The 57,671-nt window shown below is 26.5% G+C and carries 61 protein-coding genes (1 of these 61 only partly in view); 50 read left to right on the top strand and 11 right to left on the bottom strand.

Annotated features, from left to right (window positions below; translation table 11 throughout):
- Both ATCC9714_RS11080 and ATCC9714_RS11075 read left to right on the top strand, forming a co-directional pair.
- A protein-coding gene (locus ATCC9714_RS11080; RefSeq protein WP_057574347.1) for a FecCD family ABC transporter permease crosses the window boundary here: on the top strand, window positions 1–740 show its 3' portion. It extends 292 nt beyond the left edge of the window; only the last 740 of its 1,032 coding nucleotides appear in the window; the start codon falls outside the window, past its left edge; the stop codon is at window positions 738–740.
- Window positions 741–744: 4 nt separating this feature from the next.
- Window positions 745–1,500: an ABC transporter ATP-binding protein gene (locus tag ATCC9714_RS11075; protein WP_057545376.1), complete on the top strand. Its 756-nt coding sequence runs from the start codon at window positions 745–747 to the stop codon at window positions 1,498–1,500.
- Window positions 1,501–1,561: 61 nt separating this feature from the next.
- Here ATCC9714_RS11075 and ATCC9714_RS11070 read toward each other — a convergent pair whose 3' ends face one another.
- The gene (locus tag ATCC9714_RS11070; protein ID WP_055339868.1) at window positions 1,562–2,377 is read right to left on the bottom strand and encodes a MerR family transcriptional regulator; all 816 of its coding nucleotides are present in this window, start codon (window positions 2,375–2,377) and stop codon (window positions 1,562–1,564) included.
- 114 nt (window positions 2,378–2,491) lie between these two features.
- Between ATCC9714_RS11070 and ATCC9714_RS11065 the strand changes: the two genes are divergently transcribed.
- The 4 genes from ATCC9714_RS11065 to ATCC9714_RS11050 all read left to right on the top strand — a co-directional run bounded on the left by ATCC9714_RS11065 (window position 2,492) and on the right by ATCC9714_RS11050 (window position 7,753).
- Window positions 2,492–3,865 (top strand): MATE family efflux transporter, encoded by a 1,374-nt coding sequence (locus ATCC9714_RS11065; RefSeq protein WP_057545293.1) that lies wholly within the window; start codon window positions 2,492–2,494, stop codon window positions 3,863–3,865.
- 210 nt (window positions 3,866–4,075) lie between these two features.
- Window positions 4,076–5,446, top strand: a complete 1,371-nt coding sequence (locus tag ATCC9714_RS11060; protein WP_057545291.1) for a GTP pyrophosphokinase — start codon at window positions 4,076–4,078, stop codon at window positions 5,444–5,446.
- Window positions 5,447–5,753: 307 nt separating this feature from the next.
- The gene (locus tag ATCC9714_RS11055; RefSeq protein ID WP_057545290.1) at window positions 5,754–7,445 is read left to right on the top strand and encodes a MutS-related protein; all 1,692 of its coding nucleotides are present in this window, start codon (window positions 5,754–5,756) and stop codon (window positions 7,443–7,445) included.
- 56 nt (window positions 7,446–7,501) lie between these two features.
- Entirely contained in the window at window positions 7,502–7,753 is a 252-nt protein-coding gene (locus ATCC9714_RS11050) for a hypothetical protein (RefSeq protein WP_021128009.1), read from the top strand.
- Window positions 7,754–7,918: 165 nt separating this feature from the next.
- On the opposite strand, the gene ATCC9714_RS11045 is transcribed toward ATCC9714_RS11050, so the two are convergent.
- On the bottom strand, window positions 7,919–8,704 hold the full coding sequence (locus ATCC9714_RS11045) for an LCP family protein (protein WP_057545288.1): 786 nt from the start codon (window positions 8,702–8,704) through the stop codon (window positions 7,919–7,921).
- Window positions 8,705–8,858: 154 nt separating this feature from the next.
- On the opposite strand from ATCC9714_RS11045, the gene ATCC9714_RS11040 reads away from it, so the two are divergent.
- From ATCC9714_RS11040 to bioF, 4 genes are all read left to right on the top strand, one after another.
- Entirely contained in the window at window positions 8,859–9,365 is a 507-nt protein-coding gene (locus ATCC9714_RS11040; protein WP_021125944.1) for a GNAT family N-acetyltransferase, read from the top strand.
- Window positions 9,366–9,510: 145 nt separating this feature from the next.
- Window positions 9,511–10,050, top strand: coding sequence for a hypothetical protein (locus ATCC9714_RS11035; RefSeq protein WP_077065687.1), 540 nt, complete (start codon window positions 9,511–9,513; stop codon window positions 10,048–10,050).
- Window positions 10,037–10,846 (top strand): 6-carboxyhexanoate--CoA ligase, encoded by an 810-nt coding sequence (locus ATCC9714_RS11030; protein WP_057545286.1) that lies wholly within the window; start codon window positions 10,037–10,039, stop codon window positions 10,844–10,846. The genes ATCC9714_RS11035 and ATCC9714_RS11030 overlap by 14 nt, the downstream gene beginning before the upstream one ends.
- 20 nt (window positions 10,847–10,866) lie before the next feature.
- The gene (gene bioF, locus ATCC9714_RS11025; protein WP_057545284.1) at window positions 10,867–12,024 is read left to right on the top strand and encodes an 8-amino-7-oxononanoate synthase; all 1,158 of its coding nucleotides are present in this window, start codon (window positions 10,867–10,869) and stop codon (window positions 12,022–12,024) included.
- Between the two features lie 63 nt (window positions 12,025–12,087).
- Here bioF and ATCC9714_RS11020 read toward each other — a convergent pair whose 3' ends face one another.
- Window positions 12,088–12,435, bottom strand: a complete 348-nt coding sequence (locus ATCC9714_RS11020; RefSeq protein WP_021125939.1) for a DUF1622 domain-containing protein — start codon at window positions 12,433–12,435, stop codon at window positions 12,088–12,090.
- Window positions 12,436–12,465: 30 nt separating this feature from the next.
- Entirely contained in the window at window positions 12,466–13,407 is a 942-nt protein-coding gene (locus ATCC9714_RS11015) for a CPBP family intramembrane glutamic endopeptidase (protein ID WP_057545282.1), read from the bottom strand.
- Between the two features lie 153 nt (window positions 13,408–13,560).
- Between ATCC9714_RS11015 and ATCC9714_RS11010 the strand changes: the two genes are divergently transcribed.
- From ATCC9714_RS11010 to ATCC9714_RS10980, 7 genes are all read left to right on the top strand, one after another.
- Window positions 13,561–13,767 carry a DUF378 domain-containing protein gene (locus tag ATCC9714_RS11010; RefSeq protein ID WP_021128001.1) on the top strand — a complete coding sequence of 69 codons (207 nt, stop codon included), beginning with the start codon at window positions 13,561–13,563 and terminating at the stop codon, window positions 13,765–13,767.
- Between the two features lie 134 nt (window positions 13,768–13,901).
- Window positions 13,902–15,251, top strand: a complete 1,350-nt coding sequence (locus tag ATCC9714_RS11005; protein ID WP_057545281.1) for an MATE family efflux transporter — start codon at window positions 13,902–13,904, stop codon at window positions 15,249–15,251.
- Between the two features lie 107 nt (window positions 15,252–15,358).
- The gene (locus tag ATCC9714_RS11000; protein WP_057545279.1) at window positions 15,359–15,640 is read left to right on the top strand and encodes a hypothetical protein; all 282 of its coding nucleotides are present in this window, start codon (window positions 15,359–15,361) and stop codon (window positions 15,638–15,640) included.
- 68 nt (window positions 15,641–15,708) lie between these two features.
- Window positions 15,709–16,530: a MerR family transcriptional regulator gene (locus tag ATCC9714_RS10995; protein ID WP_057545277.1), complete on the top strand. Its 822-nt coding sequence runs from the start codon at window positions 15,709–15,711 to the stop codon at window positions 16,528–16,530.
- Between the two features lie 215 nt (window positions 16,531–16,745).
- Window positions 16,746–19,376 carry a heavy metal translocating P-type ATPase gene (locus ATCC9714_RS10990; RefSeq protein ID WP_244465173.1) on the top strand — a complete coding sequence of 877 codons (2,631 nt, stop codon included), beginning with the start codon at window positions 16,746–16,748 and terminating at the stop codon, window positions 19,374–19,376.
- Window positions 19,377–19,681: 305 nt separating this feature from the next.
- Window positions 19,682–20,194: an ECF transporter S component gene (locus ATCC9714_RS10985; protein WP_057545275.1), complete on the top strand. Its 513-nt coding sequence runs from the start codon at window positions 19,682–19,684 to the stop codon at window positions 20,192–20,194.
- 242 nt (window positions 20,195–20,436) lie between these two features.
- Complete coding sequence (locus ATCC9714_RS10980; protein ID WP_057545273.1) at window positions 20,437–21,174, top strand: YwaF family protein; 738 nt, start codon at window positions 20,437–20,439, stop codon at window positions 21,172–21,174.
- Window positions 21,175–21,191: 17 nt separating this feature from the next.
- On the opposite strand, the gene ATCC9714_RS10975 is transcribed toward ATCC9714_RS10980, so the two are convergent.
- The 3 genes from ATCC9714_RS10975 to ATCC9714_RS10965 all read right to left on the bottom strand — a co-directional run bounded on the left by ATCC9714_RS10975 (window position 21,192) and on the right by ATCC9714_RS10965 (window position 24,038).
- Window positions 21,192–21,662 carry a hypothetical protein gene (locus ATCC9714_RS10975; RefSeq protein ID WP_021125925.1) on the bottom strand — a complete coding sequence of 157 codons (471 nt, stop codon included), beginning with the start codon at window positions 21,660–21,662 and terminating at the stop codon, window positions 21,192–21,194.
- A gap of 72 nt (window positions 21,663–21,734) precedes the next feature.
- Window positions 21,735–22,562, bottom strand: coding sequence for a hypothetical protein (locus tag ATCC9714_RS10970; RefSeq protein ID WP_057545271.1), 828 nt, complete (start codon window positions 22,560–22,562; stop codon window positions 21,735–21,737).
- 117 nt (window positions 22,563–22,679) lie between these two features.
- Window positions 22,680–24,038 (bottom strand): MATE family efflux transporter, encoded by a 1,359-nt coding sequence (locus ATCC9714_RS10965; protein WP_057545270.1) that lies wholly within the window; start codon window positions 24,036–24,038, stop codon window positions 22,680–22,682.
- Window positions 24,039–24,205: 167 nt separating this feature from the next.
- On the opposite strand from ATCC9714_RS10965, the gene ATCC9714_RS10960 reads away from it, so the two are divergent.
- From ATCC9714_RS10960 to ATCC9714_RS10925, 8 genes are all read left to right on the top strand, one after another.
- Window positions 24,206–24,874 carry a response regulator transcription factor gene (locus tag ATCC9714_RS10960; protein WP_054631040.1) on the top strand — a complete coding sequence of 223 codons (669 nt, stop codon included), beginning with the start codon at window positions 24,206–24,208 and terminating at the stop codon, window positions 24,872–24,874.
- Window positions 24,861–26,105 carry a sensor histidine kinase gene (locus ATCC9714_RS10955; RefSeq protein ID WP_054631041.1) on the top strand — a complete coding sequence of 415 codons (1,245 nt, stop codon included), beginning with the start codon at window positions 24,861–24,863 and terminating at the stop codon, window positions 26,103–26,105. The genes ATCC9714_RS10960 and ATCC9714_RS10955 overlap by 14 nt, the downstream gene beginning before the upstream one ends.
- Before the next feature lie 109 nt (window positions 26,106–26,214).
- The gene (locus tag ATCC9714_RS10950) at window positions 26,215–26,910 is read left to right on the top strand and encodes a FadR/GntR family transcriptional regulator (protein ID WP_021127988.1); all 696 of its coding nucleotides are present in this window, start codon (window positions 26,215–26,217) and stop codon (window positions 26,908–26,910) included.
- 316 nt (window positions 26,911–27,226) lie between these two features.
- Complete coding sequence (gene larA / locus ATCC9714_RS10945) at window positions 27,227–28,498, top strand: nickel-dependent lactate racemase (RefSeq protein ID WP_054631042.1); 1,272 nt, start codon at window positions 27,227–27,229, stop codon at window positions 28,496–28,498.
- 13 nt (window positions 28,499–28,511) lie between these two features.
- Window positions 28,512–29,294, top strand: coding sequence for an electron transfer flavoprotein subunit beta/FixA family protein (locus ATCC9714_RS10940; RefSeq protein ID WP_057545268.1), 783 nt, complete (start codon window positions 28,512–28,514; stop codon window positions 29,292–29,294).
- A gap of 12 nt (window positions 29,295–29,306) precedes the next feature.
- On the top strand, window positions 29,307–30,536 hold the full coding sequence (locus tag ATCC9714_RS10935) for an electron transfer flavoprotein subunit alpha/FixB family protein (protein ID WP_021127985.1): 1,230 nt from the start codon (window positions 29,307–29,309) through the stop codon (window positions 30,534–30,536).
- Between the two features lie 18 nt (window positions 30,537–30,554).
- Window positions 30,555–31,946 (top strand): FAD-binding oxidoreductase, encoded by a 1,392-nt coding sequence (locus ATCC9714_RS10930; protein ID WP_054631045.1) that lies wholly within the window; start codon window positions 30,555–30,557, stop codon window positions 31,944–31,946.
- 145 nt (window positions 31,947–32,091) lie between these two features.
- A complete protein-coding gene (locus ATCC9714_RS10925; RefSeq protein WP_021125907.1) occupies window positions 32,092–32,733 on the top strand; it encodes a T7SS effector LXG polymorphic toxin in 642 nt (213 codons plus the stop codon).
- 37 nt (window positions 32,734–32,770) lie between these two features.
- On the opposite strand, the gene ATCC9714_RS10920 is transcribed toward ATCC9714_RS10925, so the two are convergent.
- Window positions 32,771–32,980, bottom strand: coding sequence for a cold-shock protein (locus ATCC9714_RS10920; RefSeq protein WP_021127982.1), 210 nt, complete (start codon window positions 32,978–32,980; stop codon window positions 32,771–32,773).
- 97 nt (window positions 32,981–33,077) lie between these two features.
- Window positions 33,078–34,346: an amidohydrolase family protein gene (locus ATCC9714_RS10915; RefSeq protein WP_057545266.1), complete on the bottom strand. Its 1,269-nt coding sequence runs from the start codon at window positions 34,344–34,346 to the stop codon at window positions 33,078–33,080.
- A gap of 187 nt (window positions 34,347–34,533) precedes the next feature.
- On the opposite strand from ATCC9714_RS10915, the gene ATCC9714_RS10910 reads away from it, so the two are divergent.
- The 5 genes from ATCC9714_RS10910 to ATCC9714_RS10890 all read left to right on the top strand — a co-directional run bounded on the left by ATCC9714_RS10910 (window position 34,534) and on the right by ATCC9714_RS10890 (window position 38,596).
- Window positions 34,534–35,082 (top strand): GNAT family N-acetyltransferase, encoded by a 549-nt coding sequence (locus ATCC9714_RS10910; protein ID WP_057545265.1) that lies wholly within the window; start codon window positions 34,534–34,536, stop codon window positions 35,080–35,082.
- 25 nt (window positions 35,083–35,107) lie between these two features.
- Entirely contained in the window at window positions 35,108–36,139 is a 1,032-nt protein-coding gene (locus ATCC9714_RS17585; protein ID WP_081013661.1) for a GNAT family N-acetyltransferase, read from the top strand.
- 24 nt (window positions 36,140–36,163) lie between these two features.
- The gene (locus ATCC9714_RS10900) at window positions 36,164–36,754 is read left to right on the top strand and encodes a GNAT family N-acetyltransferase (protein ID WP_021125900.1); all 591 of its coding nucleotides are present in this window, start codon (window positions 36,164–36,166) and stop codon (window positions 36,752–36,754) included.
- Window positions 36,755–36,875: 121 nt separating this feature from the next.
- Window positions 36,876–38,177 (top strand): hypothetical protein, encoded by a 1,302-nt coding sequence (locus ATCC9714_RS10895; RefSeq protein ID WP_057574348.1) that lies wholly within the window; start codon window positions 36,876–36,878, stop codon window positions 38,175–38,177.
- A 65-nt stretch (window positions 38,178–38,242) separates the two neighbouring features.
- On the top strand, window positions 38,243–38,596 hold the full coding sequence (locus ATCC9714_RS10890) for an arsenate reductase family protein (protein WP_081013662.1): 354 nt from the start codon (window positions 38,243–38,245) through the stop codon (window positions 38,594–38,596).
- A gap of 36 nt (window positions 38,597–38,632) precedes the next feature.
- On the opposite strand, the gene ATCC9714_RS10885 is transcribed toward ATCC9714_RS10890, so the two are convergent.
- Complete coding sequence (locus tag ATCC9714_RS10885; protein WP_021125895.1) at window positions 38,633–38,860, bottom strand: hypothetical protein; 228 nt, start codon at window positions 38,858–38,860, stop codon at window positions 38,633–38,635.
- Window positions 38,861–39,020: 160 nt separating this feature from the next.
- On the opposite strand from ATCC9714_RS10885, the gene larE reads away from it, so the two are divergent.
- The 12 genes from larE to ATCC9714_RS10825 all read left to right on the top strand — a co-directional run bounded on the left by larE (window position 39,021) and on the right by ATCC9714_RS10825 (window position 49,398).
- Window positions 39,021–39,830 (top strand): ATP-dependent sacrificial sulfur transferase LarE, encoded by an 810-nt coding sequence (gene larE / locus ATCC9714_RS10880; RefSeq protein WP_057545264.1) that lies wholly within the window; start codon window positions 39,021–39,023, stop codon window positions 39,828–39,830.
- 9 nt (window positions 39,831–39,839) lie between these two features.
- Window positions 39,840–40,997: a THUMP domain-containing class I SAM-dependent RNA methyltransferase gene (locus tag ATCC9714_RS10875; protein WP_021127974.1), complete on the top strand. Its 1,158-nt coding sequence runs from the start codon at window positions 39,840–39,842 to the stop codon at window positions 40,995–40,997.
- A 59-nt stretch (window positions 40,998–41,056) separates the two neighbouring features.
- A complete protein-coding gene (locus ATCC9714_RS10870; protein ID WP_021127973.1) occupies window positions 41,057–41,428 on the top strand; it encodes a hypothetical protein in 372 nt (123 codons plus the stop codon).
- 68 nt (window positions 41,429–41,496) lie between these two features.
- Window positions 41,497–42,123 carry an HDIG domain-containing metalloprotein gene (locus ATCC9714_RS10865; RefSeq protein ID WP_057545263.1) on the top strand — a complete coding sequence of 209 codons (627 nt, stop codon included), beginning with the start codon at window positions 41,497–41,499 and terminating at the stop codon, window positions 42,121–42,123.
- Entirely contained in the window at window positions 42,124–43,473 is a 1,350-nt protein-coding gene (locus ATCC9714_RS10860; RefSeq protein ID WP_057545262.1) for an FG-GAP repeat domain-containing protein, read from the top strand. It abuts the gene before it with no gap.
- Between the two features lie 19 nt (window positions 43,474–43,492).
- Window positions 43,493–44,194, top strand: coding sequence for a cell wall metabolism DNA-binding response regulator WalR (walR, locus tag ATCC9714_RS10855; RefSeq protein WP_057545261.1), 702 nt, complete (start codon window positions 43,493–43,495; stop codon window positions 44,192–44,194).
- Window positions 44,194–45,612 (top strand): sensor histidine kinase, encoded by a 1,419-nt coding sequence (locus ATCC9714_RS10850; RefSeq protein WP_081013663.1) that lies wholly within the window; start codon window positions 44,194–44,196, stop codon window positions 45,610–45,612. Before walR ends, ATCC9714_RS10850 begins: the two co-directional genes overlap by 1 nt.
- Before the next feature lie 13 nt (window positions 45,613–45,625).
- The gene (gene truA, locus ATCC9714_RS10845; RefSeq protein WP_057545259.1) at window positions 45,626–46,363 is read left to right on the top strand and encodes a tRNA pseudouridine(38-40) synthase TruA; all 738 of its coding nucleotides are present in this window, start codon (window positions 45,626–45,628) and stop codon (window positions 46,361–46,363) included.
- A 67-nt stretch (window positions 46,364–46,430) separates the two neighbouring features.
- Window positions 46,431–46,724, top strand: a complete 294-nt coding sequence (locus tag ATCC9714_RS10840; RefSeq protein WP_021125881.1) for a GIY-YIG nuclease family protein — start codon at window positions 46,431–46,433, stop codon at window positions 46,722–46,724.
- Between the two features lie 254 nt (window positions 46,725–46,978).
- Complete coding sequence (locus tag ATCC9714_RS10835) at window positions 46,979–48,328, top strand: 6-phospho-beta-glucosidase (RefSeq protein WP_057574349.1); 1,350 nt, start codon at window positions 46,979–46,981, stop codon at window positions 48,326–48,328.
- Window positions 48,321–49,052 (top strand): chitin disaccharide deacetylase, encoded by a 732-nt coding sequence (gene chbG / locus ATCC9714_RS10830; RefSeq protein WP_057545258.1) that lies wholly within the window; start codon window positions 48,321–48,323, stop codon window positions 49,050–49,052. Before ATCC9714_RS10835 ends, chbG begins: the two co-directional genes overlap by 8 nt.
- 22 nt (window positions 49,053–49,074) lie before the next feature.
- Window positions 49,075–49,398 carry a PTS lactose/cellobiose transporter subunit IIA gene (locus tag ATCC9714_RS10825; RefSeq protein WP_021127964.1) on the top strand — a complete coding sequence of 108 codons (324 nt, stop codon included), beginning with the start codon at window positions 49,075–49,077 and terminating at the stop codon, window positions 49,396–49,398.
- 38 nt (window positions 49,399–49,436) lie between these two features.
- Here ATCC9714_RS10825 and ATCC9714_RS17745 read toward each other — a convergent pair whose 3' ends face one another.
- Window positions 49,437–50,210 carry a collagen-like domain-containing protein gene (locus tag ATCC9714_RS17745; RefSeq protein WP_057545257.1) on the bottom strand — a complete coding sequence of 258 codons (774 nt, stop codon included), beginning with the start codon at window positions 50,208–50,210 and terminating at the stop codon, window positions 49,437–49,439.
- 347 nt (window positions 50,211–50,557) lie between these two features.
- Between ATCC9714_RS17745 and ATCC9714_RS10815 the strand changes: the two genes are divergently transcribed.
- The 8 genes from ATCC9714_RS10815 to ATCC9714_RS17740 form a co-directional block, all read left to right on the top strand.
- Window positions 50,558–50,872, top strand: coding sequence for a PTS lactose/cellobiose transporter subunit IIA (locus ATCC9714_RS10815; RefSeq protein WP_021127962.1), 315 nt, complete (start codon window positions 50,558–50,560; stop codon window positions 50,870–50,872).
- Window positions 50,873–50,910: 38 nt separating this feature from the next.
- Window positions 50,911–51,237: a PTS sugar transporter subunit IIB gene (locus ATCC9714_RS10810; protein WP_021125873.1), complete on the top strand. Its 327-nt coding sequence runs from the start codon at window positions 50,911–50,913 to the stop codon at window positions 51,235–51,237.
- Between the two features lie 139 nt (window positions 51,238–51,376).
- On the top strand, window positions 51,377–52,720 hold the full coding sequence (gene celB, locus ATCC9714_RS10805) for a PTS cellobiose transporter subunit IIC (RefSeq protein WP_057545256.1): 1,344 nt from the start codon (window positions 51,377–51,379) through the stop codon (window positions 52,718–52,720).
- Window positions 52,721–52,728: 8 nt separating this feature from the next.
- Window positions 52,729–53,262 carry a GrdB-related putative oxidoreductase gene (locus ATCC9714_RS10800; protein WP_057545255.1) on the top strand — a complete coding sequence of 178 codons (534 nt, stop codon included), beginning with the start codon at window positions 52,729–52,731 and terminating at the stop codon, window positions 53,260–53,262.
- A 56-nt stretch (window positions 53,263–53,318) separates the two neighbouring features.
- The gene (locus ATCC9714_RS10795; protein ID WP_057545254.1) at window positions 53,319–54,269 is read left to right on the top strand and encodes a N(4)-(beta-N-acetylglucosaminyl)-L-asparaginase; all 951 of its coding nucleotides are present in this window, start codon (window positions 53,319–53,321) and stop codon (window positions 54,267–54,269) included.
- A gap of 20 nt (window positions 54,270–54,289) precedes the next feature.
- Window positions 54,290–55,693, top strand: a complete 1,404-nt coding sequence (gene pepV, locus ATCC9714_RS10790; protein WP_054631061.1) for a dipeptidase PepV — start codon at window positions 54,290–54,292, stop codon at window positions 55,691–55,693.
- Window positions 55,687–56,361: a copper homeostasis protein CutC gene (locus ATCC9714_RS10785; protein WP_054631062.1), complete on the top strand. Its 675-nt coding sequence runs from the start codon at window positions 55,687–55,689 to the stop codon at window positions 56,359–56,361. The genes pepV and ATCC9714_RS10785 overlap by 7 nt, the downstream gene beginning before the upstream one ends.
- A 140-nt stretch (window positions 56,362–56,501) precedes the next feature.
- A partial coding sequence (locus ATCC9714_RS17740) for an N-acetylmuramoyl-L-alanine amidase (protein ID WP_280136260.1) occupies window positions 56,502–57,671 on the top strand: 1,170 nt, incomplete at its 3' end.

The raw sequence follows: 57,671 nt of genomic DNA, 5'->3' as shown, positions 1-57,671 counted from the left end.
CACCTTATACTCTAGGTGTGTCATCTGGGGCATCTTTAGGAGCTGGAATTATTATAGTTACTGGAATTTCAATACCATTTTTAGGTCAATTAACACTTCCGGTAGTAGGATTTTTATTTGGATTATTAACAGTATATGGAGTTGTAGTTTTTTCTTCAAAAATAGATAAATCTATGTCAAACAACACTATTATATTAGCAGGTATGGTATTCTCACTATTTGTAAATGCACTACTCACAACACTTACAGCACTTTTTAGTGAAGATATAAAAAGTATAAGTCTTTGGCAAATGGGAAGTTTTTCTATGAAGGGATGGTCATATGTTAAAGCATTAGTTCCATTTTTAATTATAGGCATGATAGGAGTTTTAAGATATACAAAAGAAATGGATATACTAACATTTGGAGAAGAACAAGCAAAAGTAGTAGGTGTTGAGACTAATAAAATTAAAAAATATTTATTTATATTTTCCGCAGTGTTAACAGGAAGTGCAGTGGCATTAAGTGGAACTATTGGATTTGTAGATTTGATAGCACCTCACATGGTAAGAAAGGTATTTGGATCAAAACATAGTTATGTCATACCTATGTCATTTGTATTTGGAGGTTCTTTAATGGTAATAACTGATTTAATTTCAAGGACTATAATTTCTCCTGCTGAACTTCCTGTTGGATCTATAACTGCCATTATAGGTGCACCATTCTTTGCATATGTATATTTTAGCAAAGGAAAGAAGTGATATTATGTTAGAAGTAAAAAATCTTTATTGTGGATATGATGAAATAGATATTATAAAAGATATTAACTTTAAGGTTGAAGACGGTAAAAATCTTTGTATAGTTGGACCAAATGGATGTGGAAAAAGTACACTTTTAAAATCTATTGCAAATATTATAACTTACAAAGGTAGTATAACTATAGATGGGATGGAAGTATGTAATTTTTCAAGAAAAGAACTTGCTAAAAAAGTAGGACTTATGAGTCAGATAACTCAAATATATTTCCCATATACAATATATGAAACTGTATCACTTGGTAGATATGCACACTCAAAAGGGGTTTTTAATACCCTAAGTAAATTGGATAAAGATATTATATTAGATGCAATTGAACGAGTTGGACTTTTAGATATAAAAGATAAGCCTATAAATGAATTAAGTGGAGGACAGCTTCAAAGAGTATTTCTAGCAAGAACTTTTGCTCAAAATCCAGATATTATATTGCTAGACGAACCTACAAATCATCTAGATTTGAAGTATCAAATTGAACTATTAGAACATTTATCTAAATGGGCTAAAAAGAATAAAAAGATTGTTATTGGAGTATTACACGATCTAAATTTAGTACATTATTTTAGCGATGCAGTTTGTCTACTAAATAATGGCGAAATAGTTTGTTATGGAAAGTCTGAAGAAGTTTTTAATGGAGAACACTTAAAAAGTGTATACAATATAGATATAAAAGAATTTATGTTAAAAGTTCTTGAAAAATGGAAATAGCTATACTTTTGTATAGCTATTTTTTATTATTAAAACTTGTAAAAAATTTTAACATATGAATCTAAATAGCTTTTACAGGAATTGTTATTTTAGTTATATAATCTTTTGATGTATAAGAAGTTAAGCTATCTAAAATACAATATTCAAAGGATGGACCTACTATTTCATACTTATTTTTTTTTATATTTTGAATTAAAATTTCATATGTATTTCCAATACTTGAGTAGTCACCTTTATGAAGTGAAACTGCATAAAGGCCTTTGCTTTTTTCTATAATATTTTCACCTTTTAACTTTGTATAAAGAGGAAAAAATACAGAGTCAGCACTTGTGTACTCTTTTTGATTTAAATTTTCAAGAGAAATAATAGTTCCTAATTGATAGTTATAAGGATATTTTTTACTATGAACCATAGTTAAAAGTTTTTTAAATGCTATATCTGTTTGTAAAAGATTAAAAGGTGGATCAACTTTTTTCACTGCTAAATATTCTGATTCCATTTCTTCAAAGTAGACGCCATCTATATAGCTATGCATGCTTTCTATAGTATTTATTTTATTTTCTAACCTTGTAATAGTTCTTTTTAAATTTTTAACTTGTAAATCTAAAACCTTTTTTTGATCTTTTAAAAGTTTTAATGCCTTATTATTATCTCTTTTTATCAAAAACTCCTTAATATCTTTTATAGGAATACCTATTTCTCTTAGGATTAAAATACTATCTAAAATTTCTAATTGATTAGAAGTATAATATCTATATCCATTATTTTTATCGACTATATTTGGTTTAAACAGATCAATATTATCATAATAAATTAGAGTTTGTTTACTCATATTATGAAGTTTTGCCAGTTCACCTACTGTAAATTTCATATCCATATATACCACCTTATTATTTATAAAAAATTTGCTTGACAATATAGTTACTATATCCCTCACAATTATACTTGTCAAGCGATATCAATTATTTAAAGGATTATAGAGGTGTAAAAAATGGAAGAAGTATTTTTAAAAAAACAAAATTATAAAGAATTTTTAAAATTTGTTTTTCCATCTATTGTAACAATGATATTTTTATCATTTTATACAACTATTGATGGATTCTTTGTATCAAGATATGTAAACTCAGATGCTCTTGCATCTATAAATATTGTAATACCAATTACATGTATAGTATTTGGTATATCAGTTATGCTGGCTACTGGGTCTGGGGCATTAGTTGGGATTAAACTTGGAGAAAGAGATAAAAAAGGAGCAAATCAATTATTTTCTTTTACAACAGTAGTTCTAATTATTATCGGAATAGCTCTAACTATATTAGGAGTAATTTTTTTAAAACCAATTTTAATGTTTTTAGGAACAACAGAAAAATTATTACCTTATGCTAAACCATATGGAATAGTTACAATTTTAATGACAATACCTATGATGTTAAAATTATATTTTGAATACTATACACGTGTAGATGGAAGTCCTAAAGTAGCACTTTTAATGTCTAGTTTAGGATTAATTCTAAATATAGTTTTAGATTTTTTATTTATAAGAATATTTAAAATGGGTATACTTGGAGCTGGGTTAGGTACTTATATAGCTATAACTGTATCTGGGTTAGTAGGATTAATTTACTTTATAAGTAGTAAATCTAACTTGAAATTTACAAAACCGAAAGCAGATTTTAAAGCGCTACTTAACTCTTGTTATAATGGTATCTCTGAGATGTTTACAGAATTATCAACAGGAATAACTACATTTTTATTTAATAAAAGTATACTAGCTTTTAGTGGTGAAAATGGAATTGCTGCAATGTCTATTATAATTTACATTTATTATTTCTTTATAGCTGTATATTTTGGAGTATCTGTTGGTATATCTCCTATGATTAGTTATAACTTTGGGGCTAAAAATAAAGAGAAAATAAAAGAAAGTTTAAAACATAGTTTTTTAACTATAGGATGGAGTTCTATAGTAATATTTTTAATATCCATGTTTTTAGGGGAAAATATAATTGGTGTGTTTACTCAAGATAAGCAGGTATATGCTATTGCAACAGAAGGAATTAAACTATTTTCCTATGGATTTTTGCTTATAGGACTTAATATATTCATGTCAGGATATTTTACAGCTATAGGAAATGGTCAAATATCTGCTATAATATCAGTTTTAAGATCACTGATATTTGTAGTTGCTACAATAATAATACTTCCAAGCCTTATAGGGTTAGATGGTATATGGTTAGCAATACCAATATCAGAGTTGCTTACTGTATTTTTCTCAGTATTCTTCTATATAAAAAAAGGTAGAGATATTTTAGAACATGAGGAAAATATATGTAAAAAGAGGCAAACTTCATTAAAAAATGAATATTAAATGCTAATCTATAGTAGCTATATGAATATAACTTTTGTATAGCTATTATAGATTTATTTTTTATATTAATGAAAATATTTAATATTAAAAAACTACAAAATTAAACTACTATTAAGTTTTAATCAAGATTACAATTTCGTTATTTGATTAAATTAGTGTTTTTGTGTAATATTTATAATATACAAAAAAAGACATCAAGGAGAACTTGTTATGAGCTTGAAAGAATTTGAATACATAGATGGATCACTAGAAATACTTAAGGAAATAACACCTACTCTTAATATGCTGTCAGATGAATTAATAAATTACTTTGAAAATATACTTAATAGATATGACCAAGACTATTTAAATGTTAATTCAAGAGTTAAAACGGAGTATAGTTTAAGAGAGAAGATAATAAGAAATAAATATTTAAAAAGATATAAAACGCCTAAGGAATTAATACACAACTTATCAGATTTGATAGGGGTTAGATTAGAGTGTAGATTTATAGAAGAAGAACGTAAAATATACAAATTATTAAAAAATTATTTTAATAAAACAGAAGACAGTATATATTACTATAATGAAGAGAATGAAAATATAAGGATAAGACTAGATAAAGAGCAACCGAGAAAACAAAAAAATGGATTTGAGATATATAGGATAGATGGATTGTTTTTATATGGAGATAAGAAAATTAGCTTTGAAATTCAAATTAAATCTATGGTAAATATTTTTTGGAGTGATATAGAACATAATGTTATTTACAAAAATAATGCATATTTAATGATGGATAAGTTTTTAAGTGATGTATTTGCATCTATAAAAACTAATTTGACAATGATTGATAATCAATTACTTTCTGTATACAAAACATTTAGTTCAACTACTACAAAGGATAAAGATTCAAAACAAAAATCCATGGAAAAGTTTTTAGCGAAAATTGCATATGATACATTTGCTGAAAAAATGGAAGAAGATATAGGATTTATAATAGACTTTAAAAAACCATGTGAAACGATTGTAAATTATTCTTTTAATAAAAATCAAGAAGGTGTAGATATAGGAGAAGATACTACTATACAAGGGCTTATTAGAATAAATGAGATATCTAAAAAGGATATAGATTTTAATTCAAAGATACGCTTTAATAAAAGACCAGAGTTTGAAGATGAGTTTTGTGAAAGATTAGGCAATTTTATAATTTCAAAGTTAAATTGTGAATTTATATGGAATTTATTTTTTAGAATATTATTTGAAATAGAGCCACTTAATAATAAAAAGGATTTTGAAAACTTTATTTTATTTATAAAAGAAAAGGTTATACCTATAAAGCATCAAGCTAAACTTCAATTAAACTACAAAACAAAGAGTAAGATAATATTAAATGATATATATATGCAAGTGGTAAATACTTTAATAGAAATAGATTCTATAGAAATTTTATATGAAGAAAATTTAGATAATGTAAATAATATAATAAAAAAAATTATAAATGATATCTGTAAAAATGTAGATTCTTATAAAGAGTATGAAATTAAAAAAGAAAAATATATGGAGCTTATTAGTAAGAAAATTAAAGATTCTGTTCATGAATAAAAATAAAAAGATAGCTATACAAATCAATTTGTATAGCTATCTTTTTATTGAAAGCAGGATGCTAGAAAAATTCTAAAAAGAAAATAAACTTATATGAGGTAAATGTCTAGCTACATTTATAAATATGAAATTAGAATTAAGGAAAATACTCCATATATGAATATAATAAATAGAAGATTGAAATAAAAGTTAAGATTTTACTTAATTGTTTATTGATAAAATGTAATATATACTAATTATATAATGGTAAGTTTAAATGAAAATTTTAAGTTATAAAAAAATAAATATGAGTAGATAGGGGTATACTATGGATGAGATTTTCAAGGGATTAATAGCAGTAGGAGTAATATTATTAGTAGGTATTTTATTTTCAATTTACGAAAATAGAAAAAGAATAAAATATCTTAAATTAAATATAGTTAGTCAGTATGGGAAAGAAATTGATTTAGAAGATGTAAATTTAAAAATGCAAAATGTATCTAGCTATTTTAAAAATAAAAATGAAAATAAAACTATAGATGATATAACATGGAATGATTTAAGTTTAGATGATGTATTTAAGAAAATAAATAATACACAGAGTACAGCAGGACAAGAAGTCCTTTATGATATTCTTAGAAATCCATTACACAATAAAGATGAACTTTCAAGAAGAGATAATATTATAGAGTTTTTTAGGAACAATGAAAAAGAAAGACAAAATATACAATTAATATTAGGAAAACTAGGAAAGACAGATGAGCTATATATAACTAATTGTCTATTTAATAAATCTGATAATAGTAAGAGCAAATTATTAATATATAGGATATTGGCATGGTTTCCTACTATAAGTTTGATTTTTTTATTTCTAAATCCATTATTTATAGTTTTAACAATTGGGTTAGTAACTTTAAATGTGTTTATAAGCCAAAGAAATAAAATTGAAAATTATGATGCTAGTGGATTTAGTTATATGATAAAACTTATAAATGTAGCTAATAAAATAAAGGAAAATAAAATAAAAGAATTAGATGAAAATATGAAGAATATAGATTTAAATTTAAAAAATCTTAAAAATATAAGAAGAAAAAGCATTTCTACAGAGCAAAAATCTATAATGAGTGATTTAGATGTTTTTTCTGAATATGCTAATTTAGCTTTCTTAAGAGAACTCATTACTTATGAGAAAATAAAAAATACTATTATAAGAAATAAAGAAGATTTAAAGGAAATATATGAATACATAGGAAAAATAGACGCATTAATAGCAATAGCATCATTTAGAGATAGTCTTGAGTTTTACTCAAAACCTATACTTACAAAGTCAAACTCGAAAATAGATAACCATATTTCTTTTAAAGATATATATCACCCTCTTATAAAAAATCCAGTACTAAATAGCAGAAACTTTTATAAGGATGTATTGCTTACAGGATCTAATGCTTCTGGAAAATCAACATTTATAAAGACAATTGCAATAAATTCTATATTAGCTCAGACTATATATACTTGTTTAGCTCATGAATATAAATCTTCGTATTTTAATATATATACATCAATGGCTTTAAAAGATAATATACATAATAGTGAGAGTTACTATATAGTAGAAATAAAATCATTAAAAAGAATATTAGATAGTATAAATGATGAAATACCTTGTTTATGCTTTGTAGATGAAATACTTAGAGGTACAAATACTGTAGAACGTATAGCTTCTTCAAGTGAAGTTTTAAATTTTATAGGAAACAATAATACTCTATGCTTTGCTGCTACTCACGATATTGAACTTACTTATATTTTAAAACATATATATGATAATTATCACTTTGAAGAAACTATAACAGATGATGATATTAAGTTTGATTACAAGCTTCACAATGGTCGTGCTCAAACTAGAAATGCTATAAAACTATTAGGATTTATGGGGTATGATAAAATTTTAGTTGAAAAAGCAGATAAAAGAGCTAAAACATTTTTAAATTCAGGAGTATGGGAATCAGAAACAGTTAGTATCTAGAGATAAAAAGGATATTGTCAAAAAAAATAGAATAATATATAAAGAGGTGACTTTATATGTTAAAACAAAGTATAGTTTTAGAATTTGATAAAAATAAAGTTTGTGAAGACTATATTATAAGAAATATTAATTACTATATTTTGCAGTCTAATAAAGGTATGGAATTTATATCTGAAGGAAAAAAGAAAGATGCGATGAAAATATTAAACAAACTTAAAAAGAATCTTAAAAAAGAATATTCATATTACAATAAAGATAGTGTTAAAATTTTTATAGAGCCAAATAATGTATATAGAACATACCATTGAGGAATTATTTTGGCCTATTCAAAGTTATATAAAACATACTCGTACAAATATTTATATGAAAATCTGTTTAATATATGGGACAGTATTTCAAATAATGATGCTTGTCTATTTTTAGGTTATACAATAAATAACTAAAGGAGCTTATTATATAATAAGCTCCTTTAGTTATTTATTGTATATAAATTGATTTAATTCAAGTAAGTTTATGCTTCTATCCCATCCAAGGAAAGAATTATTATATAAACTTATATAGCTACTATATTCAATCAATGGAAATTGAAGTTGTTTAGCTGTATAGTTTTCAAAACTAAGGGCTGTAAAACCTAGATTAAGCATTTTAGAAGGAGTTATATTGATTTTGATATATGGAAAAGTATGATATATAATCCTGGGATAATATATAAAATCAAGTTTAGAAAAACTATAAAGTATTTCTTGTAATATTTTTCTTTGAATTTCTTCTTGTAAAAGTGTATCTTTCTTAGAATATTTATAAAGTAAATTTACTGTTTCCTGACCATTTACATGTGAGCCTTCAAAGTTAATACCATTAATAGAATCAATTATTTTTATTAATGCAACTTTATTTATAACTACATAATTATCTATTTTTAAATTGAAATTATTTTTCATAGTTTCAATTAGAATATATTCTTTGCCATTTATATAGGAATCGCTTAAATTTCCATAACCTATATTAGGAATATCAACTAAACTATCTTTACAAATAGAAGTTATCTTTAAGGATTTATTTACTGAATCTATAGTTAAAACTATACAACAGTATAGTTTTGAATTTGAGTTACTTAAGGGATTTAACCCTATTATAAGTAGATTGTTAATACCGTTGATATACTGAGCATTTGTATCTAATGCATAAGAATTAGTAGTATTTAGATTGAAAATATAATATATTAAAATTAAAAAAAGTAATTGTTTTAACTTGAACATAAAAACCTCGCATTGTTTAATTTTATTTAGTTTTAACTAAAATTAAACAATATTATTCAAAAATAATATTATTTTACTTGAATAGGTTATAAATAATTGAAAATTTTAATATGAAATGATAGAATATTTAGAAAAAACATCATTGGGGGATTTTATGATAAGGAAAGCAAATAAGGAAGATATAAAAGAAATAATGGGAATAATAAAAGATACAGTAAAAGAAATGAAGTTATACAATAATACACAATGGGATGAAAATTATCCAAATGAAAGTGACTTTATAAATGATATCAATAGACAGGAATTATATGTAGATGAGAGAGATGAAGAGCTTGTTGGTCTGATATGTTTGAATAAAGTAGAAGCACCAGAATATAAAAGCCTAGAATGGGAAATTAATGAGGATGCTTTGGTTATTCATAGGGTAGCTGTTAAATCATCTAAACGGAATTTAGGTATAGGTAGTAATCTTATGAAATTTGCAGAAAAGATATCTGTTGAACAAGGATTGAGACATATAAAAACAGATACATATTTATTAAATGAAAAAATGGATTATTTATTTAAGAAACATGGATATAAAACAATTGGTCAGGTTAGGTTTGAGGATAAAGAAAAGCCATTTAATTGTTATGAAAAGTTAATAAATATTGAAATTTAATAAAAATAGCTTAGATTAGTATGTTAATCTAAGCTATTTTTATTTTCAAAAGGTAAACTTAAATTAGATCTACAGTTGACAAAAATGAAATATAAATATACTATATGGAATATAATGTTAACTTAAAAAATAAGGAGGTTGACCTATGGGGAGAAAAACGAGAGAATTAACTTTAATATCATTTTTATCAGTAGTTATAGCAATATCAGGAATATTTAAGCTACCTGGATTAATACCTGGGACAGAGTTTCAAATGTCGGCTCCAATAGCCATTGGGATATGTGCCACTTTTGGATTTAAAAGATACATATATTCAGGTATAATAGCTAGTTTTATAAACTTATTGATGGGGACTCACACTATATTAAATATAATAGTTGCTATGATATTTAGGGTTGTTGCTGGTGGATTAATAGGTATATTTGGAAGTAGTATATCAGTTGTAACAATAGCTGGACCTGTAGGAACTTTTATAGGGAGAGTTATTATGAGTTTTATAACAGGAGCATCATTAAAAGCACTAATCTTTGCTGCTTCTATAGGTATGGTTTATACAGCAATATCATCATATTTAGTTTTTAAATTAATAAAAAATATAACTATAAATACTTCATATAAAGAATTTATAGTAGGAAAAAATAAATTTAAAAGAAAAAGGGAAAGAGATAGATATGAGCTTATATAGTATAAAGATGAGATCATCAAAAGGATTAGATGGAGTAGAAAAACATATATCAGGAGCTGAAAATATAGTTAATGAAACTGATTTAGAAAATGCTGTAAATAACCTTATAAAAAGAGCATTAAATCACACTAAAGGAAAATCCGACAGTATAAATATAAAAGTAGAAAAATTAAATGAGTTAGATATAAAATACATAAATCCACTTAGTGTAAATACTATTGATGTGAAAAATCATATAGAAGGGCTTGATGTTGTTAAACAAATAATAAAAAACTTAGGAATAGATGAAAAAAAGTGTGAATATATAATTAAACTTTTAAAAGAAAATTCAAATATGAGAGGAGCTATTCTTTTAGATGTAAATACGCTTGAAAGATTAGAAAAAGATAAATTAAGAGGTATAAGAGCAACTTATATGGATTTTGAAAATAATAATATTAATTTGTTATCAAAGAGTATAAATACGAATGCTCACTTTTTAGAAGCATTAGCACTATCTAGCAAAGTTATAAGCTGTAATGAAGTTATAGCTGAAATTTGTTATTCAGATGATCCAAACTACACAACTGGATATGTTGCTTCTAAGAAATATGGATATGTTCGTATAACAAATTTAAAAGAAGTAGGTAGTGAGAATGGCGGTAGAATTTTTTTATATGATTCATTAAAAGATAACTTACAAAGATGTATAGATTATATAGAAAATAAAAAGGTCATTGTAAAAAACACTATAAGTATTAATGAAACTATAAGTTATGATGAATTTATGAACAATAATGAATTAATTAAAAAATAAACTTTAAAAAGGCGATTAATATGAAAAACATTGAAAATCAAATTGAAGAGATGAAGTCTAATGACTTATATAGAAAAATTAGGTATTTATCAAAGCCTCAAGAAAAATACACTATTATAGATGATAAAGAAGTTTTATTAATGTCATCTAACAATTACCTTGGGTTAGCAAACAATAAAAAAGTAAAACAAAGTGCAATAGAAGCAATAAATAAATATGGGATTGGATCAGGTGGATCAAGATTAACTACTGGAAGTTATGATTTACATAAAAAGTTAGAAGAGAAAATATCAAAATTTAAAGATTATGAAGATTGCTTGATTTTTAATACAGGATATATGGCAAATATGGGGGTTATATCCTCTATATGTGATGATACATATACAATATTTAGTGATGAATTAAATCATGCAAGTATAATTGATGGGTGCAAATTATCAAAGGCTAAGATAGTTGTATACAAACATAATGATATGAATGATTTGAAGAAAAAAGTAGAGCTTATATCTACTGAAAAAGGAGTTATAATTACAGATAGTGTTTTTAGTATGGATGGAGATATAGCAAATATACCTAAAATAATAGAAATAGCAAAAAAGAATAAACTAATTACAATCGTAGATGATGCGCATGCTACTGGGGTAATAGGCAAAACTGGTAGAGGGAGTAGTGAGTATTTTAATACAAAAGATATTGATATAATTATAGGAACTTTAAGCAAAGCCATTGGGAGTGAGGGAGGATTTGTATGCTCAAATAAAAAAGTTATAGAGTTTTTGAGAAATAAAGCAAGAAGTTTTATATTCTCAACAGCATTATCTCCGGCAGTTATAGCAGCATCTATTAAAAGTATCGAAATAATTGAAGAAAATTATAAAATGGTAGATAAACTAAATAATAATATTGATTATTTCATCAAAAGATTAAATGAAATAGGATTTTATGTAAAATCAAGTACACCAATAGTACCTATAATTATAGGAAATGAAAAAGAAGCTTTAAAATTTAGTGATGAATTAATAGAAAGTGGGATATTCATACCAGCGATAAGATATCCAACTGTAAAAAAAGGAGAAGCTAGACTCAGAGCAACTCTTATGGCTACACATAGCTTTAAAGATATAGATAATGTAATTATTCAAATGGAAAAAATAAGAACAAAACTTAATTTAGATTAGCAAGTTTTAATATAAATAAAATGATATATCAAGATTTTGATATATCATTTTATTTTTTATGCACTAGTTTTTATTGTTTTTATAATTGTTTTCATTGGAGTCTTGCTTGATTTCCCATTGGATAACAAATGTCATAAGAACTCTAAGTAAAAATACAGCACCTAAAATAACTAATTCATCTAAAGTTTTTACTAAGACTGTTTTTAAAATTTCTGCGGCTAGCTTAAATTCTAATCCAGTAGCCATAGCCGTTGCAAATTGATGTTTAAAAGTAACGTCTTTTTTCAATAATATTCTTCTTAGATAATAATAAAATGCTGTAAAAGCACCAATTGTTATTATTATAACACCCATAATTTCAAATATTGTAACTAAAATGGGTATATATTTGGACATGAATTCTTCTAACATAAAATCCTCCTAAGGTTATAATAATATATATTATTTGTAAATTGGACCATAGTTATTAAAATACTTTTTAAATAATCCTTTCTTATCTAAATAAAAAATAAGAATTATTCCAAGTAAAAGTACAACTGTAGAACAAAGACCAGCTTCAGGACCAAAATTTCCACCTGAAATAGATGGATTGCCTTTTAAATTTAAATCTAGTAAACTGCCTATTGATACATTTATACCACTAACTTCAAAACCAAATAAATTTCCTTGAGCAAAATTCCATGCGCTATGAATTCCACAAGCTCCCCATAAATCATTAGTTTTTAATACATATAGTCCAAACAAATACCCAACCAAAATTATATTTAAAATAGCTATATAATCTACATTAGGATTTAATAAATGGAGCGCTCCAAAAAATACGGATGAAATAAATAAACCAATATGTATATTGTATCGAGCACTTAAAACATTCATAAGCCATCCACGAGTTAAAATCTCTTCTGTACCTCCTTGGATTATCCATCCAATTAAAATTATAGATACATTTGAAATTGCAAATATACCAACAGGTTGAGATGGATTTTTATTTATATCTACAAATCCGAAAAGATATAAAATTAAAACTACTATACTCATTAATATTAAGCCTATAACAAATCCTAATAAATATTTTTTAAAAAATCCTGATTTTTCAAAACCAATAGAGGAAATATTTCTTTTTTCTATTTTTTTTACTCTGAAAAATACTAACAAAGATATGCCTATAAAACTAATCAAAGAACTTAAAAGAATAATTAAATTTTGATTAGACTCAAAATATGGAATTATACCCATAATTACAATTAAAGGTAAAGTTATTAAAGAACCTATTAAAGAACCAATATTTAAAAATATTAGTGCTAAAATAAGTGCCCATATTAAATTAGGTAATTTTTTAGAATATCGTGCCTTATCAATTAAAGTTTCATTTCTAGTAAACATAAATACCCCCAAAAAATCTATATTTTACTACTAAATATATTCTAGCATATAGTATCTAAGTAATAAAATTTCAGAAATGTTATAAAAAAAAGAATATTAAAATAAATTTTGGGAAAAATGTTTATAACAAAACATTCATAAGGAGTGTGTAATATGCTATTAAAACAAATTTCATTGATATTAGTTATAATAGGAGCTATAAACTGGGGATCGATAGGATTGTTTCAATTAGATCTTGTAGGTTACCTATTTGGCGGAACTTATTCTATGATAAGTAGAACTATATTTGTACTAGTTGGATTAGCAGGATTATATTCTATATATACATTAGCTAATCTAAAAGAAAATACACACAAATAACAATAAAAAGGATGGCATAAAAATAGCCATCTTTTTTTATATTAATATTATAAATAAATATTAATAATTTACTGTTGACTCTATACCTACTATAGACTTTATAATTTATTTTATAAAAATATAGGAGGTATAATATGGTTAGTGAATTTTTAAGATATGCCATACCATCATCATTGGCAATGTTTATATCGTCATTATACACTGTAATAGATGGAATTTTTGTAGGTCAAGGTGTTGGAGATTCAGCATTAGCTGCTGTAAATATAGTACTTCCTTTTACTGTAGTTTTATTTGGGATTGCAAGTATGCTAGCAGTAGGTGGAGGAGCATTAGTATCTAAAAATGTAGGTGCTGATGATATAGATAAAGCAGTTGATATATTTAGGCAAGTATTTAAGTTATTATTAATTATAAGTGTTGTTACTAGTATTATTTGTATATTATTTACTGGACCTATAGTAAGAATGTTAGGTGCAACAGATAATTTGGAGCCATTAGCTATAGATTATCTTAGATTTTATGCAATTTTTTGTACACCAAACTTAGTTGGTATAGTACTTAATAGTTTCGTAAGAAATGATAATAGACCTAAACTTGCAATGGTATCTACCATAGCAGGAGCAATAACTAATGTTATTTTAGACTATGTATTTATATTTATATTATCTATGGGAATAAAAGGAGCTGCAATAGCAACGGGACTTGGTCAAATTGTTACTGTTCTTATATTATTACCACATTTCTTAAAGAGAAAAGGATATTTAAGTTTTGGAAATACATCACTAGATAAAGCTACAATAAAAGAAGTTTTAAATGTAGGATTTCCATCATTCTTCGGTCAAGCAAGTTTTTCTATTATAGTATTTTTACACAATATAGCTTTATCAAACTTTATGGGAGAGATTGGTATAGCAACATACAGCATAATAAACTATATAACTACAAATATATATATGGTTTTACTAGGATTAACATTTGGGGCACAACCACTTATAAGTTACAATTTTGGTAGAAAAGACTCTAAAAAAATGTTAAAGTTTTATAACATAAATTGTAAATGTTCGCTTATAGTTAGTATAAGTGCAGCTTTAATATGTTATGTATTTGGTAGAAGTATAGTTGGTATATTTACTACTGATCCTAAAATAGCTGAACTTGGATATCATGGTATAAAAATAGCTTGCTTAGCATATATTATAGGTAGTATAAACTTAAATACTTTAGTTTATTATCAAGCTATTGAAATTCCTAAGTTTTCTAATTTAATATGCTTATTTAGATCTATAGTGTTCTTACCAGTATGCTTAATAGTTTTACCAAAACTATTTGGATTAAATGGGATATGGGTAAGTGTGTTAGTATCAGAAAGTATAACTTTTATAGTTATGTATATCATGGCTAATATTAAAAAATATACAGCTAAAGTTATTAATGAAGCGGAAAAAAGCCAATCTGTTGTTTTTGGAGATGCATCTAATATATAGACAAAATAAAAACTGTACTCTAATTTTTAGAGTACAGTTTTTATTTTGTCTAAAAGGGTAAGAATTTAGTAAAGTATTATTTTGAAAATATTTAAGAAGGTGAAAAAATGTTAGATATTAAAAATTTTACAAAAGTCACTTTAGAAAAGTTAAAAAAATTTAATACAGGAGATCAATTAGAGCTACTTACTTATAAAAAGGATAGAAAAATAATAATTACGAAAACTGATTATAGTAAATTTAATATCATTGAAGATGGATTTGAATATAATAAATTTGAAAATATAGATATAAAAAACTTAGAAAAAATTTTAAAGAAACTTAAAAAAATTGAATTTCCAAGAAGTAATAAGTTTTTTCTGAAAATAAAAAAGTTTATTAAATTATAAAAAAGTACAAATTCAGTAGACTAGTTTTTTATTAAAATATTATGCTAAAATATAGCAGAGGTGATTTAATGGGAAAGTATCTATCAATTGGGCAGATGGCTAGATTGAATAATATATCAGTACAAACTCTTAGACATTATGAAAAGGTTGAATTGCTTAAGCCTTCATATACAAATGAAGATACGGGGTATAGGTATTACTCGCTTAAGGATTTTAGTACTATAGACTTAATAAAGCAATGTAAGGCTATGGGAATGTCATTAGAAGAAATAAAAGAAGTAACAAATAATTATACTTCTTTAGATTCAATATCAAATATATTAAATAATCAAAAGCAAATTATTGATGAAAAGATAAAAGAGTTAGAAAACATAAAAAATAAAATCGAATATATGAGTAATACACTTTCTATATCTTTAGAAAAAGGAATAAATAAAGTGTTTATAAAGCAAAATAAAGAAAGGTTATTTATTAAGTATAATTATACAGATAGATATACTGATGAGTTTGAAATAAACCTTAGAAAAGTTCTTTTAGAGGTTGAACGAGATTATGAAAATGTAAATGCAGAAATAGCATTTACAACATCGTATAAAGATATGAATGATAATGAAGAAGTTATATATAAAAATGTAATGATTAATCTAGGTGAAGAAATATTTTTTGAAGATGAGAAGCTGGTTAAAGTTCCAGCTGGAAACTATTTAACTATGTACTTTGATGATGCCTATAGAAATTCGAGTAAGTATTATCACACAATTATGAATTATATACAAAAAAATAATATAAAGATTATAGGTGATTTTCATGAAATTTACATAATGACTAGAGTTGGTATGGATGGAAAGATAAAGTCACTTGGACAAATAGAAATTTTAATTGATAAATAACTGGCTATTTTTAAATAGCCAGTTATTTTATAAAAAAATATTAAAAAAAAAGAAAAAGTGTTTTAAAATACCCTTAGGGGGTATATAATGTATATAAAATAATTTAATAAGGATGGTGAAAACCAATGGATATAAATATAGAAAAAGATACCTATAAAGTAACTGGTATGACTTGAGCATCATGTGCAAAAGCTGTTGAGAAAGCAGTTAAAAAGATTGATGGAGTAGATAATGCCAGTGTTAATATAGCTACAGAAAAGATGGATATCAATTATGATAAAAATAAAGTTAGCTATGAAGATATAAAAAAAGCAGTAGAAAAAGCAGGATATGGAATAAAATCTGAGCAAAATAATAAACCTAAACTTCAAAAACTAGATATGAAAATAGAAGGAATGACATGTCAATCTTGTGCCAAAGCAGTAGAAAGAAGTGTAGGGAAATTAGATGGAATTGAAAAGATAAATGTTAATATAGCAACAGATAAAGCTACTATAGAGTATGATTCATCAAAAGTTAAAATAGCACAAATAAAAATGACTATAGAAAAATTAGGATATAAGATTATCGATGAGACTAAAAAGATAGATATGAAAATAGAAGGAATGACATGCCAGTCATGTGCAAAAGCAGTTGAAAGAAGCGTAAAAAAATTAGATGGAATTGAAAATATAAGTGTTAATATAGCAACAGATAAAGCTACTATAGAGTATGATCCATCTAAAATTAAGATATCTCAAATTAAGGAAGCTATAAAAAAGGTTGGGTATAAAGTTGTTGAAGAAAGTAAAAAAGAAGATGTAGATGAAGATAGAGTAAGAAAAGAAAAAGAACTAAAAACTTTAAAAACTAAACTTACAATAGCCATGATATTTGCTATACCTCTACTTTATATAGCTATGGGACCTATGGTACCATCTCCATTTGGACCATTGCCAGTTTCTAATATAATTAATCCTCAAACTAACACTTTAAACTATGCAATTGTTCAGTTGATATTAGTAATTCCTATTGTAGGAGCTGGATATAAATTCTATATCAATGGTACAAAAGCTTTAATTACAAAAAGCCCTAATATGGATTCTTTAGTTGCAATAGGTACAGCAGCTGCACTTTTATATAGTATATATACAACAATCCAACTAGTAAGTACTAAAGGAATGAGTATGGGTGGACATCATCACCAACTATATTATGAAAGTGCAGGTATAATAATTGCACTGATATTACTTGGGAAATATTTAGAATCAAGATCAAAAGGTAAGACTTCAGAAGCTATTAAAAAACTTATGGGATTGCAACCTAAGACAGCTATAATAGTTAAAGGCAATGAAGAAATTGAAATACCTATAGATGAAGTTGAAGAAGGAGATATTATAGTTGTAAAACCAGGAAGCAAAATACCTGTTGACGGAGTAGTTATTGAAGGGCATACTTCTGTTGATGAGTCTATGCTAACAGGCGAAAGTATGCCAGTTAGTAAGAAGGTAGGAGATAGAGTAACTGGTGCAAGTATAAATAAAAATGGTAATATAAAATTTAAAGCTGATAAAGTAGGTAGTGATACAACCCTAGCTCAAATAATAAAATTAGTTGAAGATGCACAGGGAAGCAAAGCTCCAATAGCAAAATTAGCTGATACAGTATCTGGGTATTTTGTTCCAACTGTGTTAGTAATTGCTTTACTTAGTGCACTAGCATGGTATTTTATAGGGCAAAAGGATTTAGTATTCTCACTTACAATATTTATTTCGGTATTAGTTATAGCTTGTCCATGTGCTCTAGGACTTGCAACACCAACGGCTATAATGGTTGGTACAGGTAAAGGAGCTGAAAATGGTATTTTAATAAAAGGTGGAGAAGCTTTAGAATCTGCTCATAAAATCGACACTATAATATTTGATAAAACTGGAACTATAACCGAAGGTAAGCCAGTTGTGACAGATATAATAACAACAAATATAATAGATGAAAAAAACTTGTTACAAATTGCAGCAAGTGCAGAAAAAGGTTCAGAACATCCTCTTGGAGAAGCTATAGTTAAGAGAGGGGAAGAAGATAAAATAGAGTTTTTAAAAATTAATAATTTTAATTCAATAACAGGTAAAGGAATTGAAGTTAATATAGATAATAAAAATATATTACTTGGAAATAAAAAACTTATGGATGAAAGTGGTATACAATTAGGAGAGCTAAAAAATGTATCGGATAATTTAGCTAATGAAGGAAAAACTCCTATGTATATATCTATAAATAATGAAATTGCGGGTATAATAGCTGTTGCAGATGTAGTTAAGTTAAGTAGTAAAAAAGCAGTAGAAAAGCTTCATGAAATAGGAATAAAAGTAGCTATGGTTACAGGTGATAATCAAAAAACTGCTGATGCAATAGCTAAACAAGTTGGAATTGATATTGTGTTAGCTGAAGTATTACCTGAAGATAAGGCAAATGAAGTTAAAAAGCTTCAAGATAAAGGAAATTTTGTTGCTATGGTTGGAGATGGAATAAACGATGCACCTGCTTTAGCAAAAGCTGATATAGGAATAGCTATAGGAAATGGTACAGATGTAGCTATTGAATCTGCTAGCATTGTTTTAATGAAGAGTGATTTAATGGATGTGCCAACAGCTATTAAATTAAGCAAAGAAACTATAAAAAATATAAAACAAAACTTATTTTGGGCATTTGGGTATAACACTATTGGAATACCTGTAGCAGCAGGTATTTTATATTTATTTGGAGGACCTCTTTTAAACCCTATGATAGCAGCTGCGGCAATGAGTTTAAGTTCTGTATCTGTTGTAAGTAATGCATTAAGACTTAGAAATTTTAAAGCATATAAATAAATTCATAATAAAAAAAGAATAGTCAATATTGGCTATTCTTTTTTATTAATAAAATAAAGACAAATTATAATAATTAAATTAATGTTTAGATAAAGTTTATTTTAAAATAGTTGAAATCTAAAGTTATTAATAAATCTAAATCATGTGATACTTTAAATTAACTAGGTATATAGGTCTATATATAAATAATTAATCTTTAATTATTTAAAAAGAAAATTGTATGGGTACAATTACTATTGAGTATTACAATTTATTTTTCTATAATTAGTGTATAAAGATTTATTATTAGGGAGGTATACATAGAGATGAATAATAAAACTAGAGAGCTTGTACTAAGGGCTTTAATGATAGCTTTAGTATGCATAGCTACAATGACTATTCAAATTCCTACTCCAGGAACTAATGGATATGTTAACATAGGTGATAGTGTAATATTTATTTCATCAATTTTATTTGGACCAATACCGGGTATGATTGCAGGAGGAATAGGATCAGCTCTTGCGGATATTTTAAGTGGATATTCACATTGGGCACTATTTACTCTTATTGTAAAGGGACTTGAAGGATACTTAGTAGGAATTATTGTAAGAAAACATAATACGATATTAAAAGATGTATTTGCAACTGCTATAGGAACTATAGTAATGGTAGTTGGATATTTTGGAGCAGGAATAGTATTAAAAGGCAGTGTATTAATTTCTGCAGCATCTATCCCATCGAATTTAATACAAGGAATAATAAGTATGGCTATTGCTATACCATTAGCATATTCATTAAATAAGTTTAGCTATGTAAAATCTTTTAAAGCACATTCTTAGTATATCAAAAATTTAAATATATAATAGCAAATAAAAATAACCATGCTCATATGAGTATGGTTATTTTTATTTGCTAGAAAGTAATAATTTAATATATTAAAAGTGGAGAGAAATAAAATTAAAATTAGTTTAAGTTTAGATAGAATTAATAAAAATATTTTACTTTTAAAATTAATGTTTGCTAAAAAGTTTAATGGCATTTATAATAATTGAAGGTATATAATCAATTGAAGGAGACATACATGGATAAATTTTATTATTTTTTTAGAACATCTGTAGGAAAAAATAACTTCGTTAATTTTGGATACATTCATATAATTTTGTTAATTATAGCTTTTTTATCTAGTATAGCTATTATAAAAATGAAAAAAGAAAATAGATTATTTGAAGTTTTTATAGGAGTAATCTTGTTAATTCAGCAATCAGTATTATACCTATGGTATATAAAAGGACACTATCATGTATTAAAAGAAGGGTTACCTTTGTTTCATTGTAGAATAGCTATAATTGCACTTGTAATAGGATTAATTTTCAAAAAAGACTTTATGATGAAAATAGGGTCATATTTAGGAATATTTTGTGCTACATCAGCATTATTATTTATTAAGCTAGATCCATTTTCATTTCCGCATATAACACAAATTTCATATTTTATAGGTCATATTTTTTTACTTTTAGGATCTGTTTATATAGTTTTTGTGAAAAAGATAGGTATGAACAAATATGATTTTAAAAAGACTCTTATTGTAATAAATTGTTATCATATATTAATATTTGTATTAAATAATATTGTTGGATCTAACTATGCATATATGAAATCATCACCTATAGGGATAGGAAATAATTTAAATCCATATTTATATGGGATTGTGGTAATGTCGATTTTTAATGTAATTTTAATTATAGAATATATTATTATGAATAGAAATAAATATGATGCTTTAGAAGAAAATTATGAATTTGAAATTTTAAATACTTAAAGAAGTAATAGTATAACTTATACTATTACTTCTTTATTTGTTTGTTGCTCTAGACATTTAAATAATATAAATTTACTATGACCAATAGCCCAAATGCACATCCATGATATTAAAAATATAATAACTAGATTCATAGTATTAAACGTAGAAAAACTCATACGAACAAGATAAATAGAGCAGTTAATCATAAAAAATATATAGTTAGTACTAAAAAGTAAGTCAACAATTTTTTCATACCATCCATTTAAGTATGATTTACGAGACTTAAAAAGATTTAAAAGCATTTGTTTTAGCTCTGAGCAAATGGATAAAATACAATAAATAATTATAGATATTGAAAGTAACATAATAGTATATGGAATTTTATATATAAAGCTAATTATTCCAGAAAAAACTAGAATTAAAAATCCAAATAAAATCTTTTTAAGTAAATATTTTATAAGCATAAATCCAATTAAACATGCTATTAAAATTAAAATTATTTCCAAAGGTTTCATCCTTTCTAAATTCGAGTATAATTAAGTCTTAATATATATTATTTTCTAAAAAATAGTAATTAATCATTTTTTTACAATATATAGTAAAAAGGATATCAACAATGTTATAAATGAAAATAACAGTCCTACAGATAAAAATAAAAGAATATATATATTAACTTTCAAAACAAAAGTACTAGTAAAAATATTATATAATCCTAAAATATTATTTAAAAATGTAATTATAAAAATTACTAAAAAACATACAGATAATCCCTTTAAACTCCCCTTTAAATCAGATAAACTTAAAGACATATGAGTAGTTATAGAGTATATAAAAAATAGTAAAATTAAATGTTTTATATTAAATAAGTAATTAAAAGATAACATTGTTTTTATAAAATTAAATATGTCATTAAACAAAAGTTTTAATAAATTATAAAAATCATAAGATTTAATAAGGTGATTATATAAATTTATATTTAGGTTACTAATAAAAGTTTGATAACTATTATTAGAAAGTAAAATTAATAGTAACCATATAAAAAAAGTTCCAAATATCATAGGTGCAATGCCTATAAAAAAATTACCAATTTGTTGATAAAGACTTTTTGAATTATAAGTATGTTTTACAAACCCTAAAACTCCATCATTTTTATATTTTTTAGGTCTAAATAATTCTATAGCAATTATTTTATGATTAAATAGTAATGCCATTATAAGATGACTAAGCTCATGAACTACAGTTCCTATAAATCCTGTAAAGATTATAGATTTTACTCCAAAGGTTTTTTGAAGTAGTTGATTATTTTTTTCTTCAATTATATTAAAAATCAATCCGAAAAATATGAATATACCCATAATACTAATTAAATTAAAAAAACTATCTGTTAAAATTTTTAAAAAATACATAAATATTACCTCTTTTTAAATAGTATAGATAGATTTTACCATAGTTAAGAAGATTTTATAAATATTTATAATTAAAATAAAAAAGGTGCAATTATATATAATTGCACCTTTTTTATTTTAATTTATATCACGTGTTACATTATTTATCCAGTTACCTTTAGTTACTCTAATAAATCCAATTATACTTTTTAAAACCTCATCACTTCTAATAATTATAAATACCCAAAATATTGGAAGCTTTAGTATAAATGCGCTGATAAATCCCAATGGAATTGAAAAACACCATAGGCATAACATTTCAATTAAAAATGCAAATTTATTATCACCACCACCACGTAATATTCCCATCAAAACATTTGAAGATAAAGCTCTAAATACGGAAATTATAGAGGTTGCAAGCATTATTTGACAAGCTATAAGTTTAGTGTCATTTTCAATATTATAAAAATTTACTGCAAATGGTCTTAAAATATATATAGTTATCCCTGCCAAAGCTCCCATAAATATACTAAGTATACAAATGGTATCAGCATATTCTACAACTTTTGAATTTTCACCCTCACCTACTGTATTTCCTATTATTACGGAAGATGCACTAGATAGACCATATATAAATAAGGTAGCAAATTGATTGACTATATTATTAATACTATTTGCGGCAACAATTTTTGTTCCCATTCTAGAAACTATAATACATATCATAGATGATCCTATAGACCAAAACATTTCATTTAAAATTATAGGAGTAGAAACTTTTATAAAATCATTTAAAATTGGTTTATCTAAAAATTTAAGAAACTTTATTTTAAAGTTTATCTTTTTTTCAAATTTAAACATAAAAATTAAAATAACTATAAGCTCACATATTCTTGAAAATATTGTAGCAATAGCTGCACCTGTTATTCCAAGGGGTGGAAAACCTAACTTACCAAATATTAAAACCCAATTTAAGAATATATTTACTATTAAAGCTATACCATAAACAAGTAGGGAAATTTTAATAGTCTTTACAGATCTAAGTATTATTATAGTGCAATTTGTTATAGCATAAAATATATAACCTAGGGAAATAATTTTTAAATAACGAACACCTTCATTAATTACAAGGATATCATCAGTAAATATAGATATTAAATTTTTTGCAAAAACATATGATATAAAAGTAAAAATCAAAGCTAGAAAAAAACAAATCCTATACATTATAGACATAATTTTATGTATTGAAATTATATCTTTTTTTCCAAAATATTGAGCTCCCATTACACTAGAAGCACTTCCAACTCCAAAGATTATAACTGCTAATATAAAAAATATATTATTGCTTATAGCACAAGCTGATAAACTAATTTCTCCCAACTTTCCAACCATCATAGTATCAGCTAAGCTAATAGCAAATGTTATAAGATTTTGAGTAGCTATAGGAAGTGAAATTTTAAATATAGATTTATAAAATGATATGTCTTTGGTAAGTGTCATCTAAAAAATCACTCCTTTTATAAAAGTATCTTTATTAGCTTTTCATATATGTTAAAATTAATACGTAGCATTAAATTATAAACTTGTAAAATATATGCAGTTCACGACAAATTCATATAAAAGTTATAAAATAAAAATTAAAATGATGTACTTACAGGAGAAATAAAATGAAAAATAAAAATATATTAGTAATAGAAGATGATAGTAATATACAAGAACTTATAGTTGAATTTTTAAGTGCAGAAGGATATAATGTAAAATCTGCAAATGACGGGATTGAAGGAATTCAAACCTTTAAAAAAGAAGAGTTTGACTTAGTAATTTTAGATGTCATGATGCCAAATTTAGATGGATATGGAGTTTGTAAAATGATAAGACAATCTTCAAATATTCCAATAATATTTTTAACTGCACTAGATCAAGAAAGTGATCAAATAAAAGGTTTTGATTTAATGTGTGATGATTATATAACTAAACCTTTTTCGTTTACACTTTTAATGAAAAGAGTTGAAGCTGTTTTAAGAAGAACTTGTAATGACAGCGAATCAAATATATTAACTTTTGAAAAATTAACTTTAGACTTAGATACTTATCAAGCATATTTAGATGGAAATACAATTGAGCTTACTTTAAAAGAATTTAATATATTAAAAACTTTAATAGAAAATTATCCTCAAGTCATAACAAGAGAAAATCTTTTAGATAATGTTTGGGGATATGATTATTATGGAGATACTAGAGTGGTAGATGCTCATATAAAAAATATAAGAAAAAAAATTGAATTACCATACATAAAAACTGTGAAAGGGATTGGTTATAGTCTTGATAAAAATTAGAGAAAAGTGGGAATACTTACCTATAAATAGAAAGATCTTTGTAATAATAACTACATTATCAATAGGTTTAGTTTTGACTGTATATCTAATCTTATATTTTTTACTTCCATCTTATTACCAAAGGTATAAGATAAAATCGTTAGATAATAGATTATCTATTATATCTGCTAAATCTAGGACTAGTAATTTACATAATTTAAAAGAAAGTTTAAGTGATTTATCACAAAAAGAAAATCTAGGGATTTTATTAAGAGATGTTAGTGGTAAGGTGGAATTTGGAAATAGAGAGCTTATGTTTCTACCTTATGCAAATAGTGTGGGGTATTCATACAAGGATTTTAAGAAAACTATGGTTATATATACTAAAGATAGTATATCACCGTATTTTCTTGATATAAGTATGCCACTTCAACCTATAGATGAAGCGACTACCGTTATACTTGATTTGATGCCTATAATTTTGGGGGTTGCAATAGTTCTTTCCATTATTGCATCATATGTTTTTTCAAAGTGGGTTACTAAGCCACTTATAAATATAATCGAAAATGAAAGAATGCAAGAAGCCAAGAGAAAAGAATTTATAGCAACTATTTCTCATGAATTAAAGACTCCAATTACTATAATAAGTGGGCAATTAGAAGGAATGATTTATAATATAGGAAAATATAAGGATAGAGATACCTATTTAAAAAAATCGTATGATTCTACACAAGAACTAAAAAATTTAGTAGAAGAAATGATACAAATTTCAAAATTTGAAATATTAGAGAAAAAATCAGAAGTTACAGATATAAATCTAACTTACTTAATAAATAGGTTAATAAAAAGACAAATAGATTTGATTGAGGGGAAAGATATAATTTTAGAAGTAAAAATGGATGAAAATATAACTATAAGAGCTGATGAAGAAAGAATAGCAAAGGCTATAAATAATATAATTAATAATGCTATTAAATATTCTCCAGAGAATGCTAATTTGAATATTAAATTATATAAAAAAGAAAATCCTATTTTAGAAATTGAAAATACTGGAGTAAGTATAGATGAAAAACATAAAGAAAAACTATTTAAACCATTTTATAGGGTAGAAAAATCTAGAAATAGAAAAACTGGAGGTAGTGGTTTAGGATTATATATCGTAAGTCAAATTTTAAGAGAACATGGTTTTAAATATAATATAAAAAATGGGAAAAATTCAGTAGTATTTATAATAGAATTTATAAAAAATTAATTGTATAAAAATGATATTTAAATTTACATATTTAAATATCATTTTTTATTGCTTAAGAAATTTTATAGTATAATATAGTCATAAGTATTTAATACAAGGAGGTATATATTTGTTTAGTAATATAACTAATAAAAAAATATATCAGCAAGTCATAAGTCAAATCCAGGATATGATTTTATCTGGAAAACTTAAAAAAGGCGATAAATTGATGTCAGAGCGTGAGCTTTCTGAGAAGATGGGAGTTAGTAGAACGTCAATTAGAGAAGCTTTAAGAGTTTTGGAAACTATGGGGATAATAGAAAGTAGACAAGGTGAAGGGAATTTTATTTGTAATAATATAGAGACATCTCTTATACAACCATTATCTATGATGTTTATATTAAACAATGGTAGTTATGAGGATATATTAGAATTAAGAAGTATGATAGAATTGGAAGCCGTTAAATTAGCTGCCACTAGAGGGACAGAAGAAGAATTTGAAGAGTTGAAAAAAATTTCACAAGAATTAACTAGAAATGACAAAATTTATAATAAAGGTGATATAGATAAAGAAATTCACTATAAAATAGCATGCATGAGTAAAAACTTTTTAATAAAAAGCTTATACAAAATATCCTTAAATTTATTAGAAGACTTTATTATAAATTCCAGACAAAAAATAGTAGATTATTATCATGAAGAAGATACATTAAATATTCAACATAAAAAAATTTGTGACTCAATAATTGCTAGAGATCCTGAAAATGCTTACATTTACATGAAAGAACATTTAGATCTAATAAAAATTACTATGGAAAAAATATAGATTTCAATAAAATGAAATCTATATTTTTTTTAATAAAACAAACTTTAAAAAATAAAATCAGCTAATGTAAATGAAAAATAAAATAATAATATATAATATTGTTAATACATAAACAATACTTGTTTATTGTCATAAAGTTTACTATCATAAAATTACAAACTGGTAAGACCATAATACCAATTAGTTTGTTGCTTGAAATTTTACATTTAGGATATGCATACCAATTCATTAAAAACTACAATTAAACAAGCTTTAGGAAAACGATTCTGGAAAAGGGGTTTATCTAAAGCGTATCAGTTCAATAGGAGGGACACAGATGGAGATTAAGTTACCTTACTCAAAATCTGGTATGTATGTAAATATACCAGACAAAAACATGATAAAGGTTTTACAATCTAAAGCCCATGACTTTAAAACTACACTTAGTGAAAGTGAAATAGTTAAAAAAGCTTTAGAAAATCCAATAGAAAGTGAAACATTAGAAGAATTAGTAAAAGATAAAAAGGATGTAGTCATAATTACAAGTGATCACACAAGACCTGTACCAAGTAGAATAACCTTGCCTATAATATTAAATAAAATAAGAAACTCAAATCCTGATATAGATATAAAAATAATAATATCAACTGGATGCCATAGACCTAGTACGAGAGAAGAACTTATATATAAAATGGGCAAAGAAATAGTAGATAAAGAAAATATAATAATGCACTTTGCAAATGATGAGGAATCTATGGTGAAAGTAGGGAAACTCCCATCAGGTGGTGACTTGATTGTAAATAAAGCTATAATGGAAACAGATTTATTAATAGCTGAAGGATTTATAGAACCACATTTTTTTGCAGGATTTTCTGGAGGAAGAAAAAGTGTACTTCCTGGGGTGGCATCAGTGAAAACTATAATGTATAATCACTGTTCGGAATTTATTGACAGTCCTTATGCTAGGACGGGAAATCTTAAAAATAATCCAATTCATGAAGACATGTTACAAGCAGCAAAAAGTGTTAATTTAGCATTTATATTAAATGTTGCAATAGATAAAGATAAGAAAGTTATAGGTGCATTTGCAGGAAATTTAGAAAAGGCACATGAAGCAGGATGTGAATTTGTAACAAAATTATCTAAAGTAGATTCTGTAGATGCGGATATTGTAGTTAGTACAAATGGAGGATATCCACTAGACCAAAATATATATCAAACTGTAAAAGGTATGACAGCGGCAGAAGCTACATGTAAGGAAAATGGAGTTATAATAATGGTGTCAGCTTGTAATGATGGACATGGAGGTCAATCATTTTATGATAGTGTAGCAAGTGCATCATCACCAACTGAAATTTTAGAAAAAGTAAGAAAAATTCCAAAGAGTGAAACAATTCCAGATCAGTGGGAATTTCAAATACTAGCAAGAATTTTAGAAAAGTTTACTGTAATTATGGTAACTGATTTATGCGATCCACAAATGATTAAAAACATGCATATGAAACATGCAAGTAGTTTTGAAGAAGCTTTACAAATGGCTTTTGACATAAAAGGTAAAGATGCTAAAGTAGCAGTTATACCTGATGGAGTATCAGTAATAGTAAAGTAAAGGGGGAAATGACATGGAAATTTTAGTATGTATAAAACAAGTTCCAGGAACATCAGAAGTAGAGGTAGATGAGAAAACAGGAGTTTTAAAAAGAGATGGAGTAGATTCTAAGATGAATCCATATGATTTATATGCATTAGAAACTGCTTTAAAAATAAAAGAGGAAAATGGAGCGAAAGTAAAAGTATTAAGTATGGGACCTCCACAAGCAAAACAAATTATTCAGGAAGCATTTATGATGGGTGCAGATGAAGGTGCTTTAGTAAGTGATAGAAAATTTGCTGGGGCAGATGTTTTAGCAACTTCATATACAATTTCACAAGCAATTAGAAAATTTGGAGATACTGACTTAATTATTTGTGGAAAGCAAACTACTGATGGAGATACAGCTCAGGTTGGCCCAGAGATAGCAGAATTTTTAAACATACCACATGTTACTAATGTAACAAAATTAATAGAAACAAAAGAAAAGAGCATAGTAGTGGAAGTAGATATGCCTAATACACGTGAAATTTGTGAAGTTGAATTTCCTTGTTTAATAACTGTAGAAAAAGAAATTTTCCAACCTAGATTACCTTCTTTTAGATTAAAATTAGAAACTAAAGACAAAGAAATACCAATGATTAGCCTAAAGGACTTTGAAGACAAAGATGAAAAACATTATGGGCTTAATGGATCACCAACTCAAGTTCTTAAGATATTCCCACCAACTTCAGATATAGAAAAAGAAGTGTGGTCAGGTGAAGAAATATCATCTAAATTATTAAATAAAATCAAAGACTTAAAATTAATATAGGGGGGATTTAAAGTGGCTAAGATAGTTATAAATCAAGATAAAGCTAAGGATATTCAAAAAATATTAGACATATGTCCTTTTGGGGCTATAGAACTTAACAATGGGAAATTAGAAATAGGTGCTGGATGTAAAATGTGCAAACTTTGTGTCAAGACAGGACCTAAAGGTGTATTTGAATTTGTAGAAGATGAAGTTAAAAAAATAGATAAAGATAAATGGAGAGGAATAGCTGTTTACGTTGATCACCATGAAGGGGATATACATCCTGTTACATTTGAATTAATAGGAAAAGCTAAAGAAATGGCTAAAAAAATAAATCAACCAGTCTATTGTGTATTTGTTGGTAGTAACATAAATAATAGAGCAGATGAATTATTATCTTATGGAGTAGATGAAGTATTTGTATATGACAATAATGAATTAGAAGAATTTAGAATAGAACCATACACAGCATGTGTAGAAGATTTTATAGAAAAAGTAAAACCAACTATTGTATTATTTGGAGGAACTACACTTGGAAGAAGCTTAGCGCCAAGACTAGCTGCCAGATTTAAAACAGGTCTTACTGCTGATTGTACAATATTAGATGTTCAAGAAAATACTGATTTAGATCAAATAAGACCTGCATTTGGTGGGAATATAATGGCTCATATACACACACCAAATCACAGACCACAATTTGCAACTGTTAGATATAAAATATTTAACGCTCCAGAAAAAATTGAAAATCCATCTGGAAAAATAACTATGTGCTTAATAGATGAAGAAAAATTAAAATCTAAAATAGATGTTTTAAAAATAAATGAAAAAGATAAAGAAGTTGGAATAGAAGATGCAGAAGTTATTATAGTTGGAAGTAGAGCATTAAAGAAAAAAGAAGATATGGATATGTTATATAAGCTAGCAAGTTTATTAGGAGGACAGGTAGCTGGGACTAGACCACTAGTTGAAGATGGATGGATAGATGCAAAAAAACAAATTGGATTAAGTGGTAGAACTGTAAAACCTAAGTTAATAATTACTTGTGGAGTATCAGGAGCGATACAATTTGTAGCAGGTATGAATGGGTCTGATTGCATAATATCTATAAATAAGGATGAAAAAGCTCCAATATTTGATACAGCTCATTACGCTATTATAGGAGATATTTACGATGTAATACCTAAACTTATTAAAGACATAGAGTTGGAAAAATTAAGTAAAGATAATTTATTAGAAAAAGTTGCAATTACAGCACAATAAGGATTGGGGGAAATCGTTATGTATAAAAAAATAGATAATACAGATATTGAATTTTTAATAAACCTATGTGGAGAGGAAAATGTTTTAGTAGGAGAAAATATAAATGAAGACTACTCACATGATGAACTGGGAGGAATTGAAAAATATCCAGAAGTATTAGTAAATGTACATAGTACAGAGGAAGTTTCTAAAATCATGAAATATGCTTATGAATATAATATACCAGTAACTCCTAGGGGGCAAGGAACAGGATTAGTAGGAGCTGCTGTAGCTATTTATGGTGGAATAATGATAAACTTAAGCCAAATGAATAACATATTAGAGTTAGATGAAGAAAATTTAACTTTAACAGTAGAACCTGGAGTTTTACTTATGACTATAGGACAATATGTATCTGAAAAGGACTTATTTTACCCACCAGATCCAGGAGAAAAAAGTGCCACAATAGGTGGAAATATAAATACTAATGCAGGTGGAATGAGAGCAGTAAAATATGGAGTTACAAGAGATTATGTTAGAGGATTAGAAGTCGTACTTCCAAATGGTGAAATTATAAATGTTGGAGGAAAAGTTGTAAAAAATAGTTCTGGATATAGTATAAAAGATTTAATGGTAGGTTCAGAAGGAACTCTTGGTATTGTAACTAAGGCTATATTAAAATTACTTCCATTACCTAAAAAAGATATAAGTTTACTTGTTCCATTTCCAGATTTAGCAACTGCAATTGAAACAGTTCCTAAAATTATAAAATCTAAATCTATTCCAACTGCTATAGAGTTTATGGAAAGAGATGTAATACTTGCATCTGAAGAATTTTTAGGTAAAAAATTCCCAGATAATACTTCTGACGCATATTTACTGTTAAAATTTGATGGAAACAGTAAAGAAGATATAGAAAAAGAGTATGATAAAGTTGCAAAACTTTGCTTAGAATGTGGAGCTTATGATGTATTTATTTCAGATACTCAAGAAAGAAATGAGTCAATTTGGTCAGCAAGAGGAGCATTTCTTGAAGCTATAAAAGCATCTACAACAGAAATAGACGAGTGTGATGTTGTTGTACCAAGAGATAAGGTAGCTGAATTTATAAGATTTACAAATGACTTACAAGAAGAACTTAATATAAGAATTAAAAGTTTTGGACATGCAGGAGATGGAAATCTTCATATATATGTATTAAAAGATGATTTAGATAAATTGCAATGGGATAAAAAACTAACTGAAGCCTTTGAAAGAATGTATGAAAAATCTAGAGAACTTAATGGTAAAGTATCAGGAGAGCATGGAATTGGATATGCTAAAAAAGGATATTTACATGAATCTCAAAGTCATGCATATATGGATTTAATAAAAAATATAAAAATAGCATTTGATAATAAAAACATATTAAATCCAGGAAAAATATATTAAGATAATTAAAAGATTTTTAGAGAGCCAGTAAAAAGGCTCTCTTTTTTATAAATAAAAATAAATTTTATTGTATACAAAAACAAAAAAATGTAGTAAAATAATAAAACAATAAAAAGGTTAGAAATCTAAGTAAAGAGGAGGAAATATGAAAAAGAAAATAATTTTAATAACAACATTAATTTCAACTATAATTTTGACTGGTTGTTCAAGTGATAATATAAAAGATAAAAAAGAAGAAAAGTCTAAGGAGAAAGAATCAAGTATAAATCTTGATATTGGTAAAAAAATAAGAGAAAAGTTTGATGAAATAGATACTGATTCTCATGTTAAATCGTTAAGTGATTTTACAAATAATTTTACTGAAAAAATTGATTCAGCAAAATCTACATTAAATGATGTAAATAAGGCTCTTAACTCAGCTGGTAATTTAACGGGTAATCTAGATTCTAAAGTTAAAGATATTAACAATAAAGTAGACAATGCTAATAATGATTTAAACTCTACAAAAAATAAAGTAGATGGAAAACTTAACAATGTATCAGATAAAGTTAACTCAGCATCACATAAAATTAATGAAGTGAAAAATAAAGCTGAAAATGTAAAAGATAAAGTAGATGATAAAGTTAATAATTTAGAAAAAAGTTCAGAATATACAAAAGATAAGGTAGAAAATTTAGACAGTAAATTAGATAATAAAAAAGATAAAATTAGTACAGATATAAACGATACTAAGAATAAAATAGAAAATATAAAAAATGATATTATAAGTAAAATTCATAAAAATTAAAAAAAGAGCATACAGTAAGTTTACTGTATGCTCTTTTTTAATTTTTATGGACATTTATAGCTGAAGGACCTTTAGGTGCATCAATAACATCAAAAGTAACTTCTTCTCCTTCATGTAAATCTTTGCAATGACCATTTTCTTTTACGTTTGAGTGATGAACAAATACATCATTACCATCATTAGCTGATATAAATCCGTATCCTCTATCATTATCAAACCATTTAACTATTCCTGTAAACTTAGACATATTATAAAACTCCTTTTATTTAAGTTTAGATAAATAATATCTTTAAATTATTATTTACTAGAACTTAAGTTTTAAAAGTGTAAATAAATGTTATAATTTAAAAATTAGGTTCATCAATTAGATTACCACGTACGTACCTATGGACTATATTTCTATCATCTCCAAGGTATATAAATCTCTCCAATCTTTCCATTAAAGAATAGTTATCATGATTAAGATTTTCATCATCTATAATCAATGCATCAAAATCATAATCTTTTTCAAAACTTCCAACTTTCCCAAAGAAACTTCCTCCACCTTTTGTAGCTAAATAAAATGCTTCAGATAAATTTAAAAAATCAAATTCTTTATTAGAGTTTAACCAACAAACTTTAGAAGATTGTATAGTATTTACAATAACTTTAAACATTGATAATTCATGTCCCCCACTAATATCAGATCCAAGAGCTACTGATATTCCTTTATCTAAGAATCTTCTAATTGGCATTATGCCACTGGCTAAATTTAAATTAGAGAAAGGGCAGTGTACAGCGGTAACGTTATTTTTTTTCATAAGATCTAACTCTTCATCACTTGAGTATACACAATGTGCCATTAATGTTTTTGTTTGGCCAAATAAATTAAATTTATTATAGGCATCTCCATAAAACCTTGATTCTGGCTGAAGCTCTTTAACCCATTTAATTTCACCTAAATTTTCAGAAAGGTGGGATTGAATAGGAATGCTGTATTTAAATGCTAATTCTCCTAAAGCACTTAATAATTCACTATCACAGCTAGGAATAAACCTTGGAGTTATTATAGGTTTTACTAAATTATTCTCAGATGAATATCTTTTTAAAATTTCTTCTGTATCTATAATTGATTGATATGTATCTTCTAATAATTCATCTAGACAATTTATATTCATATTTACTTTTCCAACAAATGCACCTAAACCAGATTTTTCGAAAATATCCATAAGTTGTAATGTGGAATCTTTATGGATAGTAGCAAAAACTGCTATTCTAGTTGTTCCTTTTTTCCAAACTTCCTTAACAAATTTTTTGTACATTTTACTTGAATAATCTAAATTTGAATACTTTGATTCTTCAGGAAAAGTATAATTATTAAGCCAAGGAATCAATTCTTTACTCATAGCCATTCCTATATTCCTAAATTGTGAGGCATGAGCGTGTAAGTCATTCATACCTGGTATTATTAGTTTATCTTTATAATCTATTATGTCGATATTTTTATAATTATCAGGTAAAATATCATACACATTAATAACCTTTCCATCTTTTACCACTATAAAACCATTTTTTATAACTTCAAATTTATTTTTATTCTTAGTGAATATTATATTCCCCTTATATATTTGCAATGAAACCCCTCCTATTTTTAAAATTCATTAAAATACGTAATAATTATTATAATATATGAACTTTTATGTGTAAATAAATAAAAAAGTTCGTAAAATGAAAAGTTTAAATTACTACTTGTCTATAAAAGTAGGATATAGAAGCTATATGAAGAATAACTATAGTAATAGAATAAATTAGGAGGACATTATGAAAAATTTAGAAACGGATAGATTACTTCTTAGAAAATTTAGAGAAAGTGACAGTAAAGACTTATTTGAGTATGCAAAGAGCGAATTAGTTGGACCTAATGCAGGTTGGAAACCACATGAAAGTGAAGATGAGAGTAAAAATATTATACACATGTTTATGGAAAATAATGAAACATATGCGATTATTTTAAAGTCTGAAAATAAACTAATAGGAACTATAGGTGTACATGAAAAATCTCCAGATGAAAGTAAAGTTAATTTAAAGCAAAGAGAATTAGGTTATGCGCTTAACCCTAAGTATTGGGGAAAAGGTATAATGCCAGAAGCTATAAATTGTATAATTGAATATGGATTTAATGAATTAAATTTAGACTTGATATGGTGTGGACATGCAGAGTCTAATTATAACTCAAAAAGAGTTATTCAAAAATGTGGGTTTGAATATAAACTAAGTAAAAAAACTATTTTAAGACAGTTAGATAATAAAGAAGTTAAATCTTTATTTTATTGCATTTCTAAAGAGTCTTATTATGAAAGAAAAATTTAAAACGCTTAAAAAGGAGTAAGTTATTATGATTGTAGGGAAGTACGTAGTCATAAGACCATTTGAACTTGGAGATGAAATATATTTACACAAGTGGTGGAATGATGAAAATATGATGGGTGATTCAGGTCTAGGATTTGGAACTTTGCAAAGTCTAAATTATTTAAAAGATAAAGTTTTAAAAGAAATAAATAATGGCTCTTTATATAATGATAAAAAGTGTTTTATGATTTGTAAAAAACAAGGGTTAAAGCCTATAGGGGAAATTAATTACAATGAATATGATGCAAGAAATCAAAAGTCTGAATTTGGAATAAAAATATGTGAAATTAATGAACAAGGAAAAGGATATGGAGAGGATGCACTAAGATGTTTTATTGATTTTATGTTTAAAAATTTAAATTTAAATAAAATTGAATTAACAACTATGAAAGAAAATATAAGAGCACAAAATTTATACAAAAAATTAGGGTTTAAAGAAATAGGGATAATAAGAGAAGCTTATTTTAATAGTAAATATGGAAAGTTTTCTGATATTGTATATATGGATATACTAAAAAATGAATGGTTAAAAATAAATCAAAAACCAAAAAATTTACAGATAGATGAACGATTAAGGTTAGTTACACTTTCAAAAGAAAATTGGGATATTGGCTTAAAATGGTATCAAGATAAAGATGTTTTGTATAACTCAGAAGGAGTACAAGATAAAGTATATGACCTAGAAACTATATATAGAATGTATAGTAAATTGGATGAATTAGGAGAATTATATTTTATAGAAATAATGGATGATGGAGTATATAAAATTATAGGTGATGTGACTTTATCAGAAGAGAATATGCCAATAGTTATAGGAGATAAAAAATATTGGGGACTTGGAATTGGTAAAAAAGTAATATTAAAATTATTAGATAGAGCTAAGGAGTTAGGTTATAAGTCTATAACCATACCTGAAATTTACGATTATAATAATAGGTCAAAGAGATTATTTAAATCTGTTGGCTTTAAAGAGTTTAAAACGAATAAAGAAAGTAAATCTTACAAGATATACTTATAGAAAATAATAACTAAGAGGTGAAAAGTGGAAAATATATTTGAAAATCTACCTGATTTATATACAAATAGAATAAGATTAAGAAAGATAAATCAAAATGATTTAGAACAACTTTTTTCTTTTTTATCAAATGATAATGTAACAAGATATATGATTATAGATAAAATTCAAGATATTAAAGTTGTAGAAAAAATGATAAATTTTATGATAGACGGATATAAAAATAATAGACCTACTCCATGGGCAATATCATTAAAAGAAAATGATGAAATGATTGGTATTTGCGGCTTTTCAAAATGTGATAGTCAAAATAGAAAAGCTGAAGTTGGTTATATACTAAGTGATAAGCATTGGAGAAAGGGAATAGCTACAGAAGCTTTGAAAGTGGTAGTTGACTTTGCATTTAATTATATGAATTTAAATAAAATAGAAGCTAGATGTATTAGTAAAAATGTAGCTTCTGAAAATGTTATGTTAAAAGCAAATATGAAGTTAGATGCAATACTTAGAGAAGAAAAGCTTCATAAACAATCTTATGTAGATTTAAAGCTATATTCAATTTTAAAAGAAGAATATGTAGTCAGTGATTTATATAAGTATAAAATATATTTTAAATAATATAAATTTATAAATTTAATTAAAAGCTTCATAATCTAAAATATTTAGATAAAATACTTTTTTATTTATCAAATGTGATATAATATTAAGACAACTATGTTTAATGAAGGTGGGCTAAAAAATGAAGGTAGTAAAAGAAGCTATATCCTCTAAATACCTAAATTATGGTATTGATGAGGATATAGTTATTCATGAAGGGAATTTTTGCATTTACCTAGATAAGCTATATAAATGTAAGGGTCGGATTTACTATAAAATTAGTTCTCCTACATTTATAAATTTTGAAGCTAAAATAATAGGATGCAAAAGTGAGCATTTAGAAATTATAAAAAAGAAATATTTAGAAGCAATTATAGAGTTGCATGGATATCAACCTATTAATGTGACTATAAACAATATACATAAAAATAATATTTACGGATATGCAAGTAGTGGGGTTATAAAGTCTAAAAATAAGTTTGTGGACTATTTAGATTTTCATATTGTGAATTTTGATAAAAAGCAAGGTAAATTAATAAAATATGATGATAAATTATTTGCAGGAAGAATAAATTTTGAAGTAAGTGGATATGAAATCATAATAGATAAGCGATATGATTACAATAAAGAGTTATATGAAGAATTAAGAGAGAAAAATGGAAGTATAATAACACATGTAGGACGAATAAGAAGAAAAGACAATAAAGCATTTAAATCTAGTTATGTATTTAAATTATTAGATGAAATTTCAGACGCATTAAATTTTTTATCGGGTAGGTATATTGGAATTTGTTTGGTAATGGGATATAAAGATGACAAAAATAATTTTAGACTATGGAAAGAATCAATAACAACTCCTTTTAAATATGTTCCTACGTGGTCGGATACAGTAGTAAATCATCATAATATTGAAAAGTACATAAGTTTAATGTGTAAAAAGCTACATGATGATTATTATGGACAAGCTTTAAAGCATGTTATTGATTGGTATATAGAATCTTTAGATAATATAAATATAGAAAATAATGTTATTTCTATTCAGATAGCACTAGAAACATTATCATATGTAGTAATAGTTGAAAAAGCTAAAATATTAAATGATATAGAATTTGAAAAAAATACAGCATCTGATAATATCAGAATGCTTTTAGAGATTTGTAATATAAATTATGGTAAAGAAGAACTTATTATTTTTAATGAATATATACAAAGCAAATTTGATGATGGTATTGATATATTTACATATTTTAGAAATAATATAGTACATCCGACTAGAAAAAATAAAAGAGCCAATTTAACTGTTGAAAATATGCGGGATATACTTCAAATAGGTACTCGATATGTAGAGTTAGTTGTATTATATATAATTAATTACAAAGGAGAATATTCAAATCGACTAAAGGATAGATGGTATGGCGAGGTTGAAGTTGTTCCATGGAATTAATAAAAATGTTTTAAACTTTCTAAATTAGTGTAATAATATAAGAAAAGAAAAAGGAAAGTGATAAAATGTTAAAATTCTATGGATATTCTAGATGATCTACTGTTAGAAAAGCCAAGGCTTGGCTTAATGAAAATAATATACAATTTGAAGAAATTGAAATTGTAAAAAATCCTCCAAGTAAAGAAGAATTAAAACAAATGTATGATACTGGAGAGTATGAGATTAAAAAGTTCTTTAATACAAGTGGAGTAAAATATAGAGAATTAGGACTTAAAGATGTGGTAAAAACTGCAAGCGAGGATGAATTACTAGATATTTTATCAAGTGATGGAATGCTTATAAAAAGACCTATAGCTTTTGATGGTAAAAATTTATTAATAGGTTTTAAAGAAGAAGAATGGAAAGAAAAGTTATTATAAAAATGTGATTAGCATTAGCTAATCACATTTTTTTTATTATTTATCATATATTTTAGGAATATATAGAGTAATATTTTCCAAGTTTACTAGTGTATTATATATATACTCACTATTCTCTTCTAAATTGTTATTATGAAATTCTATTTTAGCAATTACAGTTGATAAATTTTTAATTTCCAAAATATTAGAATTATCTATAAATTCAATTTTTATATTTTTATTACATCTAAGCAAATCTTCTAGATGTTTAAATTCTATTCTCACAAAATCTCCCCCTTTATGTAAAAATATAATATAACAAACATCAAAAAAACTCAAATATAACTAAAAAATTACAATATCGATACATATTCTAAAATGTTTGATTAAAAACTATATATTGTATATAATTAAAGGTATTAGAAAATGGGGGAGGTATGGGGAATTGGATACTTCAAAAAAACTAGATATATTAAAAGATAGACTTAAGGAACTTGGAAGTGTATTAGTTGCATTTTCAGGAGGAGTAGATAGTACATTTTTATTAAAAGTAGCAAAAGATACATTAGGTGAAAGCTGCATAGCTGTAACAATACATGCAATGATGCATTCAAATAGAGAAATAGAAGAAGCAAAAGCTTATGCAAAAGTCTTAGGTATAAAACACATAGTATTAAAATTAGAAGAGTTTAATATAGATGAATTTATAAATAATGATACAAAAAGATGTTATTATTGCAAAAAAGCTATATTTACAAAGATGAAGAATATCGCTGATAAAAATAATATAGACTATATTTTAGATGGTACTAACTTAGATGATTTAAGTGATTATAGACCTGGATTGAAGGCATTAGAAGAATTAGGAGTACAAAGTCCACTTAAAGATAGTTTTATGACTAAAGAAGATATAAGAAAATTGTCTAAAGAATTAGATGTACCTACATTTAATAAACCTGCATTTGCTTGTTTAGCTACTAGAATACCTTATGGAGAGGCTATAACAAATGAAAAGCTTAGAAGGATAGAAGAAAGCGAAAATTATTTACAAGACTTAGGATTTAGACAATATAGAGTAAGAACTCATAATGAGTTAGCTAGAATAGAAGTTGAAGAAAGTGAGATACATAAATTTTTTAACAATGACTTATTAAAAGAGACTCATAATAAACTAATTGAAATTGGATTTAAATATGTGACTCTAGACTTAATAGGCTATAAGATGGGGAGCATGAATGATGAAATTAAGAACTAGGAGGAAGGCATGAAAAATTATACATTAATAACACCTTGTTTTTTTGGAATAGAAAAAATTCTTAAAAACGAAATAACAAATTTAGGATATGAAATAATAAAAACAGAAGATGGAAGAGTAACATATAGAACTGATGAAAAAGGTATTGCTACATCTAATATATGGTTAAGAACGGCTGAAAGGGTACTTTTAAAAGTTGCTGAATTTGAGGCTAAAACTTTTAATGATTTATTTGAAAATACAAAAGCTATTAACTGGTCTAAATATATTCCTTATGGTGGTGAGTTTCCAGTTGCTAAAGCATCATCTATAAAATCTAAGTTATTTTCAACTTCAGATATTCAAGCAATAGTAAAAAAAGCAGTAGTTGAGAGTTTAAAAATAAGTTATGAAGAAGATGGAATGTTACCAGAAACGAAAGAAAAATATCCAATACAAGTTTTTATTCATAAAGATATTGTTACATTAGCTATAGATACAAGTGGTATGGCGCTTCATAAAAGAGGATACAGAGAAGTTTCAACTAAAGCACCATTAAGGGAAACTATGGCATCGGCAATGGTTCAATTAACTCCTTGGCAACCTGGAAGGATATTAGTAGATCCAATGTGTGGTTCTGGAACAATAGTTATAGAAGCTGCTATGCTTGGACTTAACATGGCACCTGGATTAAATCGTGAATTTATAGCTGAAAACTGGACAACTATGGATAAAAAAATATGGTGGGATGTTAGAAAAGAAGCTTTTGATAAGATGAACACTGACTTAGATTTTAAGATTTATGGATATGATATTGATAAAGAAGCTGTTATGATAGCTCGTAAAAATGCAGAACTTGCAGGTGTAGAAGACTATGTGGAGTTTAAGGTGTTTAATGCTAAAAACTTTGAAAGCGAAGAAAAGTTCGGATTTATAATAACAAATCCTCCTTATGGAGAAAGACTAGAAGATAAGCCAACTGTAAAAAAATTATATAAAGATTTGGGTTATGCGTTTAAAGAACTTAAAACTTGGTCTTATTATATGTTAACTTCATATGAAGATTTTGAGGATGCTTTTAATAAAAAAGCTAATAAAAAAAGAAAATTATACAATGGTAGATTAAAGACATATATCTATCAATATATAGGTCCAAAGCCACCAAAATATATAAATAATAACAAATAATTACAAGCCCTCTTAAATATATATATACTGTGTAAATAAATTTTAGGAGGGTTAAGATAATGCCAACAAAAAAATCAAATAAGACAAAAACAAAAAAAAGAGTAAATAAAAATAAACAAAAAAAAGAAATAGAAACTTTAAAAGAAGACTATATACCAAATGAAATTATGGATAAGGAAGACAGAGAGGCTGAAATAGTTTTAAATGATCTAGTTCCAGAAGATGAAAAAGATGAATTTGGTATAAATGAAAATACAAATAAAAAGCCTAGAAAAGGTGGTTTAAAGTTAAATTTTAATTTATTTCCAAAAGCCAAAAAATCCACTAAGCAAGTTAGAAGATTAAAAGAGGATAAAGTTATAAAAACTGAACCAGTAGAAAATACTAACCAAGAGGTTGAACAATCATCAAATAGTGAGGAAGAACTTTAATTAAATAAGAGCTTAGTGTTTACTAAGCTCTTGTTAAAATACTAAATAAAAATAAGGGCGTGGATAATATGGAAAATAATTTAATTTTTAATGAAATAAGTAAACATCTTGTGAGTGATAAAAACCCATCAGAATATATTAAAAGATTATTATCGAAAGAAAAACTTAACACGGATTTAGAAAATAAGCTTTTTAATCTTAGTTTAATAGAACAAAATAAAAAGTATCACCCAGAAGGAAATGTTTTGAATCATGTTTTTATGGTTTTAGATGAAGCTGCACAAATTAAAGATTTTTCAAGTGATAAATTAGCTTTTATGTGGGCTGCATTACTTCATGACATTGGAAAGCTTACAACCACAAGAGTGAGAAAGGGAAGAATAACATCATATAATCATGATATTGAAGGAGAAAAAATATCAAAGCAAATTATGGACAAGCTAACAGATAATGAAAATTTAAAATATAAAATTTCAAAGTTGGTGAAGTTTCATATGCAACCTCTATTCTTTGATAAAAATTTACCTTTTTTAGATTGTGAAAATATGATTAAAGAAATAAATTATAATGATGTTTTACTCTTATCTAAAGCTGATAGGTTGGGAAGAGGAAACATAACAACAGAAATAAGACAAAAAGAGTTAGAAAATATAAAAAAATTTGAAGCTTATCTAAAAACTAGAGAGGGGAAATAAATGAAGTTATTTAAATTAATTGTAATAGTCTTATGTACTGGTTTTTTGAATGTGGGATGTACTAGTACAGAGTCTCCTGAACAGTTAATAAAGAAACCTATACACAATGAACAAGAAGCTAATTTATATAAAAGTATAAATGCAACATTAGGAAAAGGATCGAGTATTTTATTACCTAAAAATTCCTCAGAAGTTGCAACTATAAATACTGTAGACTTAGATAATAATGGGTCAGATGAAATTGTTGTGTTTCAAAAACAAGAAAATTTTAATGAAGTAAATAATAAAGTTGGATTTTCTGTATTATTAAATAATGGGAAAAATATTATAGATAGCCACCTTGTTGATGGAGATAGTATAGAATACGCCAATTTTTTTGATTTAGATAATGATGGATATAAAGAAATTATATTATTAAGTAAAAAAGATAATAAAACTATAATGGAAGTTTATAAATTTAAGGAAAATAAAATAATTAGACTAACTAAGTTTGATCCAAGTTGGATAGAGAATAAAGATGATTTTACAGAGATGAAAGTAAAAATAAAAAATTTAGATAACGATGGTAAGTTAGATATTATAATTGCTAACTTTAATCCAAAAACACATGTGATGACAGTTAGTTTAGCTTATTTTGATCAATATGTAAAACTTAGAGATTTTTCGGTTTTTAATGATGTTAAAAACTTAGATAGCGCATATTTAGATATTAAAAAAGTAAGTAAAGATAAAAAAGGAATTATTGTTGATACTAAATCATTTACAGAAAATGATTCATATATAACACAAATTTTATATTTAGAAAATGATAATTTAAAGAAAGCCTTTGATGAGAAAAATATAAAAGTAACAAAACCTTATTACATTCCTGTTGAAGATATAAATAATGATGGGATAGCGGAAATACCGATGATAAATGGTAATTCAAGAGGATATAACCAGAAATCTTCACTAAACATCAGTTGGAATATATGGAATGGAAAAACAAAGGAATCATCAAATTTAGTTTTTGTAAGTCAAATATATTATAACTATCAAAATAATTTTAGGTTAAGCTTACCAAATAACGTAGCTAATAAAATTTATATTGATGAAAATTTCAGTGAAGGTAAATCTGAATTTATGTATTATGATATACATCAATCAGAGCCAATAAAATTATTTACAATTACTAAAATTTCTAAAAATAAAATAGATGAGAGTAAAAATCAAAATACTAGTAACGGAGGAACTATCTTAAAAGAAAATGACTCTGAAATGTATGTTTTAGTAGAAAACAGCCCTAAAGTTTTAAAAGATTTAAATATATCAAAAGATGCAATTAAAGAAAATTTTTCGCTTATATATTAGTTTTGAGGGAGGAAGAATAATGAAGGAAAAAATATTAGTTTTAGAGGATGAAATAGGTATTAGAAGCTTTGTAAGCATAAACCTAAAAAGAGAAGGTTATGAAGTTATAGAAGCTGGAACTGGACAAGAAGCTATAGATAAAATATCTAGTGAAAAAAACATATCTATAGCACTACTAGATGTTATGCTTCCTGATATGAGTGGGATTGAAGTTTGCAAATATATAAGAAATAATTTTGATTCAGTTGGTATAATAATGCTTACTGCAAAATCTCAAGAAGAAGATAAAATAGAAGGATTTATCTCTGGAGCTGATGATTACATAGTTAAACCTTTTAGTATAAAAGAATTATTAATGAGAGTAAGTGCTTTATCTAGAAGAATAAATAGAGAAGTAAACAGTAAAAACAAGAGTGTAATAGAAAGTGGACCATTCATATTAGATTTAGAAAAAAGGAAACTATTTAAAAACAGTTCTGAAATTGAGTTAACACCAACAGAATTTTCCATAGTTAAGTTCTTAATAACTAATGAAAAACAATCATTGAGTAGAGATCAAATACTTGATGAAGTTTGGGGAACTAACTATTTATATGATTTTAAAATAGTAGACGTAAATATAAGAAGAATAAGAAATAAGATAGAAGATGATGCATCTAAACCTAAATTTATACAAACAGTTTGGGGCTATGGATATTGTTGGAGAAAGGAAAATGAATAGTGATACACTTCGAAGGTCTTAGAAAAAAGATAATAAAAAATTATTTTATAATAATAATAATTACTGTAACTTTATTTGAAGGGTTATTCATATTCTATGCACAAAATTATTACTATGATTCTGTTAGACAGACTTTAGAACACCAAGCAAACAGTACTCAAAATATTTATAGTGGATATATGGGAGATAGTTCTTTTGAACAAAAGATAAATAATATTTTTGAAAAAAGAGATATAAACACAAATCCACACATGGCAGTTGAGATAATAAATAAAGATAAAAATATAATTATAGACCAGTATGGATTTAGAAGTGATGAAAAAGCTCATTATGAAGATGTTGATCAAGCTTTAAAGGATAAAAAAACAACAAGTAAGTATAAAGCAAAAAATGGCGAACATGTTATGAGTATATCTGTCCCCCTAAAGTTAAATAATCAAATAGAGGGAGTTGTAAGATACACTGTTTCTCTGGATGCTATAGACACAACTATATTTAAGATAATTTTAGGTCTTATATTAGCTGGAATTTTCATACTACTAATAGCTATTTCTATAAGTTTAAAGTTTGCTTATACTTTGATAGATCCATTAAGTGAACTTAAAAAATTTGCTAATGAATTAGCACATGGTAACTACAATATAAAGCTAAAGCCAAGAGCTATAATAGATGATGAGATTGGTGAATTAGCAGAAACTTTTGAGCATATGGCTAGAGAAATTGACAAAAGTGAGAAGCTAAAGGATGAGTTTATATCCTCAGTATCACATGAGTTAAGAACTCCATTAACTTCAATAAAAGGATGGAGTGAAACACTGGGGTATGAAGGAATTGGAAAAGAAGAATTAGACTTAGGATTAGGGATAATACAAGATGAAACGGAAAGACTCATAAAACTTGTTGAAGAACTTCTAGATTTCTCAAGGTTATCATCAGATAGGATAAAGCTTCAAATTGATATGGTAGATGTAGAGTCATTAGTTGTTGGAGTTGTAAATCAGTTAAAGGTAAAAGCTAATGAAAAAAATATTAACTTAAGTTGTGACTTTATAATGGATGATATTCAAATGATACAAGGAGATAAAAATAGACTAAGACAGGTTTTGATAAACCTCGTTCAAAATTCATTAAAATTTACAGATGAAGAAGGTTATGTAAAAGTAGTTGTATCACAAGATTTTGAATATACGACTATAAAGGTAATAGATAATGGAGAAGGTATAGAAGAACATAACTTAGAAAAAGTTTTAGATAAATTTTTCCAAGAAAATTATAATAAAGCGGGTAGTGGACTAGGACTTGCTATAAGCCATGAGATTATAAAATTACATGGTGGAGAAATGAAAATAGAAAGTAAAAAAGGCGAAGGCACATGTATAACTTTTTCGCTTAAAAACACTTTATTAGAGTCAGTATAGAAAGAGGATTAAAATGAGAAATATTAAATTAACGATACAGTATGATGGATCAAGGTATAAAGGATTTCAAAGACTTAAAGATAATGAAAATACAATTCAAGGCAAGATAGAATCAGTACTTAGTAAAATGACTGATGAAAAAATAGAAATAATTGGCTCTGGAAGAACTGATATGGGAGTACACGCATACAACCAAATTGCTAATTTCAAGACAGATTCTAAGTTATCAGTAGATAAAATTAATGATTATTTATATAGATATTTACCTGAAGATATTGTAGTTAAAAAAGTTGAAGATGTAGATTTAAGGTTCCACTCTAGATACAATGCAAAAAAGAAGGTATATTTATATAAAATATATAATGAAAAGCATCATGATGTATTTTTAAGAAAATATGCCAATCACATAGAAAACTCTTTAGATATTGAAATGATGAGAGAAGCTAGTAAATATTTAATAGGAGAACATGACTTTACAAGCTTTGCATCATCAAAGTCAAAGAAAAAATCCAATATTAGAAATATATATAGTATAGATATAAAAAAGAATAAAGAATTAGTTGAAATTTTTGTTGAGGGAAATGGATTTTTATATAATATGGTTAGGATTATAGTAGGTGCACTTGTAGATGTAGGTTTACATAAAAAATCTCCAGAAGATATAAAAAAAATGTTAGAGCTAAAAGATAGAAGCCATGCATCAGATACAGCTCCGTCAAAAGGGTTATATTTATATTATGTTGGATACTAAAATTATGGACAGCTTTTAGCTGTCTAATTTTTTATAGACAAAATAAATAGATTTTATGGAGGCTGATATGTTTTATACATATATATTAAGGTGTAAAGATGATACTTATTATATAGGATATACAACAGATATTAAAAGAAGAATAAAAGAACATGAAAAAGGAATAAACTCTAAATATACAAGAGCTAGAGGAATAAAGCAACTTGAAATTTATTGGATTAGTAAAAGCAAGAGTGAAGCTATGAAGTTAGAATGCTTATTAAAGAAATTGACCAGAGTAAATAAAAGTAAAATCATAGAAAATCCAAAAATTTTATATGAGAAATATGGAGTTAGTGAAAAAGACTATGTTATAGGTTAAGATATATAGTTAGATATAAATTATAATTATTTATAAAATTAAGTAAATAAAGCATTAGATTAAATTAAATTTAGTCTAATGCTTTATTTAATTTAAGAGAAAATTAAATTTAATAAATGAAATATAAAATAAAATTAAAAATAAAATTTAAAAAATATATTGATTTTTATGACGAAAAATGATATTTTTAGTATGTAAACGTTTTTCTAAAGTTAGGGAGAGGGGGAAGGTATATTAATATACCTATGGATGAAATGGAAAAAGGACTTAAAATAGTTACAATTGGTGGAGGGTCTAGCTATACACCGGAGCTTATTGAAGGTTTTATAAAAAGACATAAGGAGCTGCCGGTAAGGGAGTTATGGTTAGTAGATATTGAAGAAGGAAAAGAAAAGCTAGATATAGTGGGGAATTTAGCTAGAAGAATGGTTGAGAAATCAGGTGTAAATCTTGAAATACATACAACATTAGATAGAAGGAAAGCTTTAGTTGATGCAGATTTTGTAACTACTCAGCTGAGAGTAGGATTATTAGATGCAAGAATAAAAGATGAGAGAATACCTTTATCACATGGTATTATAGGTCAAGAAACTAATGGACCAGGAGGATTTTTTAAGGCATTAAGAACAGTACCTGTTATATTAGATATAATAAAAGATATTGAGGAGTTATGTCCTAATGCTTGGTTAATAAACTTTACAAATCCAGCTGGAATTATAACTGAAATGGTATTTAATCATACTAGTTTCAAAAGATTTATTGGACTTTGTAATGTACCAATAGGTGTAAAAGCAGGGGTAGCAGAAGCATTAGAAGTTGATAAGGAAAAAATTGAAGTTACTTTTGCCGGATTAAATCACATGGTTTATGGATTAAAAGTATGTCTTGACGGAATAGATATTACTGAAGAAGCAATAGAAAAATTTGCACACTCAGAAATGAGTATGAGAAATATAAAATCAACTGCTCCATTTAATCCTAGATTTATTAAATCTTTAGGGGCTATACCTTGCCCATATCATAGATATTATTATAAAACAAAAGATATGTTAGAACATGAGTTAAAAGAATTTGAAAAGGGTCAAACAAGAGCAGAGGTTGTGAAAGTTTTAGAAAATGATTTATTTGAGTTATATAAAGATGAAAATTTAGATATAAAGCCACCTCAATTAGAAAAAAGAGGAGGAGCATATTATAGTGATGCTGCATGTAATTTAATAAACTCTATATACAATGATAAAAAAGATATACAAGTTGTAAATACACTTAATAAAGGTGCTATAAAAAATATAGGTTATAATAATGCAGTAGAAGTAAGTTCTGTAATAACTAAAGAAGGCCCGATACCTTTAACTATAGGAGAAATGCCAATTGGAACAGTTGGACTTTTAAATCAAATAAAATCATTTGAGATTTTAACAGCGAAAGCAGCTGTACTTGGTGATTATGATACATCTATACAAGCTCTTTCTATAAATCCACTTGTAACTAGTGATGAATTGGCTGAAATAATAATGAATGAAATGTTAATTGCACATGAAGAATATTTACCTCAATTCAAAAGTAAGATAGATGAATTAAAGGTAGGTGATTTAAATGACTAAATTAATAATAAATGCTGATGATTTCGGATATTGTGAAGGAGTAAATCAAGGGATAATATCTGCACATAAAAATGGAGTTGTAAAATCTTGTACTATAATGACAGGTATGCCTGGATTTGAACAAGCGCTAGATCTGTTGAAAGAAAATAAAGATATTGGATGTGGCGTGCATATGACATTAAGTTGTTATAAACCTGTTTTAAAAACACATAAGACTTTAACTGATGAAAATGGATATTTCTTTAGAAGAATTACAGAGGAAAAAGCTAAAGAGATTGATTTAGATGAGTTATATGAAGAATTTTGTGCTCAAATAGATAAAGCTATAAATGCAGGAATTGAAATTACTCATTTAGATAGTCATCACCATGTTCACACTTTAAAAGAATTTAAACCAGTAATAGAAAAAATACTAAATAAGTATAAATTGCCTATAAGAGGTGGATTTGAATACAGATTAGATTATGATAATATAATTCCTGTGATAGGAAGTTTTTATAATAAGAATGTAGATGGAAAATATTTTGAAAATCACATAGAAGAAATAAAAAAATATGAAATATCGGATATGATGAGTCATCCAGCTTTTGTAGATGCATTTTTATCAAAGTCAACATCATATTCAATAGAAAGAACAAAAGAACATGAGATATTAACTTCAAAAGAGCTAAAAAAGTTTTTTGAAGATAATGATATAATCATAACTAATTATAGGAATATATAGGGGAAAGTGAAGGTAAAAATTTATGAATGAAAAAATATTTGAAATATCGTTTGGAATAATAGGACATGCAGGAGATGCTAAAAGTACTGCTCATGAAGCATTGTCTGAAGCTAAAGATGGAAATTTTGAAAAAGCTAGAGAACTTTTAAAAGAAGCTAGTGAGACATTAAATAAAGCTCATAGATTTCAAACAGAACTAATACAAGCAGAGGCTAGTGGAGAGAAGACTGAAATAGGAGTTGTATTAGTTCATTCTCAGGACCATTTAATGACTACTATGAACTTTTTACAATTAGCTAAAGAGTTTGTAGATATGTATGAATTTATATTTAAAAAAATAGGTTAGTAAATAAAAACAAGAGCGCATAGTATGCGCTCTTGTTTTTATTTGTTATAAGGATCTTTTTTATTAGTATATAGTTTCTTTTTCTTTTCAGGATTATAAGGCACAGGAGCGGGTTTTGATGAAGGACCAACTTCACCTTTTTCACCCTTAGGACCTTGAGAACCAGCTTCACCTTTTTCACCTTTAGGACCTTGAGGACCAGCTTCACCTTTTTCACCTTTAGGGCCTTGAGAACCAGCTTCACCTTTTTCACCTTTAGGGCCTTGAGAACCAGCTTCACCTTTTTCACCTTTAGGGCCTTGAGGACCAGCTTCGCCTTTTTCACCTTTAGGGCCTTGAGGACCAGCTTCGCCTTTTTCACCTTTAGGGCCTTGAGGGCCAGCTTCGCCTTTTTCACCTTTAGGACCTTGAGGACCAGGTTCACCCTTTTCACCTTTTGATCCAGGTAATGTTAAAATTTCAGATATATTTACATTGCATAAAGGATTAACATAAACTTCTTTTCCAAAATCAACATAATCAATAGCAGATAATTTTAAACATATAGGACCTTTTCCAGATGAAGTTTTACCATATACGCTACAAGGTGTAACTTTCATTATTTTTAAACGTAAAATACAATCACTGCAAGAAAGTTTAAACCCAACTGTTTTACAAAGGCAATTTTTTAAATTATTATACAAATCTATCTCGCAAGGATAAAAGAAAAATTTAGGTGTTACAGGCTCAGGTTCATTAAAAGTATCACAATAATGATATTTAGAACTACATTGATTGATATTACAATATTTGTTGTCACATTTTTTATGCATTAGAAACACTCCATATATTAAGATTAATAGGCTTATCCTATCATTATAAATATATGCAACTTATTTTATATTTGGAACTCAAAATATACATATAGAAATTAATAAAGACATAAGTATAAAATAAGTTATAATATATGTATACCCCCTAAACTTGATTGTAGAATTAAGTCATATAATTCTTTGAAAAATAATATAAAGAAGAGTAAAACATAAATTTAAAGTAAATTGTAAAAATTTTTAAAAAAAACAAAAAATACTATTTCCTTTTTTTAAAATATATTGTAAAATATAGTTAAAGAAAACGTTAACAAATATTTTAAAAGACCTTAAGTAAGGCGGTGAAACTAATGAACTATCAAGATAAAATACTAAAGGTTATAATTCATGCAGGTAATGCAAAGTCACACATTTATGAAGCTTTACATTATGCCAAGAAAAATGACTTTAAAAAAAGTGACGAATACATGGAAAATGCAAATGAAGAAATTTTAGAAGCACAAAAAATTCAGACAAGTTTAATTAATAAGGATAAAGAGGGTAAAAATGTAGAAATAAGCATGTTATTAATACATTCTCAAGATCATTTAATGACTTGTCTAAGTGAAAGAAATCTAGTAAAAGAAATTATAGATTTAAGAAAAGAAATTGGGGCAAATAAATAAAAATTTAAATATAGAGGGTTTTTAGGAGGAAAAGTAAAATGAACAAAAAAATATATTTATTCTGTAGTGCTGGAATGTCAACTAGTTTATTAGCAAGTAAGATGCAAAATGTTGCAAATCAACATAAATTACCAATAGAGGTTGAAGCGTTTCCATATGCTGAAATAGATAAAATAGTAGAAGAAAGAAATCCAGATTGCATATTATTAGGGCCACAAGTTAAGTTTATGCTAAAAGAAGTTCAGGCAAAATTTGATGAAAAAACACCTGTAGATGTTATAAATAGTGTTGATTATGGGTCAATGAATGGGGAGAAAGTTTTAAAAACTGCTATAAAGATGATAAAAGCACGTCAGGCTAAATAAATTAAAACTTTATATTATTTAAATCAAGGGAAGTAAAGGGTTAAAATCAAAGTTGATATCTAAGAAGCTAATTTAAATTAATTATAATTATTAATTAGCTTCTTTTATATAAAATTAAATATCATATTAGGGGGTAAACATGAATAAATTTATGTCAACTTTAGAAAGGTTACTTATGCCTATGGCTGAAAAAATAGGTAAAAACAAGTACCTTGTAGCAATTAGAGATGGATTCTTGGTATCATCTCCACTATTAATAGTAGGGTCGTTCTTCTTACTAATAGCGAACTTCCCAATACCAGGATGGAATGAGTTTTGGGCTAGATTTTTTGGAGATAATTGGGCTAGTGGTTTAAGTCATGTAACAGCTTCTACGTTTGATGTAATGACTATTCTTGCAATTATCGGGATAGCGTTTTCATATGCTAAACAAATTAAAGCAGATGCTATACAAGCTGCAGCAGTTGCTTTAGTTGCCTTTTTCATAATAACTCCATTTACAATACCATACACTCCGGAAGGAATGGAAATTGTATATGAAGTTAAAGGTATACCTCTAGGATGGATGGGGTCTAAAGGTATGTTTGTTGGTATGATAACTTCATTCGTATCAGTAGCTATATTCCAATGGGTTGTTAACAAAGGATGGACAATAAAAATGCCAGAAGGAGTTCCTCCTACTGTTGCAAAGTCATTCGCTGCATTAATACCAAGTGCTATAATAATGATAATATTCTTCTTAATAAAAACTGGGTTTGAGTTAACACCATATGGAAACATACATGAGTTTATATATCAGTTTTTACAAATGCCATTATTAAAACTAGGAAACACATTAACAGCTACAGTTATATCTTATATATTCTTGCATTTATTCTGGTTCTTTGGAATAAATGGATCAAGTGTTGTTGGAGCTGTTTATAATCCAATATTAAAATTATTATCTGCTGAAAACTTAGATGCATTCCAAGCTGGACAAGAATTACCAAATATAATAACTGGACAATTTCAGGATATGTTTGCCACTTTTGGAGGAGGGGGAAGTACACTTTCTCTATTAATAGTAATGTTAATTGTATGTAAGAGTAGACGTATAAGAGAATTAGGAAAATTGTCTTTATTACCAGGTATATTTGGAATAAATGAACCTATAATATTTGGATTACCTATAATGTTAAATCCAGTATTATTAATACCTTTTATGTTTGTTCCTATGTTTAATCAAATTGTAACATACTTCTGTATGGATTCTGGGTTAGTTCCATTAACTAATGGAGTTCAAATACCATGGACAACGCCTATTATATTTAGTGGATTTTTAGTAAGTGGATGGCAAGCATCTATTCTTCAGATACTACTATTAGTTGTAGGATGTTTTATGTACTTACCGTTTATAAAAATGTTAGATAAGCAATATTTAACAGAAGAACAAACTAATATTGAAGAAGAAGATGACTTATCATTTGATGATTTAGAATTTTAAATTAGGGGATGAAAAATTTGACTAAAGTAGTTCTTATATTAGACCAAATACAAGCAGGGGCAGGCGGTAAAGAAAAAGCTAATATACCACCTGGAGGAAAAACTACTCCATTAGGACCTGGAGTAATGATGGAGAAATTTTTAAAAGAATATGATTCAAAAATAATAGCAAGTCTTTATTGTGGTGATGAATTTTTTATAAATAATGAAGAAGAAGTAAGTGCAAAAATGGTTGCTATGGTTAAAAAAATTAGTCCAGATGTAGTAATATGTGGACCGGCATTCAATTATGAAAATTTTGCTGAAATGTCAGCAGTTTTAGCAAAGAAGATTAATAGTGAAACAAATATAAAAGCATTTGCAGCAATGTCTGCTGAAAATACTGAAATTTTAGAAAATTATAAAGACGACATTTTAATAGTAAAGACACCTAAGAAAGGTGGAATAGGATTAAATGAATCTTTAAAAAATATTTGCAAAATGGCAAAAAAACTTGCTGAAAATGAAGATATATTGAATTTAAAAGAAGAAATTTGCTTTTAAAAATATAAAAGCCTTGGGAAACCAAGGCTTTTATTAAAAATATAGGAGGAAATGTTATGTGGGGAATAATTGCAACATGGAGAATGGCTATAGAAGGAGTAAGTGAAAGTTCACAAAAACTAAATGAAGGCATGGAGGCTGGAGATGCTATAGAATTAGCTATAAAAAGAGTAGAAGACTATCCTTTTTACAAGTCTGTAGGGTATGGAGGGCTTCCAAATGAAAATTGTGAGGTAGAACTTGATGCTGCATATATGGATGGAAATACATTTTCAATAGGAGCAGTAGCTGGAATAAGAGATTTCGCAAATCCAATATCAATAGCTAGAAAATTAAGTAATGAAAAAGTCAATTGCTTTTTAGTTGGGACGGGAGCAGAGGAATATGCCCATAAAAATGGATTTGAAAGGAAAAATATGCTGACAGATAGAGCAAAGCAGCATTATAACAAAAGAAAAAAAGAAACTTTAGAGCAAGGATTAAGCCCATATGTAGGGCATGATACAGTTGGGATGGTTACTTTGGATAAAAATGGGAAAATGTGTGCAGCTACGTCAACAAGTGGACTTTTCATGAAAAAAAGTGGTAGAGTAGGAGACTCGCCTTTATCTGGATCAGGGTTTTATGTAGATAGTGAAGTTGGTGGAGCAACAGCTACAGGTCTTGGTGAAGATCTTATGAAAGGGTGCATATCTTATGAAATAGTGAGGCTTATGAAGGAAGGTTTTACTCCTCAACAAGCTTGCGACAAAGCCGTGAATGAATTGGATGAACAACTTATAAAAAGAAGAGGAAAAGCTGGAGATTTATCACTAGTTGCTATGAACAATAAAGGTGAATGGGGAGTTGCAACGAATATACCTAATTTTAGTTTTTCAGTAGCAACTAAAGATCATGAGCCTACAGTTTATGTAAGCAACAGAATTGATGGTAAAAGTGTTCATGAGGTAGCTACACAAGAATGGTTGGCAGCATATGCAGCAAGAATAAAAGCACCTATAGAATAATATAGAATTGAGGAATATTTATGGATATCTTAAATAATCAAATTGACGAATTAAAAAATAACTTAATAAATGATATTATAGATATAGTAAAAATACCAAGTGTTGAAGGAGAGCCAACTAATGGATATCCTTTTGGTGAAAATGTTGATAAAGCTTTAAAAAAGGCTTTAGAGATTTCTAAAAAATTAGGATTTAAAACTAAAAATTTAGACGGATATATGGGGTATGCTGAATTAGGTGAAGGTGAGGAATATATAGGAATACTGGGACATTTAGATGTGGTTCCAGAAGGAACTGGATGGAGTTATGACCCTTATGGCGGAACTATAGATAACGGAAAAATTTATGGAAGAGGAGTATTAGATAATAAAGGACCTATAATAAGTGCCTTATATGGATTGAAAGCAGTTCAAAATTCAGGGTTAAAGTTAAATAAGAAAGTTAGAATAATCTTTGGTACAAATGAAGAAACTGGTTTTAATGATATACCATATTATTTAAGTAAAGAAAAACCACCTATAATGGGGTTTACTCCAGATTGTAAGTATCCTGTTGTATATGGAGAACGAGGTATTGGAAAATTAAGCATAAGTAAAGAAATAGATTTAAAGGGGCTTAAGATTTATGGAGATTTTAAATCAAATGTTGTACCTGATAAATGCAAAATAGACATTCCTGTTGAATACATACATGAAGATATAATATGCTATTTAGAAGAAAAGGCTATAAATTTAAATATAAAAATAAATGACAATTTAAATATAAAAATGGATGAAAAGTTTATATCTATTGAAGTTAAAGGAAAACAAGCTCCAGCAAATGCGCCTCAATTAGGTGAAAATGCAATTACTTATATGATTGAATATTTAATAAATGAAAATCTTATAAAGGATGAAGAGTTAAATTCATTTTTAAAATTTATAAATGAGTACTTTCATAATGAGTATTATGGTGAAAAAATAAACATAGATTTTGAGGATGAATTAACAGGAAAGTTATATTTAAATCCTTATGAATTAAAATATGAAAATAACAGAATAACTTTGATGTTTAGTGTAAGATATCCTATGACTTGTACTATGGATTATATATTAAGTAAGATAAAAGTTAATCTAGAATATAAGTTAAGTTTAAAAGTAGAAAGCAACTTTAACCCTGTTAATTTTGATAAAAATTCGTATTTAGTAAGAAGTTTACAAAATGCATATGAAAGAGTTACTGGATTAGACGGTACACCAACTACTACAAGTGGTGGAACCTATGCTAAGGTTATGCCAAATATTGTGCCTTTTGGACCTTCATTTCCAGGACAAAAAGGAATAGCACATAATAGTGATGAATACATGGATATAGATGATATAATCTTAAATGCCAAAATATTTGCAAATGCTATATATGAATTAGCAAAGGAGGAAAAATGTTAGAAATAATTGGGATGAGTGTTGAAGATGCTATAGCTATTGAAAAATGTGGAGCTGATAGAATTGAACTTGTAAGTGCATTAACAGAGGGAGGTCTAACTCCAAGTTTTGGACTTATAGAATCAGTAGTAAATAAAGTTAAAATACCTGTAAATGTAATGATAAGGCACCATGCGAAAAGTTTTGTATATAGTGATGAAGATATAAATATAATGATAAAAGATATAGAAAAAGTAAAAGAAATAGGCGCTAATGGTGTGGTTTTTGGAATGTTAGATGAAAAAAATAATATAAGAGAAGAACAACTAATAACATTACTTGAAGCAGCTAAAGGATTAGATGTTACTTATCATAGAGCTATAGATGAAACCGATGTTATAGATTCAATAAAAATACTTAGTAAATATGAATATATAACTAATGTTTTAACTTCAGCTGGAAAAGGCAATATAGAAAATAACATAGAAAAAATAAAAGAGATGAAAAAAAATGCAGGCAGTATTAATATATTGCTAGGTGGAGGGTTAAATTTTGAAAATATAGATAGAATAAAAAATTTAACTAATAATAAAGATTTTCACTTTGGAACAGCCATAAGAGTTGATAAAAATCCATTTGGAGAAATCGATGAAACAAAATTAAGAAAGCTTGTTGAAATTATAAACAATTAACCGATAAAAAAGATAAGTCTAAAAGACTTATCTTTTTTATTTAAAAAATAAAGCTATGGCTAAATTTGTAGAAACAATAAGTGATATGTTAAAATATAGGAAAAATGGGAATACAAAAAACTACGAAGGAGACTGAGAAATTGAGCAAAAGAATTGATAAATTTACTAAATATATAGCTGCTTTTGGAATAATATCTGCAGCAACTGTGGTAAACGTAGTACCTGTAAGTGCTAGTCCAAAAGATGAAGCAGAATTTTCAACTGTAATGGATAAATATAAGTCTGAAGATGTAGTAGTAGAAGATGGAGTATCTCTAAGAAAAGGAGAAACATTAGATTTATCAGCAAATCCAAACTGGGAAACGTCAGATAATGAAACTGTAAGTATTGAAAATGGTGTTGTAAAACCTATTGGATATGGAACTGTGTATTTAAGTCAAAAAATAGATGGGAAAGTACATGTTATAGAAGTATATGTGCCTAGTGAAACAAGAGGGTATAATTTTGCTGCAATGCCAAAATCTAATAGAAATTGCTATAAAGTGTTTATAGACCCAGGTCATGGGGGGCAAGACAGTGGAGCTGTAGGGAATGGAAATTATGAAGATGAATTAAACCTAGCTGTTGCTAAAAAAGTTGAACAAAAACTAAGATCTAAAGGGATTGAAGTTAAAATGAGTAGATATAGTGATGAGTTTATATCATTAAGTGATAGAGCTAAAATGGCAAATCAATATGCTCCAGATGTTTTTATATCTATACATCAAAATTCATCTGATTCAATGAGTGCAAATGGTACGGAGACTTATTACCACACAAGAAAAGGAGAGTATAGTCACTATGCTCAAAACATACAAAGTAGTGCAATAAATGAAACTGGATCTAGAAATCGAGGTATCAAAAGTGCAAATTTTGCTGTTTTAAGAGAAACAAATATGCCATCTGCATTATTTGAAAGTGGATTTATAACTAATCCTACAGAATCAGCTAATTTAGCAAATCCAAATTATCAAGAAAAACTAGCTGATGGAATTGCTAATGGAATTGAGAGATATTTAAAAGATAATATACATACTGATGGATCTGGAGGAGAAGTAATTAATCCCGATGGAGACAATCAAAATTCTGTTAATACCGGAACCATAACAGCAGATAGGTTAAATATAAGAAGTGGATATGGAACAAACTACTCAGTAATAGGAACATTAACAAATGGGTCGAAAGTAGAAATAGTAGAAAGTCAAAATGGATGGTATAAGATAAAATATAACGGTGGATATGGATATGTATCAGGAGATTATGTAAAAGTA

The organism is Paraclostridium sordellii (assembly GCF_000953675.1).
Classification (GTDB): domain Bacteria; phylum Bacillota; class Clostridia; order Peptostreptococcales; family Peptostreptococcaceae; genus Paraclostridium; species Paraclostridium sordellii.
The sequence above is the reverse complement of the archived record's forward strand: the minus strand, read 5'-3'. Positions and strand labels throughout refer to the sequence as shown.

Excerpts from the sequence above, each read along its gene's own strand:
- ATCC9714_RS11000 (WP_057545279.1), top strand. The coding sequence starts at position 15,359 with ATGTTAGATATTAAAAATTTTACAAAAGTCACTTTAGAAAAGTTAAAA.
- ATCC9714_RS10960 (WP_054631040.1), top strand. The coding sequence starts at position 24,206 with ATGAAAAATAAAAATATATTAGTAATAGAAGATGATAGTAATATACAA.
- ATCC9714_RS11010 (WP_021128001.1), top strand. The coding sequence starts at position 13,561 with ATGCTATTAAAACAAATTTCATTGATATTAGTTATAATAGGAGCTATA.
- walR (WP_057545261.1), top strand. The coding sequence starts at position 43,493 with ATGAAGGAAAAAATATTAGTTTTAGAGGATGAAATAGGTATTAGAAGC.
- ATCC9714_RS10860 (WP_057545262.1), top strand. The coding sequence starts at position 42,124 with ATGAAGTTATTTAAATTAATTGTAATAGTCTTATGTACTGGTTTTTTG.
- chbG (WP_057545258.1), top strand. The coding sequence starts at position 48,321 with ATGACTAAATTAATAATAAATGCTGATGATTTCGGATATTGTGAAGGA.
- ATCC9714_RS11055 (WP_057545290.1), top strand. The coding sequence starts at position 5,754 with ATGGATGAGATTTTCAAGGGATTAATAGCAGTAGGAGTAATATTATTA.
- ATCC9714_RS10895 (WP_057574348.1), top strand. The coding sequence starts at position 36,876 with ATGAAGGTAGTAAAAGAAGCTATATCCTCTAAATACCTAAATTATGGT.
- ATCC9714_RS10930 (WP_054631045.1), top strand. The coding sequence starts at position 30,555 with ATGTATAAAAAAATAGATAATACAGATATTGAATTTTTAATAAACCTA.
- ATCC9714_RS11030 (WP_057545286.1), top strand. The coding sequence starts at position 10,037 with ATGAGCTTATATAGTATAAAGATGAGATCATCAAAAGGATTAGATGGA.
- ATCC9714_RS17585 (WP_081013661.1), top strand. The coding sequence starts at position 35,108 with ATGATTGTAGGGAAGTACGTAGTCATAAGACCATTTGAACTTGGAGAT.
- ATCC9714_RS11020 (WP_021125939.1), bottom strand. The coding sequence starts at position 12,435 with ATGTTAGAAGAATTCATGTCCAAATATATACCCATTTTAGTTACAATA.
- ATCC9714_RS10785 (WP_054631062.1), top strand. The coding sequence starts at position 55,687 with ATGTTAGAAATAATTGGGATGAGTGTTGAAGATGCTATAGCTATTGAA.
- ATCC9714_RS10940 (WP_057545268.1), top strand. The coding sequence starts at position 28,512 with ATGGAAATTTTAGTATGTATAAAACAAGTTCCAGGAACATCAGAAGTA.
- ATCC9714_RS11075 (WP_057545376.1), top strand. The coding sequence starts at position 745 with ATGTTAGAAGTAAAAAATCTTTATTGTGGATATGATGAAATAGATATT.
- ATCC9714_RS10795 (WP_057545254.1), top strand. The coding sequence starts at position 53,319 with ATGTGGGGAATAATTGCAACATGGAGAATGGCTATAGAAGGAGTAAGT.
- truA (WP_057545259.1), top strand. The coding sequence starts at position 45,626 with ATGAGAAATATTAAATTAACGATACAGTATGATGGATCAAGGTATAAA.
- ATCC9714_RS10810 (WP_021125873.1), top strand. The coding sequence starts at position 50,911 with ATGAACAAAAAAATATATTTATTCTGTAGTGCTGGAATGTCAACTAGT.
- ATCC9714_RS11060 (WP_057545291.1), top strand. The coding sequence starts at position 4,076 with ATGAGCTTGAAAGAATTTGAATACATAGATGGATCACTAGAAATACTT.
- ATCC9714_RS10965 (WP_057545270.1), bottom strand. The coding sequence starts at position 24,038 with ATGACACTTACCAAAGACATATCATTTTATAAATCTATATTTAAAATT.
- ATCC9714_RS11040 (WP_021125944.1), top strand. The coding sequence starts at position 8,859 with ATGATAAGGAAAGCAAATAAGGAAGATATAAAAGAAATAATGGGAATA.
- ATCC9714_RS11005 (WP_057545281.1), top strand. The coding sequence starts at position 13,902 with ATGGTTAGTGAATTTTTAAGATATGCCATACCATCATCATTGGCAATG.
- ATCC9714_RS10985 (WP_057545275.1), top strand. The coding sequence starts at position 19,682 with ATGAATAATAAAACTAGAGAGCTTGTACTAAGGGCTTTAATGATAGCT.
- ATCC9714_RS10980 (WP_057545273.1), top strand. The coding sequence starts at position 20,437 with ATGGATAAATTTTATTATTTTTTTAGAACATCTGTAGGAAAAAATAAC.
- ATCC9714_RS10925 (WP_021125907.1), top strand. The coding sequence starts at position 32,092 with ATGAAAAAGAAAATAATTTTAATAACAACATTAATTTCAACTATAATT.
- ATCC9714_RS10815 (WP_021127962.1), top strand. The coding sequence starts at position 50,558 with ATGAACTATCAAGATAAAATACTAAAGGTTATAATTCATGCAGGTAAT.
- ATCC9714_RS10910 (WP_057545265.1), top strand. The coding sequence starts at position 34,534 with ATGAAAAATTTAGAAACGGATAGATTACTTCTTAGAAAATTTAGAGAA.
- ATCC9714_RS10870 (WP_021127973.1), top strand. The coding sequence starts at position 41,057 with ATGCCAACAAAAAAATCAAATAAGACAAAAACAAAAAAAAGAGTAAAT.
- pepV (WP_054631061.1), top strand. The coding sequence starts at position 54,290 with ATGGATATCTTAAATAATCAAATTGACGAATTAAAAAATAACTTAATA.
- celB (WP_057545256.1), top strand. The coding sequence starts at position 51,377 with ATGAATAAATTTATGTCAACTTTAGAAAGGTTACTTATGCCTATGGCT.
- ATCC9714_RS11035 (WP_077065687.1), top strand. The coding sequence starts at position 9,511 with ATGGGGAGAAAAACGAGAGAATTAACTTTAATATCATTTTTATCAGTA.
- ATCC9714_RS10875 (WP_021127974.1), top strand. The coding sequence starts at position 39,840 with ATGAAAAATTATACATTAATAACACCTTGTTTTTTTGGAATAGAAAAA.
- ATCC9714_RS10865 (WP_057545263.1), top strand. The coding sequence starts at position 41,497 with ATGGAAAATAATTTAATTTTTAATGAAATAAGTAAACATCTTGTGAGT.
- ATCC9714_RS11070 (WP_055339868.1), bottom strand. The coding sequence starts at position 2,377 with ATGGATATGAAATTTACAGTAGGTGAACTGGCAAAACTTCATAATATG.
- bioF (WP_057545284.1), top strand. The coding sequence starts at position 10,867 with ATGAAAAACATTGAAAATCAAATTGAAGAGATGAAGTCTAATGACTTA.
- ATCC9714_RS10970 (WP_057545271.1), bottom strand. The coding sequence starts at position 22,562 with ATGTATTTTTTAAAAATTTTAACAGATAGTTTTTTTAATTTAATTAGT.
- ATCC9714_RS10840 (WP_021125881.1), top strand. The coding sequence starts at position 46,431 with ATGTTTTATACATATATATTAAGGTGTAAAGATGATACTTATTATATA.
- ATCC9714_RS11050 (WP_021128009.1), top strand. The coding sequence starts at position 7,502 with ATGTTAAAACAAAGTATAGTTTTAGAATTTGATAAAAATAAAGTTTGT.
- ATCC9714_RS10995 (WP_057545277.1), top strand. The coding sequence starts at position 15,709 with ATGGGAAAGTATCTATCAATTGGGCAGATGGCTAGATTGAATAATATA.
- ATCC9714_RS10800 (WP_057545255.1), top strand. The coding sequence starts at position 52,729 with ATGAAAAATTTGACTAAAGTAGTTCTTATATTAGACCAAATACAAGCA.
- ATCC9714_RS10825 (WP_021127964.1), top strand. The coding sequence starts at position 49,075 with ATGAATGAAAAAATATTTGAAATATCGTTTGGAATAATAGGACATGCA.
- ATCC9714_RS10920 (WP_021127982.1), bottom strand. The coding sequence starts at position 32,980 with ATGTCTAAGTTTACAGGAATAGTTAAATGGTTTGATAATGATAGAGGA.
- ATCC9714_RS11045 (WP_057545288.1), bottom strand. The coding sequence starts at position 8,704 with ATGTTCAAGTTAAAACAATTACTTTTTTTAATTTTAATATATTATATT.
- ATCC9714_RS11015 (WP_057545282.1), bottom strand. The coding sequence starts at position 13,407 with ATGTTTACTAGAAATGAAACTTTAATTGATAAGGCACGATATTCTAAA.
- ATCC9714_RS11065 (WP_057545293.1), top strand. The coding sequence starts at position 2,492 with ATGGAAGAAGTATTTTTAAAAAAACAAAATTATAAAGAATTTTTAAAA.
- ATCC9714_RS17745 (WP_057545257.1), bottom strand. The coding sequence starts at position 50,210 with ATGCATAAAAAATGTGACAACAAATATTGTAATATCAATCAATGTAGT.
- larA (WP_054631042.1), top strand. The coding sequence starts at position 27,227 with ATGGAGATTAAGTTACCTTACTCAAAATCTGGTATGTATGTAAATATA.
- ATCC9714_RS10835 (WP_057574349.1), top strand. The coding sequence starts at position 46,979 with ATGGAAAAAGGACTTAAAATAGTTACAATTGGTGGAGGGTCTAGCTAT.